Origin of the sequence: Candidatus Steffania adelgidicola (assembly GCF_020541225.1) — a bacterium.
GTDB classification, from domain to species: domain Bacteria; phylum Pseudomonadota; class Gammaproteobacteria; order Enterobacterales; family Enterobacteriaceae; genus Steffania; species Steffania adelgidicola.
This window is the reverse complement of record NZ_CP045889.1, coordinates 519,041-576,711: the sequence shown is the minus strand read 5'-3', so window position 1 is coordinate 576,711 and position 57,671 is coordinate 519,041. Positions and strand designations below refer to the sequence as shown.

52 protein-coding genes and 2 tRNA genes (1 of these 54 cut by a window edge) are annotated in these 57,671 nt (G+C 41.2%); 4 read left to right on the top strand and 50 right to left on the bottom strand.

The annotated features are described in order from the left end of the window. The first annotated feature begins 295 nt into the window (after positions 1-295). Both prfA and prmC read left to right on the top strand, forming a co-directional pair. Positions 296-1,378, top strand: coding sequence for a peptide chain release factor 1 (gene prfA, locus GFK82_RS01630; RefSeq protein ID WP_226811185.1), 1,083 nt, complete (start codon positions 296-298; stop codon positions 1,376-1,378). Further along, a complete protein-coding gene (gene prmC / locus GFK82_RS01625; RefSeq protein ID WP_226811184.1) occupies positions 1,378-2,226 on the top strand; it encodes a peptide chain release factor N(5)-glutamine methyltransferase in 849 nt (282 codons plus the stop codon). Before prfA ends, prmC begins: the two co-directional genes overlap by 1 nt. A gap of 373 nt (positions 2,227-2,599) precedes the next feature. Here the strand turns inward: prmC and ppiD are convergent, their stop codons facing one another. From ppiD to dacA, 26 genes are all read right to left on the bottom strand, one after another. Then, positions 2,600-4,477, bottom strand: a complete 1,878-nt coding sequence (ppiD, locus tag GFK82_RS01620; protein ID WP_226811183.1) for a peptidylprolyl isomerase — start codon at positions 4,475-4,477, stop codon at positions 2,600-2,602. 645 nt (positions 4,478-5,122) lie between these two features. Beyond that, positions 5,123-7,483, bottom strand: a complete 2,361-nt coding sequence (gene lon, locus GFK82_RS01615) for an endopeptidase La (RefSeq protein ID WP_226811182.1) — start codon at positions 7,481-7,483, stop codon at positions 5,123-5,125. A 199-nt stretch (positions 7,484-7,682) separates the two neighbouring features. Beyond that, on the bottom strand, positions 7,683-8,957 hold the full coding sequence (gene clpX / locus GFK82_RS01610) for an ATP-dependent protease ATP-binding subunit ClpX (protein ID WP_226811181.1): 1,275 nt from the start codon (positions 8,955-8,957) through the stop codon (positions 7,683-7,685). Positions 8,958-9,076: 119 nt separating this feature from the next. After that, complete coding sequence (gene clpP / locus GFK82_RS01605; protein ID WP_226811180.1) at positions 9,077-9,700, bottom strand: ATP-dependent Clp endopeptidase proteolytic subunit ClpP; 624 nt, start codon at positions 9,698-9,700, stop codon at positions 9,077-9,079. Between the two features lie 372 nt (positions 9,701-10,072). Then, positions 10,073-11,377 carry a trigger factor gene (gene tig / locus GFK82_RS01600; protein WP_226811179.1) on the bottom strand — a complete coding sequence of 435 codons (1,305 nt, stop codon included), beginning with the start codon at positions 11,375-11,377 and terminating at the stop codon, positions 10,073-10,075. 817 nt (positions 11,378-12,194) lie between these two features. After that, the gene (adk, locus tag GFK82_RS01595; protein ID WP_226811178.1) at positions 12,195-12,839 is read right to left on the bottom strand and encodes an adenylate kinase; all 645 of its coding nucleotides are present in this window, start codon (positions 12,837-12,839) and stop codon (positions 12,195-12,197) included. Between the two features lie 522 nt (positions 12,840-13,361). Continuing rightward, positions 13,362-15,269 carry a molecular chaperone HtpG gene (gene htpG / locus GFK82_RS01590; RefSeq protein ID WP_226811260.1) on the bottom strand — a complete coding sequence of 636 codons (1,908 nt, stop codon included), beginning with the start codon at positions 15,267-15,269 and terminating at the stop codon, positions 13,362-13,364. 1,016 nt (positions 15,270-16,285) lie between these two features. Further along, a complete protein-coding gene (locus GFK82_RS01585; RefSeq protein ID WP_226811177.1) occupies positions 16,286-18,073 on the bottom strand; it encodes a DEAD/DEAH family ATP-dependent RNA helicase in 1,788 nt (595 codons plus the stop codon). 267 nt (positions 18,074-18,340) lie between these two features. Further along, the gene (locus GFK82_RS01580; protein WP_226811176.1) at positions 18,341-18,496 is read right to left on the bottom strand and encodes a hypothetical protein; all 156 of its coding nucleotides are present in this window, start codon (positions 18,494-18,496) and stop codon (positions 18,341-18,343) included. 563 nt (positions 18,497-19,059) lie between these two features. Continuing rightward, positions 19,060-21,174 carry a polyribonucleotide nucleotidyltransferase gene (gene pnp, locus GFK82_RS01575; RefSeq protein ID WP_226811175.1) on the bottom strand — a complete coding sequence of 705 codons (2,115 nt, stop codon included), beginning with the start codon at positions 21,172-21,174 and terminating at the stop codon, positions 19,060-19,062. 235 nt (positions 21,175-21,409) lie between these two features. Further along, a complete protein-coding gene (gene rpsO, locus GFK82_RS01570; RefSeq protein WP_226811259.1) occupies positions 21,410-21,679 on the bottom strand; it encodes a 30S ribosomal protein S15 in 270 nt (89 codons plus the stop codon). Between the two features lie 120 nt (positions 21,680-21,799). After that, entirely contained in the window at positions 21,800-22,741 is a 942-nt protein-coding gene (gene truB, locus GFK82_RS01565) for a tRNA pseudouridine(55) synthase TruB (protein WP_226811174.1), read from the bottom strand. After that, positions 22,741-23,163, bottom strand: coding sequence for a 30S ribosome-binding factor RbfA (rbfA, locus tag GFK82_RS01560; RefSeq protein WP_226811173.1), 423 nt, complete (start codon positions 23,161-23,163; stop codon positions 22,741-22,743). Before rbfA ends, truB begins: the two co-directional genes overlap by 1 nt. A 69-nt stretch (positions 23,164-23,232) precedes the next feature. Continuing rightward, a complete protein-coding gene (gene infB, locus GFK82_RS01555; RefSeq protein ID WP_226811172.1) occupies positions 23,233-25,896 on the bottom strand; it encodes a translation initiation factor IF-2 in 2,664 nt (887 codons plus the stop codon). 25 nt (positions 25,897-25,921) lie between these two features. Beyond that, positions 25,922-27,409, bottom strand: a complete 1,488-nt coding sequence (gene nusA, locus GFK82_RS01550; RefSeq protein WP_226811171.1) for a transcription termination factor NusA — start codon at positions 27,407-27,409, stop codon at positions 25,922-25,924. A gap of 505 nt (positions 27,410-27,914) precedes the next feature. Then, a tRNA-Met gene (locus tag GFK82_RS01545) sits at positions 27,915-27,991 on the bottom strand. A gap of 49 nt (positions 27,992-28,040) precedes the next feature. Next, a tRNA-Leu gene (locus tag GFK82_RS01540) sits at positions 28,041-28,127 on the bottom strand. 44 nt (positions 28,128-28,171) lie between these two features. Continuing rightward, positions 28,172-28,501: a preprotein translocase subunit SecG gene (secG, locus tag GFK82_RS01535; RefSeq protein ID WP_226811170.1), complete on the bottom strand. Its 330-nt coding sequence runs from the start codon at positions 28,499-28,501 to the stop codon at positions 28,172-28,174. Positions 28,502-28,664: 163 nt separating this feature from the next. Continuing rightward, positions 28,665-30,002 (bottom strand): phosphoglucosamine mutase, encoded by a 1,338-nt coding sequence (gene glmM / locus GFK82_RS01530; protein WP_226811169.1) that lies wholly within the window; start codon positions 30,000-30,002, stop codon positions 28,665-28,667. A 692-nt stretch (positions 30,003-30,694) separates the two neighbouring features. Further along, complete coding sequence (gene ftsH / locus GFK82_RS01525; RefSeq protein WP_226811168.1) at positions 30,695-32,635, bottom strand: ATP-dependent zinc metalloprotease FtsH; 1,941 nt, start codon at positions 32,633-32,635, stop codon at positions 30,695-30,697. Between the two features lie 45 nt (positions 32,636-32,680). Further along, positions 32,681-33,310, bottom strand: a complete 630-nt coding sequence (gene rlmE, locus GFK82_RS01520; RefSeq protein ID WP_226811167.1) for a 23S rRNA (uridine(2552)-2'-O)-methyltransferase RlmE — start codon at positions 33,308-33,310, stop codon at positions 32,681-32,683. A gap of 945 nt (positions 33,311-34,255) precedes the next feature. Continuing rightward, positions 34,256-34,732 (bottom strand): transcription elongation factor GreA, encoded by a 477-nt coding sequence (gene greA, locus GFK82_RS01515; RefSeq protein ID WP_226811166.1) that lies wholly within the window; start codon positions 34,730-34,732, stop codon positions 34,256-34,258. 1,057 nt (positions 34,733-35,789) lie between these two features. Then, positions 35,790-36,725, bottom strand: a complete 936-nt coding sequence (gene lipA / locus GFK82_RS01510) for a lipoyl synthase (protein ID WP_226811165.1) — start codon at positions 36,723-36,725, stop codon at positions 35,790-35,792. A 206-nt stretch (positions 36,726-36,931) separates the two neighbouring features. Then, the gene (lipB, locus tag GFK82_RS01505) at positions 36,932-37,591 is read right to left on the bottom strand and encodes a lipoyl(octanoyl) transferase LipB (RefSeq protein WP_226811164.1); all 660 of its coding nucleotides are present in this window, start codon (positions 37,589-37,591) and stop codon (positions 36,932-36,934) included. Between the two features lie 14 nt (positions 37,592-37,605). Next, positions 37,606-37,869: a DUF493 family protein YbeD gene (gene ybeD / locus GFK82_RS01500; RefSeq protein ID WP_226811163.1), complete on the bottom strand. Its 264-nt coding sequence runs from the start codon at positions 37,867-37,869 to the stop codon at positions 37,606-37,608. A 135-nt stretch (positions 37,870-38,004) separates the two neighbouring features. Further along, positions 38,005-39,216 (bottom strand): D-alanyl-D-alanine carboxypeptidase DacA, encoded by a 1,212-nt coding sequence (gene dacA / locus GFK82_RS01495; RefSeq protein WP_226811162.1) that lies wholly within the window; start codon positions 39,214-39,216, stop codon positions 38,005-38,007. A gap of 2,641 nt (positions 39,217-41,857) precedes the next feature. Here dacA and sixA point away from each other — a divergent pair. Continuing rightward, entirely contained in the window at positions 41,858-42,349 is a 492-nt protein-coding gene (gene sixA / locus GFK82_RS01490; protein WP_226811161.1) for a phosphohistidine phosphatase SixA, read from the top strand. A 103-nt stretch (positions 42,350-42,452) separates the two neighbouring features. Here sixA and smrB read toward each other — a convergent pair whose 3' ends face one another. Then, a complete protein-coding gene (gene smrB, locus GFK82_RS01485) occupies positions 42,453-42,983 on the bottom strand; it encodes an endonuclease SmrB (RefSeq protein ID WP_226811160.1) in 531 nt (176 codons plus the stop codon). Positions 42,984-43,336: 353 nt separating this feature from the next. Further along, positions 43,337-44,344 carry a thioredoxin-disulfide reductase gene (gene trxB, locus GFK82_RS01480; RefSeq protein ID WP_226811258.1) on the bottom strand — a complete coding sequence of 336 codons (1,008 nt, stop codon included), beginning with the start codon at positions 44,342-44,344 and terminating at the stop codon, positions 43,337-43,339. Between the two features lie 387 nt (positions 44,345-44,731). Between trxB and cspE the strand changes: the two genes are divergently transcribed. Then, a complete protein-coding gene (gene cspE / locus GFK82_RS01475) occupies positions 44,732-44,941 on the top strand; it encodes a transcription antiterminator/RNA stability regulator CspE (protein ID WP_226811159.1) in 210 nt (69 codons plus the stop codon). Positions 44,942-45,494: 553 nt separating this feature from the next. Here the strand turns inward: cspE and GFK82_RS01470 are convergent. From GFK82_RS01470 to rpsC, 22 genes are all read right to left on the bottom strand, one after another. Then, on the bottom strand, positions 45,495-46,727 hold the full coding sequence (locus GFK82_RS01470; RefSeq protein WP_226811158.1) for an MFS transporter: 1,233 nt from the start codon (positions 46,725-46,727) through the stop codon (positions 45,495-45,497). An 869-nt stretch (positions 46,728-47,596) separates the two neighbouring features. Further along, the gene (gene rplQ, locus GFK82_RS01465) at positions 47,597-47,992 is read right to left on the bottom strand and encodes a 50S ribosomal protein L17 (protein ID WP_226811157.1); all 396 of its coding nucleotides are present in this window, start codon (positions 47,990-47,992) and stop codon (positions 47,597-47,599) included. 40 nt (positions 47,993-48,032) lie between these two features. Continuing rightward, entirely contained in the window at positions 48,033-49,022 is a 990-nt protein-coding gene (locus GFK82_RS01460) for a DNA-directed RNA polymerase subunit alpha (protein WP_226811156.1), read from the bottom strand. A 7-nt stretch (positions 49,023-49,029) separates the two neighbouring features. Next, positions 49,030-49,650: a 30S ribosomal protein S4 gene (gene rpsD, locus GFK82_RS01455; RefSeq protein WP_226811155.1), complete on the bottom strand. Its 621-nt coding sequence runs from the start codon at positions 49,648-49,650 to the stop codon at positions 49,030-49,032. A 30-nt stretch (positions 49,651-49,680) separates the two neighbouring features. Further along, a complete protein-coding gene (gene rpsK / locus GFK82_RS01450) occupies positions 49,681-50,070 on the bottom strand; it encodes a 30S ribosomal protein S11 (RefSeq protein WP_226811154.1) in 390 nt (129 codons plus the stop codon). A 16-nt stretch (positions 50,071-50,086) separates the two neighbouring features. Beyond that, positions 50,087-50,443: a 30S ribosomal protein S13 gene (rpsM, locus tag GFK82_RS01445; protein ID WP_226811153.1), complete on the bottom strand. Its 357-nt coding sequence runs from the start codon at positions 50,441-50,443 to the stop codon at positions 50,087-50,089. A 146-nt stretch (positions 50,444-50,589) separates the two neighbouring features. Continuing rightward, positions 50,590-50,706: a 50S ribosomal protein L36 gene (gene rpmJ, locus GFK82_RS01440; RefSeq protein ID WP_226811152.1), complete on the bottom strand. Its 117-nt coding sequence runs from the start codon at positions 50,704-50,706 to the stop codon at positions 50,590-50,592. Positions 50,707-50,739: 33 nt separating this feature from the next. Continuing rightward, the gene (secY, locus tag GFK82_RS01435) at positions 50,740-52,071 is read right to left on the bottom strand and encodes a preprotein translocase subunit SecY (protein WP_226811151.1); all 1,332 of its coding nucleotides are present in this window, start codon (positions 52,069-52,071) and stop codon (positions 50,740-50,742) included. Beyond that, complete coding sequence (gene rplO, locus GFK82_RS01430; RefSeq protein WP_226811150.1) at positions 52,064-52,501, bottom strand: 50S ribosomal protein L15; 438 nt, start codon at positions 52,499-52,501, stop codon at positions 52,064-52,066. The genes secY and rplO overlap by 8 nt, the downstream gene beginning before the upstream one ends. Before the next feature lie 3 nt (positions 52,502-52,504). Continuing rightward, positions 52,505-52,684 carry a 50S ribosomal protein L30 gene (gene rpmD, locus GFK82_RS01425; protein ID WP_226811149.1) on the bottom strand — a complete coding sequence of 60 codons (180 nt, stop codon included), beginning with the start codon at positions 52,682-52,684 and terminating at the stop codon, positions 52,505-52,507. 8 nt (positions 52,685-52,692) lie between these two features. After that, positions 52,693-53,193, bottom strand: a complete 501-nt coding sequence (gene rpsE / locus GFK82_RS01420; RefSeq protein ID WP_226811148.1) for a 30S ribosomal protein S5 — start codon at positions 53,191-53,193, stop codon at positions 52,693-52,695. A gap of 15 nt (positions 53,194-53,208) precedes the next feature. Continuing rightward, positions 53,209-53,562: a 50S ribosomal protein L18 gene (gene rplR, locus GFK82_RS01415; protein WP_226811147.1), complete on the bottom strand. Its 354-nt coding sequence runs from the start codon at positions 53,560-53,562 to the stop codon at positions 53,209-53,211. A gap of 10 nt (positions 53,563-53,572) precedes the next feature. Then, on the bottom strand, positions 53,573-54,106 hold the full coding sequence (rplF, locus tag GFK82_RS01410; protein WP_226811146.1) for a 50S ribosomal protein L6: 534 nt from the start codon (positions 54,104-54,106) through the stop codon (positions 53,573-53,575). A 13-nt stretch (positions 54,107-54,119) separates the two neighbouring features. After that, positions 54,120-54,512: a 30S ribosomal protein S8 gene (gene rpsH, locus GFK82_RS01405; protein WP_226811145.1), complete on the bottom strand. Its 393-nt coding sequence runs from the start codon at positions 54,510-54,512 to the stop codon at positions 54,120-54,122. A gap of 34 nt (positions 54,513-54,546) precedes the next feature. Next, a complete protein-coding gene (gene rpsN / locus GFK82_RS01400) occupies positions 54,547-54,852 on the bottom strand; it encodes a 30S ribosomal protein S14 (RefSeq protein ID WP_226811144.1) in 306 nt (101 codons plus the stop codon). Between the two features lie 12 nt (positions 54,853-54,864). Beyond that, the gene (rplE, locus tag GFK82_RS01395) at positions 54,865-55,404 is read right to left on the bottom strand and encodes a 50S ribosomal protein L5 (protein ID WP_226811257.1); all 540 of its coding nucleotides are present in this window, start codon (positions 55,402-55,404) and stop codon (positions 54,865-54,867) included. A gap of 14 nt (positions 55,405-55,418) precedes the next feature. Then, a complete protein-coding gene (gene rplX / locus GFK82_RS01390) occupies positions 55,419-55,733 on the bottom strand; it encodes a 50S ribosomal protein L24 (protein ID WP_226811143.1) in 315 nt (104 codons plus the stop codon). A 10-nt stretch (positions 55,734-55,743) separates the two neighbouring features. Next, positions 55,744-56,115 carry a 50S ribosomal protein L14 gene (gene rplN / locus GFK82_RS01385; RefSeq protein WP_226811142.1) on the bottom strand — a complete coding sequence of 124 codons (372 nt, stop codon included), beginning with the start codon at positions 56,113-56,115 and terminating at the stop codon, positions 55,744-55,746. Between the two features lie 124 nt (positions 56,116-56,239). Then, the gene (gene rpsQ / locus GFK82_RS01380) at positions 56,240-56,494 is read right to left on the bottom strand and encodes a 30S ribosomal protein S17 (RefSeq protein WP_226811141.1); all 255 of its coding nucleotides are present in this window, start codon (positions 56,492-56,494) and stop codon (positions 56,240-56,242) included. Continuing rightward, the gene (gene rpmC, locus GFK82_RS01375; RefSeq protein WP_226811140.1) at positions 56,491-56,685 is read right to left on the bottom strand and encodes a 50S ribosomal protein L29; all 195 of its coding nucleotides are present in this window, start codon (positions 56,683-56,685) and stop codon (positions 56,491-56,493) included. Before rpmC ends, rpsQ begins: the two co-directional genes overlap by 4 nt. Beyond that, positions 56,685-57,095 (bottom strand): 50S ribosomal protein L16, encoded by a 411-nt coding sequence (gene rplP / locus GFK82_RS01370; RefSeq protein ID WP_226811139.1) that lies wholly within the window; start codon positions 57,093-57,095, stop codon positions 56,685-56,687. The genes rpmC and rplP overlap by 1 nt, the downstream gene beginning before the upstream one ends. A gap of 12 nt (positions 57,096-57,107) precedes the next feature. Further along, positions 57,108-57,671, bottom strand: partial view of a 30S ribosomal protein S3 gene (rpsC, locus tag GFK82_RS01365; protein ID WP_226811138.1) — the 3' portion only. 132 nt of this gene lie beyond the right edge of the window; only the last 564 of its 696 coding nucleotides appear in the window; its start codon lies beyond the right edge, outside the window; it ends in the stop codon at positions 57,108-57,110.

Genomic DNA, 57,671 nt, shown 5'->3' with positions numbered 1-57,671 from the left:
CTATCATCATCTAAAAATATCTGGATATTATAATGAGCAGGCAGTTATAGCGATAAATTGCAATTAAGATAATTTATAATTAGCGGCCTACGCGAGTAGACAACTTGAAAGAGGTATTTAAAGCCCGCGCTTTAATGGGGCTCTACACTTACTTCTCCATAAGCCGGTGTAGGTAGTGCAAGGCATTCCGGGATGCTAACAAACTTTCATTACAAAAACACCCAGCGACTATAAATTTTATGCAATCTCTCAAGACTCAATGCACACTAAATAAACATAAGGTAAATTACCACTCATGAAATCTTCGATGGTCGAAAAATTAGAGACGTTGCAAGAGCGTTGGAAAGAACTAGAAGTTCTCCTCGGCGACCCAGATGTGATTGCTAATCAGGCGCGTTTCTGTACTCTCTCGAAAGAATATGCACAGTTGTCTAATCTGAGTAACTGTTTCCAACGCTGGCAAAAAATGCAATATGATATCCGTAATGCGGATCATCTGTTGCAAGACCCGGAAATGCATAGTATGGCACAAGAAGAGCTAAGAATATGCTACGACCACAGAGAACAGCTGGAAAATCAGCTAAAAGCACTTCTAATACCGAAGGATTCTGATGATGAACGGGGGTGCTTTATCGAGGTGCGTGCTGGAACTGGAGGTAATGAAGCAGGACTGTTTGCGGGCGTTCTATTTCGCATGTATAGCCGTTTTGCTGAGACGCGCCGCTGGCATATGGAGATTGTTAGCACCAGTGACAGTGAGCAGGGCGGCTATAAAGAAGTGATCGCTAAGATCTCAGCTGAAGGCGCCTACGGTCTACTAAAATTTGAATCCGGAGGACATCGTGTACAGCGGGTGCCAGAAACAGAATCCCAAGGACGTATTCACACCTCTACCTGTACCGTCGCAGTAATGCCAGAGATCCCAACAGCAGAATTACCGGAAATAAATGCCAGCGATCTACGTATTGATACCTTCCGCTCCTCTGGGGCAGGTGGACAACACGTTAACACCACCGACTCAGCTATCCGCATCACCCATCTGCCGACTGGACTTGTAGTGGAATGTCAGGATGAACGTTCCCAACATAAAAATAAAGCCAAGGCTCTCTCAGCGCTGGGAGCACGTTTATATGCAGCCGAAGTCCAGCGACGCCAACAGGAAAATTCTTTAACACGCCGGACGCTACTTGGTAGCGGTGATCGTTCTGATCGTATTCGAACCTATAATTTTCCACAAGGACGAGTGACGGATCACAGGATCGCACTTACCCTATATCGGCTAGAGGAGATTATTGACGGAAAACTCGATATACTCATTAAACCTATTATGCAGGAATATCAAGCCGATCAGCTTTCCAACGTATCTGAGGGATCTTAATGACTTGGCAGGAATGGCTAACGATAGCCTATGCTAGGCTTCGCGCATCCAAGAGCCCTAGCGCTAAACGTGATGCTGAAATTTTGCTGTCAAAGGTAACGGGTGCAACACGCACCCGCGTGTTAGCCTTTGGGGAAACCCTATTAACGGACAGGCAGCGAACTGTATTAGAATTGTTATTAGAACGACGCGAACAGGGTGAGCCTATAGCCTATCTAACTGGCGAACGTGAGTTCTGGTCTCTACGGATTCGAGTATCGCCCGATACCTTAATTCCACGACCTGATACGGAATGTCTAGTGCAACACGCACTAGATCTATTGCCTCCTACACATGCTAATGTGCTAGATTTAGGTAGCGGTAGCGGCGCGATCGCGTTAGCGCTCGCTTCAGAACGACCTGCTTGGAAAGTAACCGGACTGGAACGTCTATTAAGCGCAGTGACTTTAGCTCGCGACAACGCCACTAAACTTAACCTGAATAACGTAAAATTTTACGAAGGTGACTGGTTTCAACCATTTCAAACCAGATACTACGATCTAATTGTTAGTAATCCACCATATGTTAAAGCGGACGATCCTCATCTAAATGAGGGCGACGTGCGCTTTGAACCCCGAATCGCCCTGGTAGCTGGAAAGGAAGGTCTAAAGGACCTAGAGGCGATTTCACGAGCTGCAGGCCCGTGTTTGTTAGCAGGCGGCTGGCTCCTGCTGGAACATGGCTGGCATCAGGGTACAGCAGTACGTACACTCCTTGCCCGTGCTGGCTTTTCACAGATTACTACCTTCTGCGATTATGGTGATAATGAGCGCGTTAGTCAAGGACAGTGGGTTCACAAAGAACTATGATCCAAAAGATAAAAAAAGAAACCTTTCTATATAAGACAGGATCACTGAAGTTGATCAAAAAAAACAATTAGTACTTGCCTTCAACCTCACCTATCTAACCAATATTTATATATATAATCATAAATTTGTTTTATTGATAACCGCGATTACTTTATTCGACTTTATCAGGATGAATCCGTAAACAAAATATACTATATTAAATAGTATAGGGTAAATCTGGCATTAGTATTCTACTAACTGGAGTGCACTATACTTTGGGCAATTTTTCTATGATTTTCAAGAAAAATTGATATACTTAATTCAGAGCTATATATCCTCAATATAGCATGGAGTTTATTGTATCACCTATTGATTTTCGCTGGAAGCAATTATTCTATCTGTTTCTCACCTCTGTTATTGTAATTTTTGCAGCAGCACGCAGATTTACTAGCAATGCATCAAACGTTACCCCCTTCATCCCTTGAATTAACTGCTGAACAAATACTTGGCGCTGTTTCGCATTCAACTTTTTCGATCTAATCTTATCTAGTGATATCAGTACAATATCACCATTCGTATTAGTGACCATGCCGTAACTACTTTTTCCTAGAGGCGGAGGTTGTAACTTAAATACTGCTGCTACTACTGGATTACCCTGATTTACTGAATCAAAATATTGTGGAGCACTAAAAGTTAGGCCGATAACCTGCAACGCTTTACTGCTGTGATTCTGCTTAAGAGAAGCCAGCGCTTTTTTAGCTTCTAGAGTAGCTTGCTTTATAGCTTTATAACGCTTCACTTCCCGTTCGAGCTCTGTATGCACCTCATCAATCTGCTTTTGTCGTTCGGGACGATGATCCGTGATCCGAAAAACTAAAGCACAACCGTTATCAATAGTTATTATATTTGCATTGCTACCCGATGCCCCACTTTTGCCTACAAGTGAACCATTGAACAGTACTTCTTTCACTAAGTCATAGTTTAGTGATTTAGGTACATCATCACGAGTAAACCAATCGGTTTGCTTCGCTTTAATGCCTGATGAAATTTCCGCAGATACAAGTGTTGCATTATCGTTATTTATTGCATCTTTCACTTTCTGTAAAAGTGCATAGTAAGCGTTGATCGCTTTTTCGTGTTTCACCTTTGCCAGCACCTTGTCACGCACCGCATCCAGAGGCGTTAATTTTGACGGTTCCAGATCCTCGAGACGAACAATAATAAAGCCTACTGATGATTTAATCACACCAGACAACTGACCTTTCTTGGTCAAATTAGCCTGCTTTAGCTCATCCGGGGACTCTCGGTCACTTATCCAACCGATATCACCGCCATTTTTCGCCGAAATAATATCAGTAGAGTGGGCTTTAGCTAGACTCGTAAAATTCTCGCCCTGATGCAATTTTTTAAGCCAAGTGTTGGCGTCATTTTCAGTTTGACTTTGAATAATACTGTAACGTTTATTCGTGGGAATAGTGAATTGTTCCTGATGCTGATCATACCAGTATTGAATCTCTTGTGCATTGACAACGGTTTTTTTTTCTATAGATTTAGCGTCCATCGAAATATAACTCACCTTAAAGAGTTCTGGCGATAACATTTGGTTTTTATGGGTGTTATAGATGGCTTCAATTTCAGCAGCACTCGCAGTTTGCTTATCTTCCAACGATGCGATATTAAAAGTAGCGAGACGCGCTTCACGCGTTTGCAGCACTAATGCTAACAGCCGATCAATTTCCGTTGGCAATAGAAAATCTGTTTCTCCTATTCTTTTAATTAGCTGCTGAGTAAGTAAATGTTTTCGAATTAGCGCAGCGTATTGCACTGGCGAGAGCGATATCTTATTTATTAGAAAGCGAAACTTAACATTGTCAAATTTATTGTCCGTACGAAAAGCTGGAATCGCAAAGATCTCCTGTTTAATTTGATCGTCACTGATAGTTAGGCCCAACTTAGTTGCATACTGCTCTAGAAGAGCCGTATCAATTAATTTTGAGAGAATCTGCTGACGTATGTAACCTTCATTACGTGTTAATTCAGAAAGCTCTTCCCCCATGAATTTTTTCTGGCGATTACGTTCATTTTCCACCATATTTTCCAGATGTACACTGCTGATTTTCTCACCGTTTACCGTAGCAGCATACCCTGCCTCCCCTTCGGCATGATTGGTTAGATAGTTCCCCATCCCAGTTAGCATAAATGAGAGAGCAATCAAGCTCAGAAGAATTTTGAATATGACGTGATTAGCGGCTGCTCGTAAATTATCCATCATGATATGACCACACTCCGCTGTAAATAAATAAAACTTCCACCTCGATCCATATACTGTGCCCCTACCCTCATCATCCAGAGGGATGCAACAGTGCGTTATCGCTATTCTGTCAACAAACAGAGAGAAGTTAACCTTAACAACTTAATAAACTACGATTTCTATGTTATCTTCTACCGTGAAATAGAGGATAACATTTGTCTAGTGACATTATAAACAAGTTATAGATATGATCTATATCATCCCTTTTTTCCTAAACAATCCTATTATTATAAGGGAATTAATCGTTTTCTATTTGTTTTACCGATTAAGTCTAGTATTAGAAGAACGCTCTTGTATGCAGAAAATATCACCTCTCACCAGGGACTCTTCCATCCCTGATCTAATCATGATATCCAACACTCTAGCAGCAGTTATCTTTAAATAATTAAAACACACAGTATTTTTAATCAGTTATAACTGATTCATGTTTCTCTCCTCAATTAAAATTTATATCGAGTCGGACGTGTCTTTAAATTCCACATAAAAAACGCTATACCCAAACAAGTAGTTCAGAATAAAGCAATCCACTTTCAACTCCGCATTAATAGTCTACTAACTTTAAGGTGTAAAAAAACTGGTCAGTACTAATTAACAATTAGTAATACATTACTTTGTAGATTTAGCTAACATTTCAATTCCAAACGGGGTATCTTGCAGTGCAAGATTTAGCACTTCATCAATACGCTGTACCGGATGAATATCCAGATCGTTTATTACATTAGCTGGCATATCTTCTAGATCTCGTTTATTTTCAAAAGGAATAAGCACAGTTTTTATACCTCCACGGTGCGCCGCTAGCAATTTCTCCTTCAGGCCACCAATAGCAAGCACCTGACCTCGCAAGGTAATCTCCCCAGTCATTGCTACGTTAGCCTTAACAGGATTACTGGTTAGGCAGGATACTAGTGCGGTACACATCGAAATACCAGCACTTGGACCGTCCTTTGGGGTGGCGCCTTCTGGTACATGTACATGAATATCTCGTTTTTCATAGAAATCAGGATTAATACCAAGCTTATCTGCACGGGCACGTACCACTGTTAGCGCCGCCTGGATAGACTCCTGCATCACTTCCCCTAAGGAACCAGTATAAGTTAACTTCCCCTTACCGGGTACGCCGGCTGTCTCAATAGTTAGTAGATCGCCACCAACTTCAGTCCACGCTAGACCGGTTACCTGCCCAATCCGGTTCTCACCTTCTGCTCGACCATAATCGAAACGTTGAACTCCTAGAAAGGACTTTAAGTTATCGGCACTGATAGTAATATGCTTTTTACTCTTATCCATCAACAGAGTCTTCACTGCCTTACGGCAGAGTTTAGAAATCTCTCGTTCTAGGTTTCGCACACCAGCTTCACGGGTGTAATAACGAATTATCCCCATTAACGCGCTATCTTCCACCGTAAGCTCACCCTTTTTTAGGGCATTACGCGAAAGCTGCTTAGGCAATAAATGCTGGCGAGCAATATTAAGTTTTTCGTCTTCGGTGTAACCTGATAAACGAATGACCTCCATACGATCTAGGAGAGGAGCTGGAATGTTCATCGAGTTAGAAGTAGCCACAAACATCACGTCAGAAAGGTCATAGTCTACTTCTAAGTAATGATCATTAAATGCTACATTTTGTTCAGGATCTAATACCTCTAATAATGCAGAAGCTGGATCACCACGCATATCCGAAGACATCTTGTCAATTTCATCCAACAGGAATAGTGGATTTTTCACTCCGATCTTAGACATCTTTTGAATAAGCTTACCTGGCATGGAACCGATATAAGTACGACGATGCCCGCGGATTTCTGCTTCATCGCGGACACCACCCAGTGCCATCCGAATATAATGACGACCAGTCGCTTTGGCGATGGATTGTCCGAGTGAGGTTTTCCCTACCCCAGGTGGACCTACTAAGCATAAAATCGGTCCTTTAATTTTAGTGACCCGACTTTGCACCGCCAAATATTCCAGAATACGATCTTTAACACGTTCAAGCCCGTAATGATCTTTATCGAGAGTCTCCAGCGCTTTAATCAAGTCTTTTTTAACTTTACTTCGAGCGTACCAAGGTACAGATAGCATCCAGTCAATGTAACCTCGCACAACAGTAGCTTCAGCAGACATAGGTGACATCATTTTTAATTTCTGCAGCTCTCCCTCAGTTTTTTCCCTGGCTTCTTTTGGCATTTTCGCGGCTTCAATCTTGCGCTTCAACGCTTCATTTTCATCCGGTGCATCATCCATCTCTCCCAGTTCTTTCTGAATCGCCTTCATTTGCTCATTCAGATAGTATTCGCGCTGACTTTTTTCCATCTGCTTTTTGACGCGATTCCGAATCCGTTTCTCTACTTGAAGTAGGTCAATTTCAGACTCCATCATCGCCATTAAGTATTCTATTCGCTGCGTGATATCCGTCATTTCTAGTACCGACTGCTTATCAGCCAGCTTGAGTGGCATATGAGCGGCAATAGTATCAGCTAAACGAGCCGCATCATCGATGCTGTTAAGCGAAGTGAGCACTTCTGGCGGAATTTTCTTGTTTAGTTTGATATAACCTTCAAACTGATTGATAGCAGTACGTACCAATACTTCCTGTTCTCGCTCATCTAATGCGGGGCTATCAAAATAGGCTGCCTCAGCAGTAAAGTACTCATCGCTCTCCAATAAATCTTTAATGCGAGCACGTGTCACCCCTTCCACTAACACTTTTACTGTGCCATCGGGTAGTTTAAGCATCTGCAAAATAGATGATACAGTTCCGACTGAAAAAAGATCATTAATACCCGGCTCGTCAGTTAACGCTTCTTTTTGAGCCACTAACATGATTTTTTTATCACTGTCCATGGCTGCTTCAAGACACCGAATCGATTTTTCCCGGCCGACGAACAGCGGGATGACCATGTGCGGATAGACCACCACATCACGCAAAGGCAATACGGGAATTTCTATTCGTTCGGAATGCTGAGCATTCATAGAGCTCTCTCTTAGTTTAGCTTCCATCAGTTTTATGGAATGCGAAAAAATCGGTTTTTACTCGTTTTAACAAGTAGGTATCTGAGTATATGGGGATCATATTGCTTACATTCAATCTTGACTGATAATGAAAAAAAACGGGGGATTTCATCCCCCGTCCGGATACTATCAAGCAGATGGCATGTTAAATAATCCCCGATTACTCACCTGAGGCTTGCTTCGCTTCACCATTGCCATAAATAAGCAATGGTTCTGATTGTTCGGTGATAACTGATTGATCTATTACCACTTTTTCTACACTGTCTTGGGAAGGAAGCGTATACATGATTTCTAGCAAAACTTCTTCCACTATGGCGCGAAGACCTCGCGCGCCGGTTTTACGCAGCACGGCTTTTTTAGCGATAGCTGCCAGTGCTTCATCTCGGAATTCTAATTTAACTCCCTCTAGATTGAACAATGCTTGATACTGCTTTGTCAGCGCGTTCTTTGGAGTTAGCAGGATCTCGATGAGTGCTTCCTCGCTTAATTCATTCAAGGTTGCCAAGATGGGCAACCGACCAACAAATTCCGGGATAAGACCGAACTTGATCATATCCTCAGGCTCTACCTGCGCTAATAGTTCCCCTTCAGTAAGTGTTTGTGCACGACTTTTTACGGTTGCGCTAAATCCAATTCCACTATTAGTTTCAGTGCGTTGTTGAATAACTTTGTCTAACCCAGCAAAAGCTCCGCCACAAATAAACAAGATTTTTGAGGTATCTACTTGAAGAAATTCTTGCTGAGGATGCTTTCGTCCACCCTGTGGTGGAACCGCAGCTATAGTCCCCTCTATTAGTTTCAGTAGCGCCTGCTGCACGCCTTCGCCAGAGACGTCGCGAGTAATAGAAGGATTATCAGATTTTCGGGAGATTTTATCAATCTCATCAATGTACACAATGCCCCGCTGAGCTTTTTCTACATTATAATCACATTTTTGTAATAGTTTCTGGAGGATATTTTCCACATCCTCACCTACATACCCAGCTTCGGTTAACGTAGTGGCATCAGCCATCGTAAAAGGCACATCTAAGAAGCGCGCTAGTGTTTCCGCCAATAAAGTTTTACCGCTACCGGTAGGGCCAATCAGTAAGATATTGCTTTTACCAAGTTCAATTTCATCATTGGCATCACCACTACGTAAGCGCTTGTAATGGTTATAAAGTGCTACCGAGAGCACTTTTTTAGCTTTTTCCTGACCGATGACGTAGTCATCTAAGTGTTGACGGATTGCATGAGGTGTCGGTATTGCGCTACGTTCAGGGTACGGTACAATATCTTTTATCTCTTCACGGATAATATCATTGCATAAATCGATACATTCATCACAGATATACACTGAAGGCCCGGCAATTAACTTCCGCACCTCATGCTGGCTTTTACCGCAGAAAGAGCAATACAGCAGCTTTCCTGAACCGTCTTTGCGCTTCTCTATCATTAGTAAACCTCTTTTTTTCTACGACGATTAAATTTAAAACCGGATGCCGAAAACGCTGACGTTTCTAATACAACACACTGAATTCACTATAGTGCAATCCATCCCCAACCATGAAGAAATCACATGCGATGACTCAAGACTGCATCAACTAATCCATATTCTACTGCTTCAAAAGCGGAGAGGAAACGATCTCGTTCAGTATCTCTAGCTATTACTTCAAGAGGCTGACAAGTATGTTTCGCCATTAATTCATTCATTCTTTCCTTGACCTTTAAGATTTCACGGGCATGAATTTCGATGTCGGTAGCCTGCCCTTGAATACCACCGAGTGGCTGATGGATCATCACCTTTGAATTCGGAAGACAGAAGCGTTTCCCGCTTGCGCCAGCTGCTAGTAAAAAGGCACCCATAGAGGCAGTTTGCCCTATAGAGTATGTACTAACATCTGGCTTAATAAACTGCATAGTGTCATAAATCGACATTCCCGCACTAATAACCCCGCCTGGTGAATTAATATATAAGTGGATATCTTTTTCGGGATTTTCTGCTTCTAAAAACATCATCTGTGCGACAATTAAATTCGCCATATATTCTTCAACCTGGCCGGTCATGAAAATAATCCGTTCTTTCAATAAACGCGAAAAAATATCATACGAACGCTCTCCGCGTGAAGTTTGTTCTACCACCATCGGTATAAGCGCCATATGACTTGTTGGATTGTCTTGTTCGCTACTGTATAACATTTTCATCTCCTAAAAAGAGAGCTTTTAAGACCAGGCTTTGAATTCTATCTAAACTTTGGTATTATTTTACTCCCTCTAAGATATCACCGATTTCAACCTGCATTTTACTTAAAGTATATTTTTTCTCTTTACTCTCTAATTAGAAATATGTTTTACAAGTACAAATAACAGCATTATTTCCAGCGTTTAATTGATTTAAGCGTTCTATATCGATACAGCCTATTTTAAACACTACTGACTCGTTAAACACACTTCCTTTGCTCCATACCAACTGTATTCAAGAGTAACTATCCACCCAAAATTATCCACCCAAAGTAGATCAACCATGATGAGCACTGAGCTTTAAAACGCATAACCGAAATCTCACGATACTTATCGTAGGCTGGCCTGCTTCATTAACTCATTAAAGCTGGTTTTTTTTTCAATTACGCGGGAACCGGAAAGCAGTACTTCAATCGCCTGTTCTTCTAGGGCTACGTTACGTATGTCATCCATCAACTCTTTATTCTTGGCATAAAAATTAATTACTTCTTTGGGATCTTCATAGGCAGACGCTATTTCTTCAATTAACGCACTCACACGAAGCTCTTCTACTTTTAATTTATACTTTCGAATGACTTCATTGAGTAAAAAACCGATCTTAACGCGGCGATTGGCCTGTGCTTCAAACAACTCACGAGGCAATTCCAGCGTGTTTTCCTGATGAGACTTGAAATGCTTTGGAACCTGACGCTTCAGTAAATCAATTTCAGCATCGATCAGCGAAGCGGGAACATGAATATCGTTCGCGTTAAGGAGACCATCGATCACCTGTATTTTTATACGGTATCGAATAGCATATTTTAGCTCACGCTCCATGTTTTTACGTACTTCATTACGAAGATTATCAAGAGAACCATCGAGGATACCAAAATTTTTAATGAAGGCCTCATTAACCTCTGGAAGTTCACATTTCTCGACTTTCTTTAGCTTAATAGAAAAGTTTGCAGCTTTCCCTTTCAGATTGTCGAGATGATAGTCTTCAGGGAAGATAACACTGATATCAAAATTTTCTCCGGATTGATGACCGATAATACCATCTTCAAATCCAGGAATCATGCGTCCTTCGCCCATGACCAGCATAAAATCGGTAGCTTCGCTACCATCAAACCCTACACCGTTAACAACACCAGTAAAATCGATAGTAACACGATTTCCTAAATCGACAGTGTCAGAAATTTCTTTCCAAGTTGCCTGCTGTTTACGTAACGTTTCGAGCATGGTATTAATATCAGTATCATTGAGTTCCACCTGTGGTTTTTCGACTTGAATAGCCTCAAGCTCTTTCAGTTCTACTTCCGGATACACTTCAAACTCCACAGAATAGCGGAAATCCTCACCGGTCTTATATTGACTTGGAAGATAATTTGGTATACCCACAGGATGGATTTTTTCTTGGAGCATGACCGAAACAAAATTACGGTGCATCAAATTAGTCAAGACCTCCTGACGGACAGAGCTACCATATCGATGCATCACAATACTCATGGGAATATTCCCTTTACGAAATCCATTAATTCTAACTTTTTTGGCCATGTTCACTAACTCGCTATTTACTTCCTGCTCAATTATGTTAGCAGCAATGGTAATATTTACACGGCGTCCTAGACCTTCCGTTGTCTCAACAGAAACTTCCATTTCGTTACCTCAAAAAATCACAGTGCTCAGTTAATGCCACAGGACATTTTTAAAGAAGTAGTTATTCAAGTCCCTTAAAGTTAAAATAACATATTCAGATCCGCTTGGTGTGAGGAATTAAAACTCATTACCCTTCTTTCTTAGAGCATCTCGCACATCTTCAAGAACAAGATAAGATAAGATATTATAGCGAAATAGGATTTACTGTCGAGGACAGTACGTAAATTGCATTTCGGTGGGAAGGAAGAAGCCACCGATTAAATCTTGATAACACCGCTCTAACTAAAAACACAACATCAGTTCTATTTTTTCTTTTACTTCTTCCGCTTTTAATTCTATATAGCTTAAATTTGACAAAGATGCCGGAAATGAATTCAATCAATTAGTAAAAACTGATGCACCCAGTCTACAATAGTCAAAACAGAAAGAACTAAAACCATCCTAAACAGGGATGACAGCGATCTTTAGTACAGTCAGGAGTCACTCTTTATTAACACAGAGAAGGGGATGATAAGGAAGGAGGTGTGCCATTTCCCCACCCTTATGCATCGTGCACGTATTAGTAGGTTCTTAACCAGTATAGAAATTTAGCGACATGCAAGTCTATCAGTTATAATTGATAGCAAAAAAAGAACTATATGTTGTAGTATAAATACCCGCCTTCTTAGTCTAGGAAGGCATCTTCTAACATAATTAGTTAGCTATACCCCCTACCTCATGATTCATAAAAGATCAAAAACAAGTGAAAGCTAAATTCTGTCAACAAGAAAACATATAAAGTTTTAATATTTAATTTACAACTAAAATCAAGGATTAATTAGCCCAAAATGGTAGCTAAATCAACGCTAACCTTTTTTAGGTTAGCACTGCTATCAAGTATAAAATAACGGATGTGGCCAGTATGTGCTTTTTTACGAAAATACTCGAGTAGGGGGGCAGTCTGCTGATGATATTCAGCTAACCGCTTACGGATAATCTCTTCCTGATCGTCTTGACGAATGCTTAGCCATTCACCAGTGATATCATCCTTCCCTTCGTGCTGAGGTGGGTTGAATTTCACGTGATATATACGCCCTGAAGGGGCGTGTACCCGCCGCCCGACAATACGTTCGATGATAAGACTATCAGGCACCGTAAACTCTAGTACATGATCTACAATGATACCGGTTTCTGTCATGGCATCTGCTTGAGGTAAAGTGCGCGGAAAGCCATCGAGTAAAAATCCATTACGGCAATCCTTTTGTTTAATACGCTCCTTGACTAATGAAACCACCAGATCATCTGGTACTAGTATGCCAGCATCCATAAGTACCTTAGCCTGCTCACCTAGTTCAGAATTCGCCTTCACCGCGGCACGTAACATATCACCAGTGGAAATGTGAGGAATCTCGTACTTTTCCATGATAAATCGTGCCTGAGTACCTTTACCAGAACCTGGTGCACCCAGCAGAATAATACGCATTACATCAATTTCCTTGAAAACATAACATATTTTAAAATATGTTTTTTATTCGGTATATCCAATTATGATAGTTCAATCTTAAAGATTAGCTCCTTAAATGATCGTATACTCTAGATACAATGCGTATTATATTTAATACGCACTAAGGTAAAAATGTTTTAACTTGCATAAAGAAAAGATTACTGTTAAATGTAACATTAACATGTTCCAATTTTCAGACCACATTCCCCCGTCTCCTTTTAAAGAAATATCTAAAATTCACTAAGCATTATATTCTGCACACTGTCTTGATTTATGTTATGCTGTTATTTTTTCATCCAATACTTGTTTGGCGATTTTTCCTCTCTTCAAGAGAACACCAATAACTACTGAAGAAGTTTAGCTTTACCAGCTGTTTACTCTTCAACTCAATCAATCCTCTGATAAGGATTCTGGAATCAGGCAACGTGTTATGCTCTCTGTAAGACAAGGAGAGCATTCTCGTTAACACATGAAATCAAGCGACATAACACAGTCCCTTGCTTACAATGACGGGATATTTTGAGAACTTAACAGGCGATTCATTCGACGAATAAACCGGTTAGGGTCTTCAAGAGTACCGCGTTCAGCCAACAACGCCTGTTCTAGAAGTAGCTCTACCCATTCACCAAATAAACTCTCATCGTTAATAGTAGCGGCAGCCTGTTTTACTAATGTATGCTCCGGATTAAGTTCAAAGATATATTTTATCTCTGCTGCCGTCTGGCCTGCCGCGGCAAAGAGTTTAGCCATTTGTGTTGTCATGTCATTGGAATCGGTAGTGACAACTGTAGGTGTATCAGTCAAACGATGTGTCAGTCTCACTTCTTTAATCCGATCACCGAGATAGGTCTTCACTCGTTTAACAAAAGGTTGAAGTGCTTTTTTAGCCTCTTTCTGCTCTTCGTTTTCCTTATCAAGGAATTGATCTAGAGAGGGATCAGCTTTACTAACGGATTGAAACATCTTTCCTTTGAATTCAGTAAGGTGACTCATCATCCATTCATCAATACGCTCAAAAAGCAAAAGCACCTCAATACCTTTCTTACACAATGGCTCGATATGTGGACTGCTTTTAGCAGAAACATAGCTATCGGCAGTAATATAGTAAATTTTTTCCTGCCCTTGCACCATGCGGCCGACATACTCCTCTAGCGAGACAGTTTGTATAAACGTATCATTATAGCTTGAAGCAAAACGCAACAGTGTAGACACCGTTTCACTATTAGCTGGATCCTCAGCAGGACCTTCCTTTAGTACTAAACCAAATTCCCGCCAAAACGATTGATACTTATCGACATTATCCTTGGCGAGTTTTTCTATCATTGCTAAGGTTCGTTTAGTAAGCGCCCCTTTTAAATTCTGTGTAATTCGACTAGTCTGCAGGACTTCTCGCGAAATGTTTAGCGGTAAATCATTAGAGTCAATTAATCCCTTTACAAAACGAAGATAGTTAGGCATAAATTGTTCGGCATCATCCATGATGAATACACGCTGCACATATAATTTCAGACCGTGTTTATGCTCGCGATTCCACATATCCCAAGGCGCCTTCTGCGGGATATAAAGCAGACTAGTATACTCCTGCTTCCCTTCAACTCGGTTATGGCTCCAACTTAACGGATCAGTAAAATCATGGCTTAAATGCTTATAAAATTCTTTATATTCCTCTTCGTTGATATCAGATTTATTACGAGTCCAAAGAGCTTTCGCTTTATTAATCTTCTCCCAACTCATGATTTCTTCGGCACTACCCTCCTTATCGGTTTTAATGTGCACCTCCATTTCTACCGGTAGTGCAATATGATCTGAATATTTGGTAATGATATTTTTAAGACGCCAGTCATCGAGAAATTCCTCCTCCTCCTCACGCAAATGAAGGGTGATTTCCGTACCTCGCTCTACCTTAACAATATCAGCAATCGTGTAATCTCCCTCACCAGCAGATTGCCAGAACACCCCTTCATCAGTCTTAGCGCCGGCAGCTCGGGTAAGGACAGTGACTTTGTCTGCTACTATAAAGGCTGAATAGAACCCGACGCCAAACTGGCCGATAAGGTGACTATCTTTTATCTGTGTAGAACCCATAGATTTTAGGAAAGCCTTAGTGCCAGATTTGGCAATTGTTCCTAGATTATCTATCACTTCATCACGGCGCATGCCGATCCCATTGTCGCTGAGCGTAATCGTGCGTTTTTCTTTATTATAGGACAGGCGAACACGCAATTCGCTATCTCCTTCATATAAATCCGGCTGTGAGAGGGCGAGAAAACGTAGTTTATCTGCAGCATCTGAAGCGTTAGATATTAATTCGCGGAGAAAAATTTCTTTATTAGAATATAGTGAATGGATCATCAGATCCAGAAGCTGCTTGACTTCTGATTGAAATCCGCGCGTTTCTTGTCCTTTCATACTCATGTTATACCTCGATCTAAAATACTAGAAAACCAGGGAACTAAAGACATCAATAAAAAAGTAAGTGGGGTTAAGATGGAAGTATTTCAAGCGACAAGAGAAAAAACATCTATCCTAATAGGATATGTCTTAGAAAGACATATAAAATGTAGTCTATCATACCATCCCTAATTTATCATTTGTCGGTATACTTTAGACAATATGACTTCTAACAAGATCGAAGTGCGTTAATATATGACTGGATAGTTAGTACACCCCTCTTTTTTGGTTGAAAAGCTAAAAGAATCAGCTCCAGGATGAATATTTTCAGCCTCTCCTACAGCTAATAAAACTAGTCATTTTATGGAGATCTTTTTATTTACACCTAAAGATGCACTGTTAAACGAATACATAATGTGATGGATCTTAAACCGTATCTAAAACACTAAGCACATGCATACACCAATAATCTATAAACTGAACAATAGACAAAAATATATGAAAGATATTTAATTAAACTATTAAAGCGTAGAAAAAGTTTTTCCCATCTAATATGTATAGGAACATTTCCTGAAAATTTTACTTTTTAAGTCATGATAATATATTATAAGAATCGTTTTTCTAACAAACATTGGCAATTACATTATTGTCATAGAAAAGACCAATTTTCATACCGCTTTTGTAATAAAGCTTTTAGCTATCCTTTCGTCAGATTTAAATCCCAGAATAGATCTGCTGTCTTCATTTTGCATCATATCATCACCATAAAACGGTTAAGTTATTTTATGGAAGTAATTCATAGTGCATAACTGGCAGAAGTGAAAAATATAGGCTGTAGTACGTAGCGGCAGGCTCTTTACTGATTTTCTATCACAAGTTAACGTTGTTTTGAAACTCATGATCGAGATAATTATCTTTTATTCTTATCTGTTAAATTGGACTGTAATTTACCCTACTCATTAAGTAAGTAGGGTAAATTGCAAATTTCAAAACCATAACTAAATACCAAAGATTACACCTAGTAGTAGGGATTGTCAGATATCATCACCAAGACGACGGCGACCAACTGGTGTTACTTTACTATTATCGTGACGACGTTCACTAAAGGTACGACGAGGACTTTCACGACGTTCACCGCTGTAATTTCCGCGACCACCTCGCGATTGAGATTCACTAATAAACTGTATATTTATCGGCTTGTTTAGAATACGCGTACGAGTGAAATGAGACAGCATATCTTCAGGCATACTTTTTGGTAACTCAATCGTCGAATGAGAAGAAAACAATTTAATATTCCCGATATTCCGACTACTGATGTCCCCTTCATTAGCGATGACACCAACAATATGACGCACTTCAACTCCATCCGCACGCCCCACTTCAATACGATAAAGATTCATTTCACCCATATCTCTACGTTCCCGACGCTGCGATTTCTCTCCAGTATTACGCCGCTCCTCACGCTCGTGCAACTCGCGACTTGGACGACGTTCGATGATTAGATCTGGCGGAAGAATTAGCGGATGTTCGCCCTGAGCTATTTTCAACAACCCTGCTGCAAGTGTTTCCATACTCAATTCCTCTACCGGCTGTAGCTTACCTAGTAATGCTCGATACATATCGAGATCCTTACTTTCTAATTGACTTTTCACCTTAGCAGAGAACTTGGCTAGACGCCTTGTGCTCAACACTTCAGCAGTCGGCAGTGCTACTTCTTGGATAGTCAGTTTCATAATGCGTTCAATGTTTCGAAGCAATCGACGTTCGCGATTTTCTACAAACAGTAGGGCTCGGCCTGCTCGACCAGCCCGGCCGGTACGGCCAATACGATGCACATAAGATTCAGAATCCATTGGGATATCGTAGTTAACAACCAGACTAATACGATTAACATCTAGACCACGAGCAGCTACATCGGTAGCGATTAGAATATCTAGACGACCATCTTTTAAACGATCTAATGTTTGCTCACGCAATGACTGGTTCATGTCCCCATTAAGAGCCGCGCTGTTATAACCGCTACGCTCTAATGTTTCAGCAACTTCTAGCGTCGCATTTTTGGTACGTACGAAGATAATAGCAGCATCGAAATCTTCCGTCTCCAGAAAACGCAATAACGCTTCATTTTTCCTCATTCCACGCACTGTCCAGTAGGACTGACTAATATCTGGACGAGTGGTAACGCTAGACTGAATTCGTACTTCCTGAGGCTCATTCATGAAGCGACGCGTAATCCGGCGAATAGCTTCCGGCATGGTGGCGGAAAATAAAGCAGTTTGATGTTTGGCTGGTATCTGGTCCAGAATATTTTCTACGTCTTCAATAAAGCCCATGCGTAGCATCTCATCAGCTTCATCCAGTACTAGTCCGCTCAAATGTGACAAATCCAGCGTACCGCGTTTTAAATGATCAAGTAATCTACCCGGGGTACCAACTACAACTTGCGGCCCTTGTCGGAGCGCGCGTAATTGCACATCATAACGCTGACCGCCGTACAGAGCGATTACGTTAACACCTTTCATATGCTTGGAAAAATGGGAACACGCCTCCCCGACCTGTACCGCTAATTCGCGAGTCGGCGCTAAAACCAGAACCTGTGGTGCGGATAATGCAGAATTGACATTATGTAATAACGGTAAAGCAAAAGCCGCAGTTTTTCCACTACCGGTCTGAGCCATACCCAGTACGTCATAGCCCGCCAACAAAGGAGGAATACAGGCGGACTGAATAGGTGATGGTGTTTCATAACCGAGATCAGTCAGTGCATTAAGAATGGAATCCTTTAAACCCAAATCAGAAAAATAAGTTTTTACTTTTGACATGTACACGTGCCTCATATCTTAATGGCGGCCAGTCTACATATCTCATCGTGAAAACTTTTCTCTATTTTATTTTCATCGAAAGTGTGAACCGGCTCAAGTTTAATTTAAAACGAAAAAAACAAGCCATTACTTTACATCGATATCGACAAAGCAATGCTAGCTGCTTAAGTTTTATTCGTCATCTATTGCTGGCCAAATTCTGATAGATTGACTTGCTCTTGCGGAAACACCACTAATTCCAAGAGTGCATAGTGGTGTTCAACAAAATCATTCATGTTTATTAGCAACCGTCGTTTTAAACTCCGCTGAAGCAATATCTTTATCCCCCAGATTTAAATGGCCCTTACCTAAAAAGAAATGCGTCTCACTGAGATACTCAGTAAAGCAACTGTGATCCGTCGCATCTGCCTGGAGTCGATGCATCAACGTTCATTCGCTAATGCTTCCTAAATAGAACTCGATAAATATTCTATCCCCATTGCATTTTATCAGATTTTATATCACGCCTTTTTAAGGCGTCATCTGCCTTCTTATGATCGATTTTTTATCAATCAAGAACACCAGAGTGAACAAAAGGAATCGTTTGGCTAATCATAAAAAAATACCTGTAAATCATCCTTTATAACCAATCATTTCGTGTTAACTCACTCTCAGTGAGACACTATCATACAACACTCCTCGCTTATATAATAGCCGTGCTCGTTCATCAGTTAGAATTCAAATTTTTAGTGTCTTCTTTATAAATAACAGCATGCCTTATTGTTGTATTGTGGATGAAACATCATCTGTACTTTACCCACTATTCTTGCTGTATCCTGTCAATATTAATACTATTCCAAACAATCACCAGAATAAATAGAGCTTCATAAGAGAAACATCCTCTTTTCCTTTTAGCTTGACACAAAGCATCCTACGATGCTTTGTGATGTAAACAGTTTTTTTAGCAAGGATAGAATTGATCTCATAGGCTAAAGAATTTAAATCCATTATTGTTTAGGTACCCTTTCAGCCTGGCTGTAGGCGGTGGCTTCTTTTATACTTAGACGCACGCGACCCTGACGGTCTACTTCAAGAACTTTGACGAGTACTTCTTGCTTAACCGATAGATAATCAATAACTTTCTCCACGCGCTTATCGGAAATCTGAGAAATATGCACCAACCCTTCCTTACCACCCCCAATGGCCACAAAGGCACCAAAATCCACGATACGAGTAACTTTTCCATTATAAATATGACCTACTTCGATTTCTGCAGTGATCTCTTGAATACGGCGAATAGCATGATGGGCCTTATCGCCGTCAATTGCCGCCACTCTCAGGGTGCCGTCATCTTCGATCTCGATTGTCGTACCGGTTTCCTCAGTCAGAGCACGGATAACAGAGCCCCCTTTACCAATAAGATCTTTAATCTTATCAGGACTTATTTTTATCATATGAATGCGCGGTGCGAATTCGGAAATATCGCTACGCGGTGAACTAATTGCCCGTCCCATCACGCTAAGAATATGAATGCGCGCACCCTGTGCCTGTATTAATGCTATCCTCATGATTTCTCTGGTAATACCTTCGATTTTAATATCCATTTGAAGCGCAGTGATACCTTCAAGGCTGCCGGCAACTTTAAAATCCATATCTCCCAGATGATCTTCATCAGCCAGGATATCTGATAATACTACAAAGTTATCTCCTTCTTTTACCAAGCCCATCGCGATACCGGCAACAGCTGTCTTGATGGGTACTCCAGCATCCATTAGTGCCAAGGAAGCACCGCATACAGTAGCCATAGAGGAAGAGCCATTCGATTCAGTGATTTCTGACACTATACGGACCGTATATGGAAATTCGCGAGCGTTTGGCATCACCGCTAGGATAGCGCGTTTTGCTAGACGTCCGTGGCCGATTTCACGTCGCTTCGGAGAAGTCACCAGGCCAGTTTCTCCAACGCAATATGGAGGGAAATTATAGTGTAGTAAGAAACGGTCTGTTCGTTCACCTGTCAATTCATCAATATTTTGCGCATCGCGTTCAGTACCGAGAGTGGCGGTAACCAGGGCCTGAGTTTCACCACGAGTAAACAGTGATGAACCATGGGTACGCGGTAATACACCGGTGCGAATGTCTAAACTGCGAATCATATCTTTTTCGCGACCATCAATACGTGGTTGGCCGAGCCATATACGACTACGTACTATATTTTTTTCCAATGTACCTAGAATATCCCTAATTTCACCTTCCTCTAACGTTGCATCTAGGCCCATAAGTACCTTTACAACGTCAATCTTAATAGCATCAATAACAGAATGACGCTCTTGCTTATCAGTCAGTTGGTAAGCGGCAGTCAAACGAGATTTTGCTAATTCGTCAATTTTTGCTTGCAATTTAATGTTAAGCGCCGGCGCTTGCCATTGCCACTTAGGCTTGCCCACTGCAGCCACTAGATGATTAATATTCTCTATCACTACTTGCTGCTGCTCATGACCGTACAGCACCGCACCTAACATTTGATCTTCACTCAACATCTTCGCTTCGGATTCCACCATCAAAACGGCATTAGCTGTACCTGCAACCACTAAATCTAGGCGGCTTGTTGCTAATTCTGATTGTGTCGGATTGAGTACATATCGATCATTGATATAGCCAACGCGTGCTGCGCCGATAGGACCGTGAAATGGGATGCCGGATAGGCTCATCGCTGCGGAAGCACCAATCATTGCTACGATATCCGGATTCACTTGTGGATTAACCGATACCACAGTAGCGATTACCTGCACTTCATTTACGAAACCTTTCGGGAACAGCGGACGAATTGGACGGTCGATAAGGCGTGCAATCAGTGTTTCAACTTCGCTTGGACGACCTTCTCGGCGAAAAAATCCACCTGGAAAACGGCCTGCCGCGTAACTCCTTTCCTGATAGTTAACAATCAGTGGAAAAAAACTCTGTCCTGGTTTGGGATGTTTAACACCCACAACTGTTACAAATACTGCTGTGTCATCCATGCCCACCATGACTGCGGACGTTGCTTGACGAGCTATCATACCAGTTTCCATCGTTACAATATGTTGACCATACTGAAACTTGGTAACAATCGGATTTAGCAAAATAATTTCCTTTTTAAAGTATACGGAGCTTTTTAAAATAAATCAGCTACCGTTCACTAACAATCTTCTCATGGTATCTCGAGGCTAATAAAAACACGGTAGCTGCATTTACCTTAGAAATGCCAGAACCGACTAAGCCTCAACCATATTTCAGCCATTATACCTCACATGATACGAGGGGTATTCAAGAAAAAAGGGGCCTTATATGGCCCCTTTTCTCTTGCAACTATCTAGGTTATCGCCGCAAACTTAAACGTTCAATTAGGCTGCTATAATGCGATAGATTGTGGCCCTTCAGGTAGTCAAGTAGCTTACGACGCTGTGAAACCATATGCAACAAACCACGGCGGCTGTGGTGATCCTTTTTGTGTTTTGCAAGATGCCCCTGCAAATGGTTAATTTGAGCTGTTAAAAGAGCAACCTGAACAACAGTAGAGCCGCTGTCTTTGGCATTATGGCTGAAATCAGAAACAATTTTCGCTTTCGCTGCAACACTTAGAGACATCATAAAACTCCAACAATGATTATAAAATAATAAGCGCCGATCTCTAATTTATCTACCCGGTCTTATAAAGACCGGGGTATTTTACTCTTCAGGTATGTTACTCGCAAGACGATGGCATGATCAAGCAGGCGATTCTGCCATCAAGCGGCGCGGAATTAATCGGCCAGGCATTACAATTTCACCAATACCGAGAAATTGCCTAGAATCTCCTGCGATAATACGTACCAGAGCAGCTTTTTGGTAAACAGTAAGTAATACGGTTTGCCCAAACCGTATCCGTTCTGCAATATCAGATGGAAGATGTACTACTGGCATATTCGTAAGCGCGCTATCTACCGATAACAACAGTGAATCTAACTGAGTTAGAGTTGCTGACGCCTCAGGCGCGCCAAGAGCTATGGCCTGTAACGCCTCAAAGGTTACCATAGCTTCAGTAGGATACTGTGAAACAGCTAAACGGCGTAACGCTATAACATGGGCGCCACAGTGGAGACGTTCACCTAAATCATCGATAATAGTACGAATGTAAGTACCTTTAGAACAATGAATTTCTAATTCAACCTGAGTCAGATCCCAGTAATGTAACTTCAAATCATACACGTAAATTCGCCGTTCCTTGCGCGCCACCATGATGCCTTTTCGGGCATATTCATATAATGGACATCCCTGATATTTCAGCGCGGAAAACATCGATGGAACTTGCCAACTTTCACCAAGGAACTGAGATAACGCTGCTTCTAATTTCGCTTTATCTAGAAATACCGGGCGTAGGCTAATCGTCTTTCCGAAAGCATCAGCGGTATCGGTACGCTTACCAAGCCTGGCAGTGACCCGATAACGCTTATCGGCATCTAGCAAATACTGGGAAAATTTAGTTGCCTCACCAAGGCAAATAGGGAGCATACCGGTCGCTAGAGGATCTAATGCACCGGTGTGTCCAGCCTTATTAGCGCGAAACAAGCGCTTAACTTTTTGAAGAAGTTCATTGGAAGACAGCCCGATCGGTTTATCCAGAAGAACGATACCATTAATATCACGACCACGACACCTTGGCCGTCCCATCAGTCTTTCTTATCCTGATGCATGCAGCTTTCATTATTCACTAAACTTCTATCGCGACGTAGACGGTCGTTTTTTACCACCTCACTAACTAAATCAGCGAGGCGCATACCTTCAATCAGAGAATTATCGTAAAAAAAAGTTAATGCTGGTATAGCACGTAGGCGCATCGTTTTACTTAAAAGACCACGTACAAAACCCACTGCATCTTGCAGTGCCCGTACCCCAATTTTAACCTGCTCAGGGCTGTTTTCATTTAGAAAAGTAACGAATACTTTAGCATAGGCTAAATCACGCGACACTTCAACTCCAGATACCGTCGTCATACCAATCCTTGGATCTTTGATCGCATGTTGTAAAATGATAGCAATTTCCTTTCGCATCTCCTGCGCAACACGCTGGGTACGGCTATATTCTTTTTTCATTGTACATTCTCCAGAAAAATAAGCAGAATATTCACCTTTCTGTAGTGCAGCAGCGCTATTGATGTATTATCAACTAATAGTGCGCTGTATTTCAATGGTTTCAAATACCTCAATCACATCACCTATACGAATGTTGTGATAGTGCTTAACGCCAATACCACATTCCATACCATTACGCACTTCGTTAACATCATCTTTAAAACGACGAAGCGATTCTAATACACCTTCGTAAATGACTACATGATCACGTAGAACGCGGATCTTATTATAACGCTTCACCACACCCTCTGTCACCATACAACCGGCAATCTCGCCGAATTTAGGTGAATGGAACATATTCCGCACTTCCGCTAATCCAATAATTTCCTGTTTATACTCCGGAGCTAGCATGCCACTCATTGCCTGCTTAACTTCATCAATCAAATCATATATGACAGAGTAATAACGAAGATCTAAATTTTCTGTTTCGATAACTCGACGAGCGGAGGAATCAGCCCGGACATTAAACCCGAGTAAGATGGCATTAGAGGCTGCTGATAGCGTCGCGTCAGTCTCAGTAATACCACCAACACCAGAGCCTATAATTTTCACTTTTACTTCATCTGTAGATAAATTTTCTAGCGCAGAGCTGATAGCTTCAGCTGAACCTTGTACGTCAGACTTCAAGACGATATTCAGTTCAGATACTTCACCTTCAGTCATATTAGCAAACATGTTTTCCAGTTTTGATTTCTGCTGGCGAGCGAGTTTAAGTTCGCGGAACTTGGTTTGACGATATAGAGCTACTTCACGTGCTTTCTTTTCATCGCGTACAACCGTTGCTTCATCACCTGCAGCCGGCACCCCCGATAAACCGAGGATTTCAACCGGAATCGAAGGGCCCGCAAAAGGTATCTCTCGAGCCAGTTCGTCACGCATGGCACGCACGCGCCCATACTCGAAACCGCATAAAACAATATCCCCTTGATGCAAAGTACCTTCACGTATCAGCACGGTCGCAACTGGACCACGTCCTTTATCCAGGAAGGATTCAATGACGACACCGTTAGCCATACCATTGGAGTTTGCTTTTAGATCTAGGATCTCCGCCTGTAAAAGGATAGCGTTTAGGAGTTCATCAATGCCCTCGCCAGACTTAGCCGACACATGAACGAACTGGTTTTCACCACCCCATTCTTCTGGAATAACACCATATTGGGTTAGTGCATTCTTGACGCGATCAGGATCTGATTCCGCTTTATCAATCTTGTTAACCGCTGTCACGATTGGTACTCTGGCCGCCTTCGCATGCTGAATAGCTTCGATGGTCTGCGGCATAACGCCATCATCAGCAGCCACCACCAGTACTACAATATCTGTTGCCTGCGCACCGCGAGCGCGCATCGCAGTAAAGGCTGCATGCCCAGGAGTATCAAGAAAGGTAATCATACCATTCTCAGTTTCCACATGATACGCGCCAATATGCTGAGTAATACCACCTGCTTCACCTGCTGCTACCTTTGTAGAACGGATGTAATCTAGTAGTGAGGTTTTACCATGATCAACGTGTCCCATAATAGTTACAACAGGTGCGCGCGGTTCCGCGGTGGCAGAGTTTCCAGTATCACGGTCAGACATCAATGACTCTTCCAGCTCATTCTCACGGAGGAGGATTACCTTGTGACCCATTTCTTCCGCCACCAATTGAGCGATTTCCTGATCAATTACCTGGTTAATAGTCGCCATAGCACCTAATTTCATCATCATTTTAATGATTTGCGATCCCTTAACTGCCATCTTGTTAGCTAAGTCAGCTACAGTAATGGTTTCGCTGATGAGCACATCACGATTCACCGCTTGCGCTGGCTTATTAAAGCTTTGCATTAAAGTGCTCGGTTTTCGCTTGTTTTTCCCGCCACGGCCAACCACACGCGCTTCTTCCCGATCTGCTTTTGATTCAGATAATCGATTCGTCTTTTTCTGCTTAGAAGATTTACCACCGCGGTTACGAATGTGACGATCGTTTTCTACTTTACGATCGTTTTCATCTTCAGCTTCCCTGGCGTGATGAGAGGTGGTGACATGGTAATCAGTGGTATCTTCCTCTATCGGCTCAGATGCATGATCCCATATACCACCGAATGAATCGGCCATACGACGTGCTTCTTCCGAAACCTGACGAGCCTTTTCTTCGACCTTCCGCCGAGCTTCCTCTTCCGCTTTTCGCCTCAGCTTAACAATTTCCGCTTCGCGGCGAGCTTTTTCAGTTGCCTGTGGTAACTTACTCATAGTATTTGTCTGCTGATTAGTCAATTTATCACTTTCTGCCAAACGCTTTGCTTGTCCAGAATTTTTTTGTTTAGTCTTCTCTTCAGCAGCGCGTTTTCCTTTTGGATTTTCTTCATGTTCAGTCTGGTGCTTCACCAGATTTTCTTCTTCGCGTCTACCCTGTTCTTCTACTTTTAAATCTCGTTGCACATAGATGCGCTTTTTGCGCACTTCAATTTGAACTGACTTACTTTTACCACCGGTGCTGGGAATGTTTAAAGTACTGCGTATTTTACGCTGCAAAGTTAATTTGTTGAGCGCCGAACCGCGATCGCGGTTCAGATACGCCAGTAAAATGTCTTTTTCCTGCTGGGTTACAGAATCAACTCCGGTTTTATTAATGCCAGCATCAGCAAATTGCTGTATCAGGCGATCAACCGAAATCTGCATTTCTGTAGCGAGCGATTTTACAGTTAAATCTGTCATGCTGTTCCTTTCCTGCTACAGTTTATTACTCATTATCACCAAACCAGCAAATATTGCGTGAAGCCATAATCAGCTGACCGGCTTTTTCACTACTCAATCCTTCAATATCTGACAAGTCGTCAACACCCTGTTCGGCAAGATCTTCCAGTGTACACACACCACGTGCTGCCAATTTCCGCGCTACATCACACTCCAGCTCAGGCAGACCTAACAAGTCTTCAGCTGGCATCCCTATTCCACGATTATTTTCCTCTAATAAACTAATCATAGTCAGCGCATTCTTCGCTCGTTTTCTCAGGTCTTCTATAATTTCTATATTGAGCCCTTTAATCTCCAGCAGTTCATTGAACGGTACGTAAGCTAACTCCTCAAGAGAAGAGAAACCTTCCTCCACTAAGAGTGTCGCTAATGTTTCGTCAATATCTAAATTACGAGTAAAGATATCAATGGCTGCACAGGCTTCAGCTTGATGTTTAGCCTTCAGATTTTCCACTGTCATCACATTAATCTCCCAACCACTGAGTTGCGAAGCAAGGCGGACATTTTGTCCATTTCTTCCGATAGCCTGCGCTAGATTGCTTCCTTCTACCGCAATGTCCATAGTGTGCTTATCTTCATCGAGTACGATTGAGGAAACATCAGCGGGCGCCATAGCATTAATCGCGAAAGTGGCCGGATTATCGTCCCAGAGTACAATATCAATACGTTCCCCCCCCAGTTCGCTAGAAACTGCTTGGACACGTGCGCCGCGCATACCGACGCAGGCACCCACCGGATCAATACGCTTATCATTAGTCTTTACAGCAATTTTTGCACGTGAACCCGGATCGCGCGCGGCAGCCTTTATTTCAATAACTTCCTCACCTATTTCTGGTACTTCAATGCGAAAGAGCTCAATGAGCATCTCTGATCTCGAACGACTGATAAAAAGCTGTGCACCCCGCGCTTCTGGCCGCACAGAATACAACACACCGCGGATACGGTCACCAGGACGGAAATTTTCACGTGGCAACATATCCTCTCGGGTAATCACTGCTTCAGCATTACTGCCCAAGTCTAGAGTAATGCTATCCCGATTCACTTTTTTTACAATACCGCTAACGATCTCCCCTTGATGCTTACGGAACTGCTCAACCACCATCGCCCGCTCTGCTTCACGCACTTTCTGAACAATCACTTGTTTAGCTGTCTGTGTGGTAATGCGATCAAATACGACTGATGCGATTTTATCTTCGAAATAGCCGCTAAGCTTCGCCTCTGAATCGTCAAATTGAGCAGCATCCAGTGTGATCTCTCGGGTGGGCTGAGTCACTTCCTCTACGATAAGCCAACGACGGTATGTATCAAAATCTCCAGATTTACGATCAATACTGACGCGCACTTCAATATCCTGTTCATGCTTTTTCTTTGTTGCAGTCGCCAGTGCCATTTCTAGCGCTTCAAAAATTTTTTCCCGTGTGACAGCTTTCTCGTTAGACACTGCCTCAATAACAGCCAGAATTTCTTTATTCATCCTAGTTGCCTCAGTAGAACGTTAATAATGAAGTATTTGGTTTGCTTGCTAGATAGTTATTCATAGCAAAACACTTTATCTTTCCCATCTGCCATCACCATAATTACTTCACCATCAACCGCCTTGATCATCCCCTACTACCGATGAATCCGTTCAAATGTGCGCTAATAGATAGCGGGCGATCTAGATCCAGTACGGAGATTTTAAGGTTACAGACTGCGGAGAGAAGATTCTTGATCTCCAGTAGTCTAGGAAAGTAGTTTTCAGTAGTCCTGTGGGATCTCTATTAATTTTTTATTCTCATATACACACGGTCACCCCTCTTCAAGACATAAAAAAAGGGCTAATTAGCCCAATATTTCTGCAGTGCAATGATAAAAAAACCCCGAAAATTCGGGGGTGTTAAATAACTAAACCTTATACAATTATAGGCACTGTTAAAAAAAATTAAAATAATTATATTAAAATATAGATCATGATAAACCTGATTCTTACGAGCTGAATATGGTTGCGGGGGCCGGATTTGAACCGACGACCTTCGGGTTATGAGCCCGACGAGCTACCAAGCTGCTCCACCCCGCTTTAGAAATAGTACGCTACTAATCTTATAAAAGCAAATTATCTATAGCATTGGTGCCGAGGACGGGACTTGAACCCGTAAGCTCAACTGAGCACTACCACCTCAAGGTAGCGTGTCTGCCAATTCCACCACCTCGGCACTTTATACTGTTAATTATATCCTGTAATCATTATGCTAAATGATTACTGTGAAATATCGTGGCCTGCTTTCACTGGCGCTCCGGCTAGTGATTGATCTGGTTTCTGAGGCTGATTTAGAGTATCCCACTGGCTATTTTTTTCATGCTGACTACTTAGATTACCTAATAACAAACTGAGCAAAAAAAAGAGCGTTGCCATTACCGCAATCATGCGAGTCATAAAGTTACCGGAACCATTTGAACCAAATAAGGTGCCAGATACGCCTGTACCAGACGAGGATCCCATGTCAACACCTTTACCTTGTTGAAGCATAATTAATGCAACTAGAACAATCGCTATTAACAGAAGCATCACTAATAGTGCCTGGTGCATAACCTTTAAACATCCTTACCATCTTACGCTAAGATAGCGTGTAATCGATATACATCTTTATTCAAGCGGATATAAATATTAACTAATATACTCACCCTCCGCAAGCAAATTTTATAACCAACAGGATCGTTTGTTAGTAATAGATGCTTATCAGCTACCACCTCTAGCTTTCATCTTTCAGGGCATCAGCAATATAATATGCCAGCCGGCTTACCTCATTAGGATCTTCTCCCTCAACCATGACCCGGATAAGGGGTTCAGTACCAGATTTTCGTAACAACACCCGCCCGCGCCCTCTAAGCTTTTGTTCTACATTAGCGCTTGCTTGCTTTACTGACGCAGTTTCCAAGGGATCATGGTGTCGAGTCAAATGAACGTTGATTAGAGTTTGCGGAAACAGTCGCATACCACCACACAGATCATGTAAAGTAACATGATTATCAACCATTGCTGATAAAACTTGAAGTCCAGCGACAATACCATCACCAGTAGTTGACTTATCCAGGATAATAATGTGGCCAGAGTTTTCCGCACCCATACTCCATCTTTTCTCCTTCATTTTTTCAATCACATAGCGATCACCCACATGAGCACGTACAAAAGGGACCCCTAGTTTTTTTAGTGCCAGTTCAAGCCCCACATTGCTCATCAGTGTGCCCACTACGCCACCGGACAACTTTCCCCGGCGCAATCTTTCCCTGGTGATGATATATAAAATCTGGTCTCCATCTACTCTCTGACCAAAATGGTCCACCATTATTACCCGATCGCCGTCGCCGTCATAGGCGATACCTAAATCAGCTTTCTCAGCCAATACCCGACTTTGCAACAAACCTAGATAAGTCGCACCGCACTCTTGATTAATATTTATGCCATCCGGATTACATCCCAGAGTCACTACTGTCGCACCAAGTTCACACAATACGCTAGGCGCGATATGATATGTGGCTCCATTAGCACAATCAACAACAATCTTTAGTCCATAAAGACTTAAATTGCCTGGGAAAGTTCTCTTGCAGAACTCAATATAACGCCCGGCCGCATCAACAATCCAACTACCTGTTCCCAACTCTGAAGAATCAACGCAAGATAAAGGTTTAGCTAGTTCCTCCTCAATCGCTGCTTCTACCTTATCGGAAAGCTTCGTCCCATCAATGGAAAAAAACTTAATACCATTATCATAAAAAAGATTATGGGAAGCCGAAATAACAATGCCAGCCTCAGCACGAAAGATACGAGTTAAGTAGGCGATAGCCGGAGTCGGCATCGGACCAGTAAAAGCCACGGATAAGCCGGCAGCAGACAGCCCTGCCTCCAACGCTGACTCCAGCATGTAACCAGAGATACGGGTATCTTTACCGATAATAATTTTACGTGAGCCATGGCGGGCAAGTACCTTACCGGCGGCCCATCCTAATTTTAGAAAAAAATCCGGTGTAATTGGGACATCACCAACCTTACCGCGGATTCCATCGGTACCAAAGTATTTATGCTTACTCATTGAAAATACATTACCTTCGCTGCAATGATAGCCTCCACAATATACATTGCCTCCAGAGTCTTACTGACATCATGTACCCGGATAATATTTGTCCCCTGTATAGGTGCAATAAAGGTATAGGCAAGACTATCCGAAACTTGTTTCTCAAATATGCGCTAATGTTTTACCAAAGCTCAATCCCAAATCAAGAACGAATCTATTCTTAGTAATTCTAGCCTCTTTACAGCGCTTGATATGCTGTAACGAATAAACATCTTCTTCCAAGAAATTTTCATGATGCGATGCCTTCCACATGGCACCGGGTTCTTCCTATATATGCATCAGGTAAATAGAGCCTTGACTCTTTCTATCAGCAAATAAGCAACCTTGGCTCCTTGAGCGAAGGATATCATGAATTAAATGAGCCCCGGCCGCTACACTTTATCTCACCAGTAAGGCCTGGAAGGTATATACCAAACGAAATAAAGGCATCCAAACGCAGAGAGAGGACCGATAAGGCAAGCACCACATATTATATTTTCGCCTCATCACTAACATTCTCCATACCCGGGTAGCCGAAAGATTCTACGTATGTTATTAAATAATAACTTGCAAAACGGTAGTTTCTTTATTCTATAAAAACTGCACATGCTCCTCTCTTATCTTAGCATCGTCTATACTGAGTCTGCGCTACAAACCTGAGAAGAAAAAAATTATTGGTTATGGTATTCTTCTGATATGACGTTGCCAGAATTGGAGGCTCGTGGCTCATCTACTGGCATCGGTTCTCGTGGTGTCCCATCGTCAATACTACTACCAAAAATCGTATCATCCCAACCTGCTGGCGGGCGGACGGACTTACGGTCCATTAAATCGTCGATCTGTGGTGCATCGATAGTTTCATATTTCATCAGTGCATTCTTCATGGCATGTAGAATATCCATATTTTCCATTAGCAGCTTATGGGCACGGATGTAATTTCTTTCGATCAACAATTTCACTTCCTCATCAATTATGCGCGATGTTTCATCTGACATATGCTTTGCCTTCCCTACTGAGCGACCAAGGAATATTTCTCCCTCTTCCTCCGCATATAGTAACGGACCTAACTTCTCAGAGAATCCCCACTGAGTTACCATATTACGGGCGATGGAGGTCGCTATCTTGATATCATTAGACGCCCCAGTGGAAACCTTCGCGGGAGTGTAAATAATCTCCTCGGCCAGCCTCCCTCCATACAAAGTAGAAATTTGGCTTTCAAGCTTCTGTCGGCTAGCGCTAAGGGTATCTCCTTCTGGTAAAAAGAAGGTTACCCCCAAAGCACACCCACGTGGAATGATCGTTACTTTATGCACCGGATCATGATCAGGAACCAAGCGACCAATAATCGCGTGACCAGCTTCGTGATAGGCAGTAGACTCTTTTTGCGCTTCCGTCATTACCATAGAACGACGTTCTGTCCCCATCATGATCTTGTCTTTTGCTTTCTCAAATTCCGTCATTGACACAACACGTTTCGTACCTCTGGCTGCGAATAGTGCCGCTTCATTTACTAAGTTCGCCAAATCAGCGCCAGAGAAACCAGGTGTCCCACGAGCAATCACTGATGCATCCATATCACTTGCTAACGGTACACGACGCATATGCACTTTTAAAATCTGTTCACGACCCCTAACATCGGGAAGTGCGACCACTACCTGGCGATCGAAACGGCCAGGCCGCAGTAATGCTGGATCCAGAACATCCGGTCTATTAGTCGCAGCAATAACGATAATCCCTTCATTCCCTTCAAAGCCGTCCATTTCGACGAGCATCTGATTGAGCGTCTGTTCACGTTCGTCGTGCCCCCCTCCAAGACCTGCCCCCCGCTGCCGCCCAACAGCGTCGATTTCATCGATAAAGATAATACACGGTGCCGATTTCTTTGCCTGTTCGAACATGTCCCGTACACGAGAAGCACCTACACCAACAAACATTTCTACAAAATCGGAACCAGAAATACTAAAAAACGGGACTTTAGCTTCTCCAGCAATGGCCTTAGCGAGTAATGTTTTACCGGTCCCCGGAGGACCAACCATCAACGCCCCTTTGGGGATTTTTCCACCCAGCTTTTGAAAACGGCTTGGCTCACGAAGATACTCGACTAGCTCACTAACTTCTTCTTTTGCTTCATCACAACCAGCAACATCGGAAAAAGTTGTTTTAATCTGGTCTTCTGTCAGCATTCTCGCCTTACTCTTTCCAAATGACATTGCACCTTTTCCGCCAGCACCCTGCATTTGCCGCATAAAGAAAATCCATACTCCGATTAATAATAGCATCGGAAACCAAGAAATAAAGATCGAGGCTAGTAGACTAGGTTCTGCGACCGGCTCGCCTACAACCTTAATGTTTTTAGTTAACAGAATATCAATGAGTTTCGGGTCGTTAACCGGAATATAGGTAATGTAGCGATTACTGTCTTTTTTAGTAACAGTGATCTCACGCCCATTAATATGGGCTTCTCTAACCTGATCTTGATTTAGTTCAGACATAAAAGTGGAATAATCCACTTTATGTGTATTAGACTCGCTGGGCCCAAAGCTCTGGAATACTGACATCAGCACGACTGCAATAACTAACCAGAGAATTAGGTTCTTCGCCATGTCACTCAAGGAATTCGCCTCATATTACAACGGTATTAACAATTAGCGTAGGGACTATAATTTACACCCTGTCGCCACAATGTAGACTTCCCGAGAATGAGCTCGGGAAGCGTCTGGTTTACGAATTTTGACCTTTGTGAACAGGGATCGAATTTCCTGTAGATACTCATCAAAAGCCTCTCCCTGAAACACTTTCACCAGAAAACTCCCACCCGATACTAAAACATCTCGACATATGTCCAGGGCTAGCTCTGCGAGATACATGGTCTTCGGGATATCGACCGCCGGAGTACCGCTCATATTAGGCGCCATATCGGACAGTACTACCTGTACTTTCTTCGCGCCTATACATTTAAGCAACGCCTGCAAGACTAGTGGATCACGAAAATCTCCCTGCAAAAATTCTACACCGAGTATTGGTTTCATAGGAAGAATATCACAGGCTATGATGCTCCCTTTCTTACCAACGTGCTTAACGACGTATTGCGACCATCCCCCAGGCGAAGCACCCAGATCTACTATGTTCATCCCTAGACGCAATAAATTGTCGCTTTGCTGCATTTGATCAAGTTTAAACCAAGCACGAGAACGCAGTCCTCGTTTCTGTGCCTGATGAAGATATTTATCGTTGAAGTGCTCTCGTAGCCATCGGGTAGAACTTGCAGACCGCTTTTTAGTTACCATCTAAATATTCCAACTATCCTGAGAAGAGTCCAGCAAGCAAAGATTAACCTGATCTAATGATGCGTATCAGATGGCGGTAGAAGATCCAATTTTCAATCCTAACTACAGTAAAAATGATTTTATTAAAAAAGTAATCTTACCACTAATAAATGAGTAGCTAATTTTAAAGTCTTCAGAGTGCTCTAATCATAGATAAATTTAACTTCATTTTAATTAAAACATACCGATTAAAAACAAGCGTTCTGTTTTTTTAATTTTCGCTCTTGCCCATTTAGCTCTCAACTCAAATTTGTTAAAGATGGTGAAGAGTTATATGAAATATATATCATGTCATGAGAAAAAATTGACATGTCTGATATCCAGAATAAGACCTAGACGATATTAACAACTTGATTTTTATCAATTCACATTAACACGATACAAGGCAACATACTGATCTTTTAAGTGCTATCTATTCCTACACCTTTAATTAAGATCGTGCCGGATTGTAGAGCTATATATATCGGTGTAGTGTATTTTCTGGAAAAAAAGAAAATAAATTACTAATTTCAAGTCATCTTTTCTGTATATTATTAAATTTCTTCACTATTTCATTTCTTTATAGATACAGCCAGCCATAAACCAGGATATTGCTCTATCGCTAAATTAAGTAACTCTCATTGTTACTATATACACTATAGACAAAGCGTCTATCTTATCGTTGATACCTTTTTTAAAGACCATATGAGTCACTTCGCGTCCATAACGGTTTTATAAATATGACATCTTTTCTGAAAACCGGAGAAAAATACGCGAGCTTTACTCCAATTATCTTGTCTCATAAAAAGATGTCACTCTATAAATCTGCCGGAAAGCTAGTCGCGAACTGCTAGTTTTGCTTAGAAAAGCATTAACAGCTCAAAACGGAGGAAAGATAGATAGAAACTGGCTGAATTGCAGAAAAACTTACAGATAAGCAACTTTTAGGATCTCGTATTCCACCTCTCCACCAGGAGTGTTAATAACAACTACGTTTCCTTCTTCCTTACCTACCAACCCTCTAGCGATAGGGGAATTAACAGAAATCAAGTTTTGTTTAAAATTGGCTTCATCATCCCCTACAATGCGATATGTTTGTTTCTCTTTTGTATCTAAGTTTTCAACGCTCACGGTGGATCCGAAAATCACCCGGGTGCTCAGAGTCAGCTTAGTTACGTCGATTACCTGTGCATTAGATAATTTAGTTTCGATTTCCTGGATACGACCTTCACAGAAACCCTGCTGTTCTCTCGCAGAATGGTACTCAGAATTTTCTTTTAAATCGCCGTGTTCACGAGCTTCTGCGATAGAACGGATAATTTCAGGACGACGGACACTTTTAAGATATTCAAGCTCTTCCCGTAGTTTTTCAGCACCGCGTAGGGTCATTGGAATCTGTTGCATAATTCTACCTCTAGATAAATTCTTTCTACTAAAGTTATCGCTGGTCTGATAAGATATTTCTATAAATACGTCACTTACTCAGTGTAAAATCTAGCCTACCCAAGATGATATCCTAAGTACAGCGCTTTGCTTTATACAGCACTGCGTATTTTACCGCAGACTTTAGTGTGCTCATTGTTTACTTTAGTTCCTGTTTCAACTGTACCAAGAGAATACACTATCTTTATACACCTAAAAATCAAGTGGTTATACCAATTGTATAGAATACATCAAAACACAAAGCTAATCGTGTATAAAAAACAAAGGTTCACAGCACGAGGTAAATTATTAGGAGGTAATCTAGATATGGATACACCCACACCATATAACTACTCGCTAGGTTATTGATTATTAGTAGCTAAAGACAAACTACCGATGTAGGCTCAATCCAGAAATATTTTCGATGTCTTGATAGTCTCCAAAGTAATAAATTCCCAGTATCAGGCTTCTTATCCTGATCGTTTAGAATCTATCGGCTATACTTAACATCTCGACGAACTACTGAATAATCTGATGTAATATTTCATCCCCCCTCTCCAGGGGGGGGCTTCGTGTTACACTACAAACACCGGAATTCTACTCTTAATCTCATTCGCCTACTCACTACCAACCATATCTATGGTAAGATAGCGCTAAAGCGGTATATTTTATAATTGATACAGTATCATGACTATTTATCTCCGAAGTGGCCTATGACTAAGATCTATGAATTTGGGATAGGTAAGTTTTTAATCATTGTCTAAATCCGTTTATAAAATTCCAGTAGGAATGAGTATTCCCATACTGAATATAATAGTAACAGATAAGGCAATATCAGTAGATATTATCTTATCAGATTCAAAAAAAACCATGCACAAATAAGATTCATAGGTGCTATATGAACATCTTTATGTCGTATTGCCAAAAAAACGCGCGAGAGCTTGATATAAAGATACAAGCCGATTTAATATCACCACCTGAACGAGATGATTTCCGATAAACAAAAAAGCATTCTATATTGCTAGATTTTAATAAAAAATCAATTCACTTCAAAACCCTGGGACTGAAGATCTGCGTAGTAGGAAGAGCGCACGAAAGGCCCGCAGGCAGCATGGGTAAAACCCATGGCAAACGCTTCTTGTCTTATCTCATTAAATTTCTCCGGAGTGACATAGCGCTTAACCGGTAAGTGATTTCGGCTAGGCTGAAGATACTGTCCTAGCGTTAACATCGTTACACTATGACGACGAAGATCATGCATCACTTCGATAATTTCATCATCAGTTTCACCTAGGCCCACCATGAGACCAGATTTTGTCGGCACTTTCGGATTGGAAGCTTTAAAACGCTCCAGTAGCTTGAGTGACCAATTGTAGTTGGCACCGGGCCGAACCTGGGGATATAGGCGAGGTACGTTTTCTAAATTATGATTAAACACATCAGGTGGATTTGCGTTAATAATATCTAGTGCCCAATCCATACAGCCACGGAAATCAGGCACTAGCGTCTCAATACGAATAACGGGATTTTTAGCGCGTATCGCGCTAATACAAGTAGAAAAATGTTGAGCACCTCCATCGCGTAGATCATCGCGATCCACGGAGGTCACTACAACGTACTGTAAACCCATATCCGCAATGGTTTTTGCCAATTGTATTGGCTCATTAGTATCCGGATCCATGGGACGACCGTGAGAAATGTTACAGAACGGGCAACGTCGAGTACAAATTGCACCCAAAATCATAAAAGTGGCTGTGCCTTGGTTAAAGCATTTTTCTAGATTCGGGCAGCAAGCTTCTTCACATACGGAGTGTAAACCATTTTTACGCATCGCAGCCTTGATGTTATCAATACGGATCGTATTTTGGTATAATTTAATTCTTATCCATGGAGGCTTACGCAATATTTCTTGACGTTCCGTCATAAGGTTTTCTACAGGAATTAACGTTATTTTTTCATTATTACAATGTTTCATACTACGCTCTGTTTTTGTTTATTTGTTCATAATTATAGAGGTCGAATCCCGAAACTGAGAGAATAAAAGTCAGTCCTTCACCCTGAGATGTGAATTTTAAACAAAAATTATGTAGTTTTTAAAAACTATAACAAATTATTCACCATCAATCAATATACAACCTATTTTATATGGCAATAGGTATTCTATAAATATGCTACAAAGTCTTAATCATCATATGCCACAGGATCCCAACCTTGAATTTCACCAGAAAAGACAGGTAGGCGCCATATACATTCCGCGAGTAGTATTGGTAGAACGTCGTCAACGCTGGTTCCCGAGACTAGATCACTTACCTGCGTCATACAAAGACCAGCATGCCCACAAGGGTTAATGCGCAAAAATGGCGATAAATCCATCGCCACGTTGAGTGCAAGACCATGGAAAACACACCCTTTTCGGATACGTAAACCAAGCGAGCAAATTTTCTTAAGACCAACGTAGACACCAGGAGCAGAAACAAGCGTGTACCCGACAATAGAGAATCTCGCTAAGGTGGCTAGGACCATTTGTTCTAGTAAAGTGACTAGAGATCGTACTCCTAGTTTCCGACGGCGTAAATCCAGCAAGACATACATCACCTGTTGTCCCGGACCGTGAAAGGTTACCTGACCTCCTCGATCACTTTGAATAAGTGGGATACCACCCAGCTGCAATAAATGCTCAACTTTACCAGCTTGACCCTGGGTAAATACTGATGGATGCTCTACCAACCAAATTTCATCAGCACTTTCCACGCTACGATGATCCGTAAATCGATGCATCGCTAACAACACCCTTTCATAGGGCTGGAGACCAAGCTGTCGGATTACCAATCTATCTGACATGATTATCCTCTAACTTAGAGTACTATACGAACGATATCTATCTTACCCAGCTCTTCATATAGCATTTCTATCTGCTCAATGTGAGTTGCGATAATAGTAATAGAAATGGAATGGTACTTCTCTCTTCTGCTGGGTGTAACCTTGGACGAATAATTACCAGGAGCGTGACGCCATAGAACTTCGCGCACTTGAGCCAGTAATGTTGGCTGTGCCATACCTACAACTTTATAAGTAAATAAGCACGGAAATTTAAGAAATTCATTTAATTTAGTTTTCATAATAACTCTTAATAATCGACGTATATATACACCGAAAATACGGAATATAACCAATGATGTTATATAGCAGAAGGGGAAATAAGAGAGAAGTATTATAAGAGTCCAGATATTCTTGCTGACTATAGTAGCAAGAACTTAATTAAAATAATGGTTAAAAATTAATTTAAAATAATCTACTACGCGTTTCAAGAGATTGCCTTTTTTTACTTCGTTGAGCACAATAAGCTGTCGTTGTTCGATAATCTCATCATCTAACTGAACAGTAATCACACCGAGACTCTGATATTTATCCAGAGGTGCATATAATTCATGATCATTCAATACATATGTTAACTTTAAATCCTTTATCCGACCTCTTGGGATAGTTAGATAGGCATCATTATCTACGCCCAATGTCACATTATCAGTATCTCCAAACCATACTCTCGCGGTAGTAAACTTCTTATCCGCTTTTAGAGGCATTACTGTTTCAAAGAAACGAAAACCCCAAATCAACAGTTTTCTACTTTCATTTTCTCGACCTTGTATTGAATGTCCACCGAGTATCACAGAGATTAAACGCATCGGCCCTTCTGTCGCCGACACCACCAGATTATATCCAGCAGATTTGGTATGACCAGTTTTTATTCCATCTACATTCAGATCCTTATCCCATAGCAAGCCATTACGATTCATTTGGCGAATATTATTAAAAGTGAATTCTTTTTCTTTATACGTGGAGTATTCTTGGGGAATATCACGAATCAGCGCTTGGCCGATCATTGCCATATCCCGAGCAGAGGTAAACTGTTCTGGCGAATCCAGACCGTGAACAGTTGAAAAATGGGTGTTTTTTAACCCTAGTACATTGACATAATGATTCATCATTTCCACGAAGACATCCTGGCTACCCGCGATGTAATCTGCCATTGCTACACAAGCATCATTTCCAGACTCTAAAATAATGCCGCGATTAAGCAATGATACCGGTACTCGGTCGCCTGGCTTCAGAAACATGAGCGAGGATCCTTGGAATATCGGATTACCAGTTGCCCAAGCATCTTTATTTATTGTAACCAAATCATTTAATTTAATTTTTCCCTCTTGGATCGCTTTACTAATTACATAGCTGGTCATCATTTTTGTTAGACTAGCTGGATCACGTCGGACGTCAGCGTTCTTTTCCGCTAGAACTTTACCAGAATTGTAATCAATGAGGATATAGGATTCAGCATCGATTTTCGGTATGTGCGGAATCATGATCGTTAAACTTAAATTAGCGGCACAACTTCCACCAACAATGCCTATTACCCATATACTACTTAAAGTTAAGCGCCGTAATAAGCGAGGTGTAATTATATTTTTCATCTTAAAAAATGATCCACAAAGTTCTTTTTCCATTATACTACATCGTAGTAGATGTCAATAGTAGCGCTGTCTAATACCACGAACCTTAATTGATTCGCTTTACCAATATAAAATCGGGGATTGGATACAATTCAATACCTGATGAAGCAATGGCCGGCGACTTCCGAGAGGAAGGGGATGGTTAACACAATACTTCATTCGATGCACTCAAGATTTTATACCAGATATTATCTGGTATAGTAACTACATTAGTTATAACAAAACCAATTAATTTTATATAGCTCAGAAAGGTAGTATTAATTTAGTCATGTAGTATGATAATAGCATTTCTGTGTTAAACATAAACATCGCATGTTGAGATTTTTTTATGATTTGCTTGTTTACATTGGCGTATAATTAGATATAGATCGAGGAATTTTTTGTATAAATTATTATATGGATTTAGGTTCATGTATTATCTTTTCCTCTTTAATGATTACATAACAAGTCATCACTTATCTTTTTAGGGATAAAAGTAATTAGAGAGACACGTAAGAAAAATATTATTTTGATTCGTCTGAAGAACTAGATAATGATCACTTGTAATATTAAAGCACTACTCAGGCTAATTATAATTCCGCATACACTTTAGCGTAGAATTACAGGCTCTGTGTATTAACACTTCATCTGTTTAAGAACGTTTGGTATTTCTCTACCACAATATTTTTCTTCCTTTTTTCGATACTTTACTGACGGTTATGCATAAATCCTGCAAAACTTTGTCTCTTAAATAAATCATCAAGTCGATGTGCGTATAAATAGAATTCAATTTTTGCTCAATAAAAAATACCAGTAACACCGAAGAGGAATATTACCAGAATGAGAATCTAATATTTCTTCTAAAAATGATAAATAAAACTCTAGAAAGCTGACTTGTTGTCAGCATGGTTTTCTACACTCGATAGGTCCGTATCTGTCTCTACAAAAACACCATGGATAATATAAGACCTTTCTTTTTCATTATTAAACACGTAACAAACCCGATTCTTTTAGAATCGCTAAGAGATAATGGCAAGGAATTTATAGACTTTTATTAAAATCAAGAAAATATACAGTCACTGAATAACAGAAATATGATGCTTTGTGTATAAAAATTTAGTGATAAGTCATTCAAAATGATATTTTTTAAAATATAGCTATTAATTTATACTTCATCATCATAACCGAATATACAGATAGAAAAGACTTTATTTTTTTATCAAAAATAGACAAAGCATTATTAACAGTCTAACGTTAAGTTGCTTGCTGTTCTTCTTATTAACTTGTTAAGGGTATTCATACCATGAATCTTTTAGCTTTTCTATTCTAAAACGTATCGAATATAATATAGTTCTTATGATGACAGTCTACGAACTCGTAGGATGAAAGAACGACTGTGCTATTTAGTAAAGATTTTCAACGGGGCGATAAGATTAAGTAAGAATATCTATTCTAAGTAGAACGAAATGTAGCATAGAGTTTTATAATGAGTTTGTACTTCCTCAGTGTGTTTTCTATTAACGTCCCTGACGTAGCCCGCTCCATCATTATTAACACCAGAAAATATAAGTGTAGTCTTGGGGCGATAATGCGTTGCAGCTCTGATGGAATAAAGTGGGAAAAGAAATATTGCTATATCTAGACACTAGTCGAACTCAACTGCAGGACTCTTAGGGTTTTACTCTCTCTTGGAGAGAGTATCAGAGTATATGCGCTATGTCTAGTAGATTAATATTTTTCATCAGCCATGGGATCTTGATACCACACGAAACCGAGAATCGCGCAGAGTTTTAATAGAACGCATTCCTTGAATAGAGGGACACCAACTGCTGATCAGGAGTTGTTAGTCATTTGTTAGGAATATGCTAGCGTTTTTATAGATAACAACGGGTCTATATCAATCTTCGTAAAGTGGTCTTTATAGATTTAATGGTATATTTCTATAACTTTCGTCGAAAAAGCATATAATTACGCCTATTTTTATGACTAGCACCGGCTAGATTTTACCTAAATCAATTCATATAATTTCTCATTCAGCAAATTATACTATTAACAATAATCTTCTTTTTTTTAAAAGTGGCATACTCATTAATAATAGTGCAAGACCCACATTAACCCAGCAGTTATCAATGCCGAGAAGTAGAATTAATACTTGCCATACTAATAAAAATCAGTAGATTAATGTCTAATATACGTGATACATATCATTCCCCAACAATCGGGGAACACTCTTCTTATAAAAAAGAGTTTTTTATTTGTCCCTAGCCACTTTAAAATATTCATTATCTAACCTTGATCATAAACCCGTAACGTATAGAAAATAGTATGTTATATTGTGGAAAGTATGTTTATCACGCACCTACAGTAGAATCATTGCGAAATATAGCAAAGTTTCTTTGTGCTTCCACATTCATTTATAGGGATAATAGTCCCTATCACTATATAGACTTGTTGGATAAAGTTGATGTAAAAAAATTTTGAAGTAAGATTGAATTTTCATCTAACGCGATTTTTTATACTGTCAAGGTACCTAGAGCGTAACAAAACCCATATATCTTTACATGACGAGAGAATCCCCTTCAAGCTGGGAGGCATTGCCCCCCCCTCAAAAAAATGGTGCATTATGCAGGTTTTAATTATGCGTCATGGCCATGCTGTTTCTAAAAACTCTGACGATATAGTTCGACCCCTAAGCAATATAGGTCGAAATGAATCAAGAAAGATGGCACGCTGGCTCCATACTCAAAGCGCGAACATTGAACGGGTGTTGGTCAGTCCCTATCTAAGAACCAAGCAAACACTGCATATTGTCCAAGCCTACCTCACGTTGCCTAACGACCATGAAGTGCTTATAGAACTAACACCCAACGGAAATTGCAAGATAGTATCCTGCTACTTATGGACCCTAGCAAATCAGGGGGTGAACCAGGTACTACTGATTTCCCATTTGCCATTGGTAGCACACTTAGTGCAAGACTTATGCTCTGGAGAGCAGGCCCCAATATTTAATACCTCCACCATTACTAGGGTTGATCTCGATGTCATGAATGGTAACGGAAAATTATGTTGGACAGTTGCTCCCAGTCAGCTTCTGAGAAAACTAGGAGAATACTAGGAAAACACTCTGAACTATATTTTCTCCTGAATTCAGGAGCACTTAAATGAACAATTGTATATTCTCTCTCTATTGTAAGAGAACGATTTTATTAAAAAATCGTTTAAGACGCCAGCTCTAATAGAATTAACAATGCAGCGCTGCCTCCAAATGCTTTAGGGGCTTGATGAAACCCCTTGACATGAGGGTGCTGTGCTAACCATAGAGGCGTCCTCTGCTTTAATATATGTCTTCCGTGTCCATGGATAACACAAGTACAATATATATACTTTCGTCGACAAGTAACCAGTAATGCACCTAACTCCTGTTTTGCTTCAGTTTGCGTAAGTCCATGTAGATCTAAAAACAGCTCTGGCGTGTAATCACCGCGCCGTAGCTTTTTCACCTCATAAGGATTCACGTCCGTTCGAACATAGTGAGGCGGCCCAGCTTTCTGGAGACACGGCTGGAAGTCATCAGAAAAATAGAAGGTGGTCTCTGATTTTTCAAGGAAAAAGTGCCTAGAAGGCAGAGTAGTTTTTATACGTTTTATCGGTGTCAGGCAAACCCGGTCTTGTAGCATGGGTTTAACAGTCAATACTGACTGCCTGAACAACCTCAGGTCACCCTCCGCTAAGGTAAATGGTTTCTTCATGATTTATTAGTCTATTCTTTTCAAAGTTTTTTATAAGTTTACTCTTTTCTTGTCGGTAAAACCAAAATACAGTATTTTCTTGTTGTTAATATTCTAACTACTTCTTTGTTTATCAGAGTAAAACAGCACATTAACGCTACATGATAAAACTGTCAAACTGAGAACGGAGAAAATATTTTTTGAAAAAAGTCCTGCTAATAGGCATAAGAAAAAAAACGAAAAGATATCTATTATGCCTCAGAGACTTTTCAAGTCTGTATCGTCTGATGCAAAATTTAGTTGTTTAGAAAAACAGTCTACAGACAACATAAAAGTTATCTTGCTTACCGGTATGGTAGCAATAAAATGCGGAATTAAACACCAGAGTCTTTACAACCAAGTGTTTCATGTCTAATAGAGCTAGCCTGCATTAATAATTCATGAAGATAACGTTCAGCATCTAGCGCCGCCATACAGCCTGTACCAGCTGAGGTAATCGCCTGTCGGTAGTTTCCATCCATCACATCACCAGCTGCGAAGACACCCGAAATCGAGGTAGCAGTTGCATTACCTTTAATACCTGACTGTACACGTAGGTAACCATTTACTAAAGCTAACTGAGAGGCAAAGAGAGCGGTATTAGGAGTATAGCCAATAGCAATAAATACCCCGCCGACCGCTAGATCTTCATAGGCACCATCAACTACTGCCTTCAAACGAATACCAGTCACCCCCATCTTATTACCTAACACCTCTTCTAGCGTGCGATTTATATGTAAAATAATATTACCATTGTTGACCTTATGCATCAGGCGATCGAAAAGCATCTTTTCTGAACGGAAACGATCGCGGCGATGGATTAAATGCACTTCGTCTGCAATGTTGGCTAGATATAAAGCTTCTACTATCGCTGTATTTCCCCCACCAATTACTGCCACTTTCTGATTGCGATAAAAAAAACCATCACAAGTAGCGCAGGCAGAAACACCTCTCCCTTTATAAAACTCCTCTGAGGGAAGACCGAGATAACGTGCTGAAGCACCGGTAGCGATGATAAGCGCATCACAGGTATATTCACCGCACTCGCCGATAAGGTAAAATGGACGATTCTGCAGATTGACCTGAGTAATATAGTCAAAAATAATTTCTGTATTAAATTTAGTAGCATGGGCTAACATACGTTTCATCAGGATAGATCCCGTGAGCCCTGTAGAATCACCTGGCCAATTTTCTACTTCAGTGGTCGTTGTTAGCTGTCCGCCTTGCTCCATTCCAGTAATCAAAACCGGATTTAGATTCGCGCGTGCAGCATATATTGAAGCAGTGTAGCCCGCCGGTCCTGAACCTAATATAAGTAGTTTACTGTGTTTTACCATTGTTATCACCTCCATCATTTAAGGATTGCAATAAAGTCACTTGAGTGAAAGATAGACAATAAAACATTTAATTATTATTACATCTAATTGAGAATCGTTCTCAGCACATTATTGTATATTTTAACAAATATTTTTTCTCTTAAAGGGATGAAAAACTCAATGGTGAGTTAATAACGAGAAGAAAAATCAAAGAAAAAAAACAGTGTTTTACCTATACAGATGTTTTCTTCTTCGTACTAACATGATCAAAATCAAGTTACCTATAAGCATATATGAGTTTTTTTAAAAAAATATCACAAATTACTGATCTAATGCTGGACAAAAAGCCAACTAATTGCTGTACTAATCGGCGACACAGAGTGTGTATCCATCATTTATTTAAAGGTAAGTTTGATGTCTAAGATTAAAGGTAACGTTAAGTGGTTTAATGAATCCAAAGGATTTGGTTTTATTACTCCTGAAGATGGCAGTAAGGATGTGTTTGTACACTTCTCGGCTATCCAGAGCAACGGGTTTAAAACCCTATCTGAAGGTCAGCGCGTAGAGTTTGAGATCACTAATGGCGCCAAAGGCCCTTCGGCTGCTGACGTTACTGCTATTTAATTCGCTCGTTTTCTAAAAAACCCGACGTAGTGCGGGTTTTTTTTTAATTCACTAATAAGACGAGTTGATTTTTTTCTTATACAAATCACATTCAGAACATGTGATTTACTCGACGGTAATGATATCCATAATCCGCAGCTATGATAAGACCGTTATCTATTAGATAGATAAGACGCGATTCAGATAAGTTTTGAGTTCACATCCAGTTTTATACTCCCAATTGTCGTCTATTTATAACAGGCGTGATATTTATCCCCGGATAAATTTTAAGTTAATAATAAATAAGTTACAACTCAAAGTATTGAACCTAATAACTTGCATACTCATTTTATAGCTTGTAGAAATAAACAGTGATATGTATTTCGTTTGGTATGAAACCAAAACTTTCTCTATCCTTTAATCAACATAAAAGGGTCTGGAGAAATCTCCATTGCTATTATTGTGTTCCATGGTCACGTGTAAGATTATAACCCAATAAAAATATGTTTGTTGTCTATAGTATTATAGATTACATAATAAGTATTATGAAGATAAAACAGTGCTGGAGTCTACATTAAGACTGCTTAATTTCAGAAACCGCTTCTTTTCGTGACAACTTATGAAGAAAAATAGTGATTAAAATTAACCAGCACAAACCACCACATAGATTAAATATACTAAAAGCATCTTCTTGTCCCCATAGATAAAAAATCTTAGAAAGCTCAATGCCTAACATGAAGACTAACATACTAATGATACCCATAGCAGCAGATACAGTTCCTTTACTAACGTCACTAGAGAACAATGTTAAGCGCGTTAAACAAGCATTAGTTGTACCAAGACCAAATGAATACAAGCTTAAACCTGCCGTTATCCATAAGTAAGAGCTTGATGAGTAAAATACTGAAACAACCGTAGTTAACAAACCTACAACCATGGGCTTAGCGCCGAACTTTATCAACTGAGTTAAAGTAATTTTTCCAGTTAGATGACTTAACGTGAGATTGCCTGCAATTAATCCTCCAAAGACGGGTATTTGTAATATAGCATAGGTAAGAATTGAAAGTTGTTTGCTACTCATAAGTATAACGGGAGAAATTGCAATCCAGGCTAATAATGGTACGTTTGCCACGCCTATTGCCAGTGTTCCACAGACAAAATCTGGATTTTGTAAGACTTGTTTATAATCGAACCATAAACGGGAAAAAGATAAGATTTCTCCTTTTAGCGCTACCGTTTCCGGCATAAAGAAAAACAAACCGAAAAACGAAATCAAAGCTAGAATAGCAAAAATAATAAACATGCCTTGCCAAGGCAAAATATTAATCAATGCAGCGCCTGCCAATGGCCCTAGTAGGGGCGCTATTAAAGCAACATTTGCCATTAGCGAAATTATTTTCACACACAGCGTTTCCTCAAATACCTCTTGAATCGCCGCATAACCCACCGCACCAATAAAACATAACCCCATACCTTGCATAAATCGCATAACAATAAACTGTTCGATGCTTGAAACAAGAAGAATAGAAACACAGCTAACAACAAAAAACAGCACACCTACAAGCATAACAGGACGTCGTCCACGCCTATCTGATAAAGGGCCAAACAACCATTGTAAGAACACTCCACCAGCTAAATAAGCGGTAAGAGAAGTAGGCACCCATTCAATTCCCGCATTAAAATTTTCTACAACTTTCAGCATGGCTGGTTGTATCATATCGTTAGCGATATATACAGAGAACTCAAATAACACCAAGCTTAATGGAAAAAGTATACGGTTAGGGTTTGACAAAGATGATATATGCATAAATGTAATCTTATTAAAATATAATAGATGTATTGCCCTACTTGAGCGTGAATCCGATAGTCAATAACGGATTAAGTGTAATTCAGTTACACTCAGTATAAAAGTCAAGGTGTATTGATTGTACAGATATCATTTAAATATCTGTCTATACATCAATTGGTTATCAATGATAGATCGGGAGATCTAAATAACATAGCGTCAAAAATGGCAATTTAAGCATTGACGTTTACGTCAATATATTTTGCAAACGTGCTCATGCGATAATGTTGTAACTTTACTGTTCTCAGTGAAAATATAGCCACGTGACTTAACTCGTATTACTGCGTCTAGAGTAGACATAAAATCCCTGATGTCATATATCCAACTATAATGTGAAGCAGGATTGCGTCAGCATAGAACGCTAATATTCAGATATACTCCAACATATACGACACGGACTCAAGAAGTGATAATATATCGCATAGGTAAAAATTAATTGAGATATGAAAATGTTCAAGATATTTTTCAGTTAATTTTAGCTATTTTTAAATTTATGTATTCTTTCTATTATAGGAAGAACGCACCTATAATACCTGACTAGATACTGAACATCGATAATGCTTTATGGAATTATTCATTAAAATTGCATGATTTTTATGAAATACTGAGATGAGACATAAAAATACACTATCATCAGGCGATGATGTTATCTTTTATATATTATATATAAAAATATTTTTTACATGCACCTCCACTTCACATTGATAGTATCAAATAAGATTTCTTATCTTGTTCGCAACAAATTGTTTTATAAAATCTAAAAGAATAAACCATAGGAGTTTATGGTTAACTTACTTCGAGACATAAAAATCGGGGCAATCAAGATTATTTCACTTTTCTAGTACTTCAACTACTGAAGGTTTTAATTTAACTTGATCAACCAATTCAATATATGCCATTGGCGCCTTGTCGCCTTGACGGAAGCCATACTTTAAAATACGAGTATAACCACCGCAACGAACTTTAAAACATAGGCCTAAATCATTAAACAGTTTTGCCACGATCTCGTTATCACGAGTTTTAGCGAATGCTAAACGACGATTTGCAACAGTATCTATCTTGGACAGTGTAATTAGCGGTTCGACAACACGGCGTAGTTCTTTTGCTTTCGGCAGGGTTGTCTTGATGCGTCCATGACGAATTAAAGAATTGGCCATATTACAGAACATAGCCTTTCGATGACTACTATTACGGTTTAGTTGACGACCACTCTTACGATGGCGCATAACCTTATCCTTCTCAGTAAAACCTTAAACTATAATCCGGTTATTCATCAGCGATACTTTCCGGGGGCCAATTCTCAAGTCGTATACCAAGAGATAGCCCACGAGAAGCCAAAACATCTTTAATCTCAGTAAGAGATTTTTTTCCAAGATTAGGAGTTTTTAAAAGCTCAACCTCGGTTCGCTGAACCAGATCACCTATGTAATGAATCGCTTCTGCTTTAAGGCAGTTAGCAGAGCGAACGGTCAATTCTAGATCGTCAACGGGACGCAGCAGAATCGGATCAAACTCTGGTTTCTCTTCTTTTACTTCTGGCTGACGTACATCACGCAAATCAACGAAAGCTTCCAGTTGTTCAGCCATAATAGTTGCTGCGCGTCGGATCAGTTCTTCAGGATCGATCGTGCCGTTAGTTTCTATTTCAATCACTAGCTTATCCAGATCGGTTCTCTGCTCAACACGTGCCGCTTCTACATTATAAGCAATACGTTCTACTGGACTATAGCACGCATCTATCAGTAAACGACCAATAGGTCGCTCATCTTCTTCTGCATGAATTCGAGCAGAAGCTGGAACATAACCACGTCCACGCTGAACCTTAATACTCATATTTATAGATGCATGTTTATCAGTAAGATGGCACAGAACATGCTGCGGATTGATAATTTCAACATCCCCATGTTGATTGATATCAGCGGCTATGATAGGGCCAATACCCGATTTATTTAGGGTTAAGATAAGGTTATCTTTTGTTTGCATTCTCACGGCCAACCCTTTGAGGTTAAGAAGAATCTCCAGGATATCTTCCTGTACGCCTTCTTTTGTGCTGTACTCATGCAGTACACCATCAATTTCAACCTCGGTTACCGCGCACCCCGGCATCGATGAAAGCAAAATACGGCGAAGTGCATTACCTAGAGTATGACCAAATCCACGCTCTAAAGGTTCAAGGGTTACCTTCGCATGCGTTGAACTAATTTGCTCAATATCTACCAGGCGCGGTTTTAGAAACTCTGTCACAGAACCCTGCATTATGTCCTCACTTAGAGTAAAGCTCGACGATCAGGTGTTCATTAATGTCCGCAGATAAATCAGTGCGCTCTGGAATACGTTTGAACACTCCTTCCATCTTGGCGACATTAACCTCAAGCCAAGTTGGCTTTTCTCGCTGCTCAGCCAGCTCCAATGAGGCGCGAATACGTAATTGTTTTTTCGCTTTCCCACGGATGCTGACAATGTCATTCGGAGTCACTTGATAAGAAGCGATATTAACCACACGACCATTTACCACGATCGCCTTATGGCTGACTAATTGCCGCGATTCAGCGCGGGTAGCACCAAAACCCATACGGTACACGACGTTATCAAGACGCCCTTCTAGCAATTGCAATAGGTTCTCACCAGTATTGCCTTTAAAGCGAGCTGCTTCTTTATAATAGTTTCGAAATTGACGCTCTAAAACACCATAAATACGGCGAACTTTTTGTTTTTCACGCAACTGGACGCCGTAGTCAGACAGACGAGGTTTACGCGCACCATGCTGACCGGGTGCGTGCTCAAGTTTACACTTGGAATCAATTGCGCGAACGCCAGATTTCAAGAATAAATCTGTTCCCTCACGACGGCTTAGCTTGAGCTTAGGACCCAAATATCTTGCCATTTTCTTTCTCCAACTAACCTAAAAACGGCGTTATACGCGGCGCTTTTTAGGCGGACGACAACCGTTATGGGGGATTGGAGTCACATCAGTAATATTTGTGATGCGAAAACCAGCTGCATTTAACGCTCGCACAGTGGACTCACGACCCGGACCCGGTCCTTTAACCATCACTTCTAGATTCTTGATAGCATATTCTTTTACTGCTTCAGCACAACGTTCGGCTGCAACTTGTGCGGCGAAAGGAGTAGACTTACGAGAACCGCGGAAACCGGAACCACCGGCGGTCGCCCAAGCCAACGCATTTCCCTGACGATCTGTAATAGTTACGATTGTATTATTAAAAGATGCATGAATATGAGCTACACCGTCTAAAATTTGTTTTTTAACACGCTTACGTGCGCGAATAATTGTCTTAGTCATAATTTATCTACCCCGATTATTTCTTGATCGGTTTTCGTGGACCCTTACGCGTACGGGCATTAGTCTTAGTCCGCTGACCGCGGACTGGCAGACCACGACGATGCCGCAAACCACGATAGGTACCAAGATCCAGCAAACGCTTAATACTCAGGGTTACCTTGCGGCGCAGATCACCTTCAATGACGAACTTAGAAACTGCGTCACGTAACATATCAATCTGCTCTTCAGAGAGCTCACTGATCTTGACATTTTCGGCAATACCCGTACCTAAACAGATCTGCTGTGAGCGGGTTTTACCGATACCGTAGATTGCCGTTAGTGCAATCACGGTATGTTTGTGATCAGGAATGTTAATGCCTGCTATACGGGCCACTATGCACTCCTAGAAAATTCAATAGCAACATTATTCTGAAAAGCCCACTTTTAGGATACTCAAACAATGTCACAACGACATAAAAAGATTGACTGGCCAATCTAGCCAGCTCAACCCAACTTTGCAAGAAAAAATGTTGAAATATATTAGCCTTGACGTTGTTTATGCTTGGCCTCAGAGCCACAAATTACACGAACGACACCGTTGCGCTTAATAATTTTACAGTTACGACATAACTTCTTAACGGAAGTACGTACTTTCATTTTTACTCTCCGTAACCTATTACGATTACTGAATTAGCGATTATAATCTTTCAAGTTGGCTTTCTTTAACGCGAACTCATATTGACTCGACATCAATAGGGTCTGCACTTGACCCATAAAGTCCATAATGACAACAACGACGATTAATAAAGAAGTACCCCCAAAATAGAAAGTGACTTTCATTGCGGTTCGCATGAACTCTGGTATTAAGCATATAAAAGTAATATACATAGCGCCGACTAGCGTCAACCGAGTCATTACTTTATCAATATACCTTGCAGTTTGCTCTCCTGGACGAATTCCTGGTACAAATGCACCAGATTTCTTTAAGTTATCGGCTGTCTCACGTGGATTAAAAACTAATGCGGTATAAAAGAAACAGAAAAATATAATCGCAATCGCATATATTAACATGTACAGGGGTTGGCCGGGTTGCAAATAGAATGAAATCTCAGTCAGGACCTCCCAACCTGTACCATCCCCAAACCAGGATGCAAGCGTAGCCGGAAATAGAATAATACTAGAGGCAAAAATAGCAGGGATTACCCCAGCCATATTAACTTTTAATGGTAAATGGGTTCTCTGAGCTGCGTAAACACGACGTCCTTGCTGACGCTTCGCATAGTTAACAACTATACGGCGCTGGCCACGTTCAACAAACACTACAAAAAAAGTTACTGTAAACACCAGTATTCCAACCAACAGCAAAAGCAGAAAGTGCAAATCGCCTTGTCGAGCTTGCTCGATGGTTTGACCGATAGCGGGTAATAATCCTGCCACGATACCCGCAAAGATAATAATAGAGATACCGTTGCCAATTCCTCGTTCAGTAATCTGCTCACCAAGCCACATGAGAAACATGGTTCCACTAACTAGGCTCACTACGGCAGCAAAATAAAATGCAAAACCTGGATGCACAACTAAACCGTGCATTCCAGGCATATTTGGCAGACCGGTGGCAATACCGATAGACTGAAAGATCGCCAACAGCAACGTACTATATCGAGTATACTGGTTGATTTTTCGCCTACCGAATTCACCCTCTTTTTTAATTTCCACTAGCGCTGGGTGCACTACTGTTAAGAGCTGAATAATAATGGAGGCCGAAATATACGGCATGATCCCCAACGCAAAGAGAGAAGCACGGCTAAGCGCCCCACCAGAGAACATATTAAACACTTCAATTATAGTACCGCGCTGCTGTTCGAGTAATTTTGCAAGTATGGCGGCATCAATACCAGGGATGGGAATAAAAGAACCAATTCGGAAGACAATAAGCGCACCAATCACAAACAATAGTCTGCGTCTTAGTTCACTTAGTCCACTTTTGGTACTTTGAAAATTCAATCCCGATTGTTTAGCCATCTGAAATTGTACCGCCGGCAGCCTCGATTGCAATACGAGCACCTTTACTTACGCGAAGACCACGTACAGTAAACGCACGCTTGACTTCACCGGAGAGCATGATTTTAACGAACTTCGTTTGGATACCAATGATGTTGGCGGATTTCAATGTGGTTAGATCTACCACGGAATCTTCTATATATGCCAAATCTGACAAGCGCACTTCCTCAGTGAACATAGATTTTCGCGCTGTAAAACCGAATTTTGGCAGGCGTCGGTATAAAGGCATCTGGCCACCTTCAAATCCGCGACGTACCCTACCGCCAGAACGAGAATTCTGACCTTTGTGTCCTCGGCCACCAGTTTTTCCTAAACCAGAACCAATACCGCGCCCCGCCCGCTTAGATGCGCGCTTAGAACCCTCAGCCGGAGACAGCGTATTTAAACGCATCTCTTACTCCTCAATTGTAACCATATAGGAAACTAAATTAACCATACCGCGTATAGAGGGTGTATCTTCACGCTCTACTGTGTGGCCAATACGACGCAGGCCTAAGCCAACTAGCGTTGCTTTATGTTTCGGCAGACGACCGATAGAACTGCGAGTCTGAGTGATTTTAATAGTCTGGACCATCGTCAATATTATCCTAGAATTTCCTCAACGGATTTACCACGCTTAGCGGCGAGCATTTCAGGAGACTTCATATTCCCAAGAGCATCGATAGTTGCACGAACCACATTAATTGGGTTGGTCGAACCATAGGTTTTTGCTAGTACATTATGAACTCCAGCAACTTCTAGGACAGCTCGCATTGCACCACCGGCGATAATTCCGGTACCTTGAGAAGCTGGCTGCATGAAAACTCGAGAACCGGTATGTGTACCTTTAATTGCATGCTGCAGTGTTCCGCTATTTAGCGAGACAGTCATCATATTACGACGAGCTTTTTCCATCGCTTTCTGGATTGCTGCTGGCACTTCACGTGCCTTTCCGTAACCAAAACCAACTCGACCGTTAGAATCACCGACAACCGTCAATGCGGTAAAGCTAAAAATACGACCACCTTTTACAGTTTTAGATACGCGGTTTACCGCGATTAGCTTTTCCTGCAGTTCACCAGCTTGTTTTTCGACATGTGCCATCTTGCACCTCTACACTTAGAACTGAAGGCCAGCTTCACGGGCAGCATCTGCCAGTGCCTGGACTCGACCATGATATTGAAACCCGGAACGGTCAAAGGAGACATCCTTAATACCTTTTTCTAAGGCGCGTTCGGCGATAGTTTTACCAACTACTGCAGCCGCATCTTTATTACCGGTACCCTTTAATTTCTCCAGGAGAGCTTTTTCTAGAGTAGAAGCGGCTACCAGGACATTAGAACTATTTGGTGCAATAACCTGTGCGTAAATATGACGAGGAGTACGATGTACGATTAAGCGGGTTGCATGCAATTCTTGAAGCTTACGTCGTGCACGGGTCGCACGACGCATACGAGCGGCTTTCTTATCCATAGTTGTTAGCTTACTTTTTCTTAGCCTCTTTAGTACACACGACTTCATCGGCGTAACGAATACCCTTACCTTTATAAGGCTCAGGACGACGATAAGCACGCAGATCTGCTGCGACCTGTCCAATAATTTGCTTATCCATGCCTTTTATCACAATTTCAGTTTGATTCGGGCATTCTGCAATGACACCTGCCGGCAATAAATGGTCAATAGAGTGAGAAAAACCCAGGGATAAATTCATTATATTCCCTTGAACCGCAGCGCGGTAACCGACCCCTACTAATTGTAACTTTTTACTAAAACCATTTGTAACCCCAATAACCATATTATTAAGCAACGAACGCGTAGTGCCTGAAAGTGCCCAACCGTTAACTCGATTTTCACGCGGAGAAACGGTCAGCTTATTATGAGTATGCTGAACGTTAACAGCATCATGGATAGTACGAGTTAACTCGCCATGTTGGCCCTTAATCAAAATATCCTGACCGTGGAGTTTTACTTCTACACCCTTAGGAATAATTATTGGCACCTTAGCAACACGAGACATTATTTACTCCAAATTACGCTACGTAGCAGATAATCTCGCCGCCCAGACCAGCTTGGCGAGCTGCACGATCAGTCATCACCCCTTTAGAAGTCGAAACAACAGCGATACCCATACCTGCTATAACCTTGGGAAGCGCATCCTTTTTCTTATAGATACGAAGACCGGGGCGACTAATACGTTGAATACTTTCCACTACTGGCTGACCCTGGAAGTATTTCAGAACCAGTGATAGTGTTGGCTTAATCTCCCCTTCAACTTTATATTCCTCAATGAACCCTTCTTCTTTTAACAAGCTTGCAAGTGCTTTTTTAAGCTTTGAAGAAGGCATGGAGACCGAAGTTTTATGTGCGATTTGACCGTTACGGATACGGGTTAGCATATCCGCGATCGGATCTTGCATGCTCATCTATCTTTACTCCCGTAATTCAATTGGTTATCGTTTACCAGCTAGCCTTTCTTAGACCCGGAATTTCCCCGCGCATAGCAGCTTCACGGACTTTGATACGGCTCAACCCGAATTTCCGCAAAAAAGCGTGCGGACGGCCAGTTTGTCGACAACGGTTACGGTGACGAGACGGGCTGGAATCACGCGGTAGAGTCTGGAGTTTTAGAACCGCAGCCCAACGCTCTTGATCAGAAAGATGCATGTCAGAAATGATGTTTTTAAGCTCAGCGCGCTTTTCGAAGAATTTCTTAGCTAATTTCAAGCGTTTTACTTCTCGTGCTTTCATAGATTCTTTAGCCATCAGTAACCTTACTTACATACGAAATGGGAAGTTAAAGGCGGTCAACAGCGCACGGCCCTCATTATCGGATTTCGCAGTGGTGGTGATGGTAATATCCAAGCCACGCACACGATCGACTTTGTCATAGTCAATTTCCGGAAAGATGATCTGTTCACGCACGCCCATGCTATAGTTACCACGGCCATCAAATGACTTAACAGATAGTCCACGAAAGTCTCGAATACGCGGTACGGCAATAGAAATCAGTCGATCAAAGAAGTCCCACATTCGTGCACCACGTAGAGTTACTTTGCAGCCAATCGGGTAACCTTGACGGATTTTGAAACCCGCAAGAGATTTACGTGCTTTGGTAATTATCGGCTGTTGACCTGAAATCGCGGTTAAATCGGATGCAGCGTTCTCTAGCAGTTTTTTATCAGTAACTGCTTCACCGACACCCATGTTTAGGGTGATTTTCGCGATCCGAGGGACTTGCATGACAGAATGATAGCTAAACTCCTTCATTAGAAGGGGAGCTACTTTAGCCCTGTAGTAATCATGTAGTTTCACCATCATAGTGCTCCAAATTACTTAATAGTTTCGCCGTTAGATTTGAAGACTCGCACTTTCTGACCATCTTGAACCTTAAAGCTCACACGATCCATCTTTCTTGTTGATGTATTAAAGATAGCAAGATTAGAAAGATGGATACCGGCTTCTTTTTGAAATATTCCACCTGGCTTGTTCATATCCGGCACTGGTTTTTGATGTTTCTTTAGCAGATTAATGCCTTCAACAATAGCCTTGCCGTTAGAGAAGATATGTTTTACTTTACCACATTTACCTTTATCTTTACCAGTCAGCACGATGACTTCGTCATCACGACGGATTTTTGCTGCCATGATTCGCTCCTTAGAGCACTTCAGGTGCCAAAGAAATGATCTTCATAAACTTTTCAGTACGCAGTTCGCGTGTCACTGGCCCAAATATACGAGTACCGATAGGTTGTTCACTGTTGTTGTTTAATACAACACAAGCATTACTATCGAATCGAATTACAGAACCATCAGAACGACGAATGCCCTTCTTGGTTCGCACCACTACTGCTTTCAGGACATCACCTTTTTTCACTTTACCACGAGGAATCGCTTCTTTAATGGCAATTTTGATAATATCACCGACGCCTGCGTAGCGACGGTGCGAACCACCTAGAACCTTGATACACATTACACGACGTGCGCCGGAATTATCGGCCACGGCCAGCATAGTCTGCTCTTGGATCATATTAGTGCTCCGCTAATGTCAACCACTAGTTATACTTAATGATCTCAATCGATCGTGAAAAACCATAAGTCATCACTTAGCATTATAACACTAAGCCTGATGTATTGGTAGAAAAGATGCATCTTTAGAGAATTGCTTTCTCCAGAACGCAAATCAGCTTCCAGGACTTAGTTTTAGAAATCGGACGACATTCACTAATTTCAACAATGTCACCGATCTGACTATCATGGTTCTCATCATGTACATGAAGCTTTGTCGTGCGTTTAATGAACTTACCGTAGACCGGATGTTTTACAAAACGTTCAATAACCACAACAATGGATTTTTCCATTTTATCACTAATTACACGACCTTGTCGAGTACGGACTTCATCACTCATTTTACACCCGTTTTCTCAGTCAATAACGTTTTTACGCGAGCAACATTACGGCGCACTTCCTTCGAAAAATGAGTTTGTTTAAGCTGGCCACTGGTCGCCTGCATACGCAAGTTGAATTGCTCCCGCAAAAGATTTAGCAGTTCAGCATTTAACTCTTTAACACTTTGTTTACCTAATTTGTTTACTTTCATTACATCAGCGTCTTAGTTACAAAGGTGGTTTTGATCGGCAGTTTTGCTGCTGCCAACTTGAAAGCTTCACGGGCAAGTTCTTCCGAAACACCGTCCATTTCGTATAAGACTTTTCCCGGTTGAATCAAGGCAACCCAATATTCTACATTACCTTTACCTTTTCCCATACGTACTTCGAGTGGCTTTTCGGTGATCGGTTTATCCGGAAAAATTCGAATCCAAATCTTACCTTGACGCTTAACTGCACGTGTTGTGGCACGACGTGCGGCTTCAATTTGACGAGAAGTTAAACGACCACGGGTAACAGCTTTTAAACCAAAAATACCGAAGCTAACATCCGTACCTATTGCTAGGCCACGGTTTCGACCTTTATGCATCTTACGAAATTTTGTACGCTTTGGCTGTAACATCAGCGACTCCTTTTACTTTCGTGCTTTACGCTGCGGCTTTTTAGAATGGACAGCTGGTTCGAGTGCAATGGAAGCCATACCCCCTAAAATTTCACCTTTAAAGATCCACGCTTTTACGCCAATTACACCATAAGTAGTGTGCGCTTCGGAAGCGTTATAGTCGATATCCGCACGCAAGGAGTGTAGAGGTACACGACCTTCGCGATACCATTCAGTACGCGCGATTTCGGCCCCACCTAAACGTCCACTAACTTCAACCTTGATTCCCTTAGCACCGAGACGCATAGCATTTTGCACGGCACGCTTCATTGCACGACGGAATATAACGCGACGCTCCAACTGAGAAGAGATACTCTCAGCAACTAATTTGGCGTCTAGTTCTGGCTTACGGACTTCCGCAATATTAATCTGCGCTGATACGCCAGCGATACCTGCTACAACTTTGCGTAATTTGTCAACGTCTTCGCCTTTCTTACCGATTACAATCCCAGGACGCGCTGTATGAATGGTTACGCGAATACTCTTTGCTGGACGTTCTATCACTATACGAGATACTGACGCCTTTAATAATTTTTT

Bases quoted from the DNA above. Each gene is read 5' to 3' on its own strand.
- prfA (WP_226811185.1), top strand. From the start codon at position 296: ATGAAATCTTCGATGGTCGAAAAATTAGAGACGTTGCAAGAGCGTTGG.
- prmC (WP_226811184.1), top strand. From the start codon at position 1,378: ATGACTTGGCAGGAATGGCTAACGATAGCCTATGCTAGGCTTCGCGCA.
- ppiD (WP_226811183.1), bottom strand. From the start codon at position 4,477: ATGATGGATAATTTACGAGCAGCCGCTAATCACGTCATATTCAAAATT.
- lon (WP_226811182.1), bottom strand. From the start codon at position 7,483: ATGAATGCTCAGCATTCCGAACGAATAGAAATTCCCGTATTGCCTTTG.
- clpX (WP_226811181.1), bottom strand. From the start codon at position 8,957: ATGATAGAGAAGCGCAAAGACGGTTCAGGAAAGCTGCTGTATTGCTCT.
- clpP (WP_226811180.1), bottom strand. From the start codon at position 9,700: ATGTTATACAGTAGCGAACAAGACAATCCAACAAGTCATATGGCGCTT.
- tig (WP_226811179.1), bottom strand. From the start codon at position 11,377: ATGGAAGTTTCTGTTGAGACAACGGAAGGTCTAGGACGCCGTGTAAAT.
- adk (WP_226811178.1), bottom strand. From the start codon at position 12,839: ATGCGTATTATTCTGCTGGGTGCACCAGGTTCTGGTAAAGGTACTCAG.
- htpG (WP_226811260.1), bottom strand. From the start codon at position 15,269: ATGAAAGGACAAGAAACGCGCGGATTTCAATCAGAAGTCAAGCAGCTT.
- GFK82_RS01585 (WP_226811177.1), bottom strand. From the start codon at position 18,073: ATGTCAAAAGTAAAAACTTATTTTTCTGATTTGGGTTTAAAGGATTCC.
- GFK82_RS01580 (WP_226811176.1), bottom strand. From the start codon at position 18,496: ATGCATCGACTCCAGGCAGATGCGACGGATCACAGTTGCTTTACTGAG.
- rpsO (WP_226811259.1), bottom strand. From the start codon at position 21,679: ATGTCTCTAAGTGTTGCAGCGAAAGCGAAAATTGTTTCTGATTTCAGC.
- truB (WP_226811174.1), bottom strand. From the start codon at position 22,741: ATGGGACGGCCAAGGTGTCGTGGTCGTGATATTAATGGTATCGTTCTT.
- rbfA (WP_226811173.1), bottom strand. From the start codon at position 23,163: ATGAAAAAAGAATATAGCCGTACCCAGCGTGTTGCGCAGGAGATGCGA.
- infB (WP_226811172.1), bottom strand. From the start codon at position 25,896: ATGACAGATTTAACTGTAAAATCGCTCGCTACAGAAATGCAGATTTCG.
- nusA (WP_226811171.1), bottom strand. From the start codon at position 27,409: ATGAATAAAGAAATTCTGGCTGTTATTGAGGCAGTGTCTAACGAGAAA.
- secG (WP_226811170.1), bottom strand. From the start codon at position 28,501: ATGCACCAGGCACTATTAGTGATGCTTCTGTTAATAGCGATTGTTCTA.
- glmM (WP_226811169.1), bottom strand. From the start codon at position 30,002: ATGAGTAAGCATAAATACTTTGGTACCGATGGAATCCGCGGTAAGGTT.
- rlmE (WP_226811167.1), bottom strand. From the start codon at position 33,310: ATGGTAACTAAAAAGCGGTCTGCAAGTTCTACCCGATGGCTACGAGAG.
- greA (WP_226811166.1), bottom strand. From the start codon at position 34,732: ATGCAACAGATTCCAATGACCCTACGCGGTGCTGAAAAACTACGGGAA.
- lipA (WP_226811165.1), bottom strand. From the start codon at position 36,725: ATGAAACATTGTAATAATGAAAAAATAACGTTAATTCCTGTAGAAAAC.
- lipB (WP_226811164.1), bottom strand. From the start codon at position 37,591: ATGTCAGATAGATTGGTAATCCGACAGCTTGGTCTCCAGCCCTATGAA.
- ybeD (WP_226811163.1), bottom strand. From the start codon at position 37,869: ATGAAAACTAAATTAAATGAATTTCTTAAATTTCCGTGCTTATTTACT.
- dacA (WP_226811162.1), bottom strand. From the start codon at position 39,216: ATGAAAAATATAATTACACCTCGCTTATTACGGCGCTTAACTTTAAGT.
- sixA (WP_226811161.1), top strand. From the start codon at position 41,858: ATGCAGGTTTTAATTATGCGTCATGGCCATGCTGTTTCTAAAAACTCT.
- smrB (WP_226811160.1), bottom strand. From the start codon at position 42,983: ATGAAGAAACCATTTACCTTAGCGGAGGGTGACCTGAGGTTGTTCAGG.
- cspE (WP_226811159.1), top strand. From the start codon at position 44,732: ATGTCTAAGATTAAAGGTAACGTTAAGTGGTTTAATGAATCCAAAGGA.
- GFK82_RS01470 (WP_226811158.1), bottom strand. From the start codon at position 46,727: ATGCATATATCATCTTTGTCAAACCCTAACCGTATACTTTTTCCATTA.
- rplQ (WP_226811157.1), bottom strand. From the start codon at position 47,992: ATGCGCCATCGTAAGAGTGGTCGTCAACTAAACCGTAATAGTAGTCAT.
- GFK82_RS01460 (WP_226811156.1), bottom strand. From the start codon at position 49,022: ATGCAGGGTTCTGTGACAGAGTTTCTAAAACCGCGCCTGGTAGATATT.
- rpsD (WP_226811155.1), bottom strand. From the start codon at position 49,650: ATGGCAAGATATTTGGGTCCTAAGCTCAAGCTAAGCCGTCGTGAGGGA.
- rpsK (WP_226811154.1), bottom strand. From the start codon at position 50,070: ATGACTAAGACAATTATTCGCGCACGTAAGCGTGTTAAAAAACAAATT.
- rpmJ (WP_226811152.1), bottom strand. From the start codon at position 50,706: ATGAAAGTACGTACTTCCGTTAAGAAGTTATGTCGTAACTGTAAAATT.
- secY (WP_226811151.1), bottom strand. From the start codon at position 52,071: ATGGCTAAACAATCGGGATTGAATTTTCAAAGTACCAAAAGTGGACTA.
- rplO (WP_226811150.1), bottom strand. From the start codon at position 52,501: ATGCGTTTAAATACGCTGTCTCCGGCTGAGGGTTCTAAGCGCGCATCT.
- rpmD (WP_226811149.1), bottom strand. From the start codon at position 52,684: ATGGTCCAGACTATTAAAATCACTCAGACTCGCAGTTCTATCGGTCGT.
- rpsE (WP_226811148.1), bottom strand. From the start codon at position 53,193: ATGGCACATGTCGAAAAACAAGCTGGTGAACTGCAGGAAAAGCTAATC.
- rplR (WP_226811147.1), bottom strand. From the start codon at position 53,562: ATGGATAAGAAAGCCGCTCGTATGCGTCGTGCGACCCGTGCACGACGT.
- rplF (WP_226811146.1), bottom strand. From the start codon at position 54,106: ATGTCTCGTGTTGCTAAGGTGCCAATAATTATTCCTAAGGGTGTAGAA.
- rpsH (WP_226811145.1), bottom strand. From the start codon at position 54,512: ATGAGCATGCAAGATCCGATCGCGGATATGCTAACCCGTATCCGTAAC.
- rpsN (WP_226811144.1), bottom strand. From the start codon at position 54,852: ATGGCTAAAGAATCTATGAAAGCACGAGAAGTAAAACGCTTGAAATTA.
- rplE (WP_226811257.1), bottom strand. From the start codon at position 55,404: ATGGTGAAACTACATGATTACTACAGGGCTAAAGTAGCTCCCCTTCTA.
- rplX (WP_226811143.1), bottom strand. From the start codon at position 55,733: ATGGCAGCAAAAATCCGTCGTGATGACGAAGTCATCGTGCTGACTGGT.
- rplN (WP_226811142.1), bottom strand. From the start codon at position 56,115: ATGATCCAAGAGCAGACTATGCTGGCCGTGGCCGATAATTCCGGCGCA.
- rpsQ (WP_226811141.1), bottom strand. From the start codon at position 56,494: ATGAGTGATGAAGTCCGTACTCGACAAGGTCGTGTAATTAGTGATAAA.
- rpmC (WP_226811140.1), bottom strand. From the start codon at position 56,685: ATGAAAGTAAACAAATTAGGTAAACAAAGTGTTAAAGAGTTAAATGCT.
- rplP (WP_226811139.1), bottom strand. From the start codon at position 57,095: ATGTTACAGCCAAAGCGTACAAAATTTCGTAAGATGCATAAAGGTCGA.